The organism is Gluconobacter albidus, assembly GCF_002005485.1.
Taxonomy (GTDB): domain Bacteria; phylum Pseudomonadota; class Alphaproteobacteria; order Acetobacterales; family Acetobacteraceae; genus Gluconobacter; species Gluconobacter albidus.
Genome location: NZ_CP014689.1, coordinates 2,048,747 through 2,106,057 on the forward strand (window position 1 = coordinate 2,048,747; position 57,311 = coordinate 2,106,057).

At 58.9% G+C, this 57,311-nt stretch carries 51 protein-coding genes and 1 tRNA gene (2 of these 52 running past the window's edge); 27 read left to right on the forward strand and 25 right to left on the reverse strand.

All coding sequences use genetic code 11. From position 1 onward, the window contains the following. The 3 genes in view from A0U94_RS09425 to dusB are tightly spaced (at most 15 nt apart) and all read right to left on the reverse strand, a layout consistent with a single transcriptional unit that may run on beyond the window. Positions 1-1,801 carry the 5' portion of a sensor histidine kinase NtrY-like gene (locus A0U94_RS09425; protein ID WP_077803183.1) on the reverse strand. Its footprint begins 599 nt before the window's first position, so only the first 1,801 of its 2,400 coding nucleotides appear in the window; it begins with the start codon at positions 1,799-1,801; the stop codon falls past the left edge of the window. Then, positions 1,798-2,523: a sigma 54-interacting transcriptional regulator gene (locus A0U94_RS09430; protein WP_077803184.1), complete on the reverse strand. Its 726-nt coding sequence runs from the start codon at positions 2,521-2,523 to the stop codon at positions 1,798-1,800. The genes A0U94_RS09425 and A0U94_RS09430 overlap by 4 nt, the downstream gene beginning before the upstream one ends. Positions 2,524-2,538: 15 nt before the next feature. Beyond that, on the reverse strand, positions 2,539-3,654 hold the full coding sequence (gene dusB / locus A0U94_RS09435; RefSeq protein WP_062028953.1) for a tRNA dihydrouridine synthase DusB: 1,116 nt from the start codon (positions 3,652-3,654) through the stop codon (positions 2,539-2,541). A gap of 132 nt (positions 3,655-3,786) precedes the next feature. On the opposite strand from dusB, the gene A0U94_RS09440 reads away from it, so the two are divergent. Together A0U94_RS09440 and A0U94_RS09445 are read left to right on the forward strand one after the other, a co-directional pair. Beyond that, positions 3,787-4,596: an alpha/beta fold hydrolase gene (locus A0U94_RS09440; protein WP_077803185.1), complete on the forward strand. Its 810-nt coding sequence runs from the start codon at positions 3,787-3,789 to the stop codon at positions 4,594-4,596. A 4-nt stretch (positions 4,597-4,600) separates the two neighbouring features. Next, positions 4,601-5,452, forward strand: coding sequence for a sugar phosphate isomerase/epimerase family protein (locus A0U94_RS09445; protein ID WP_077803186.1), 852 nt, complete (start codon positions 4,601-4,603; stop codon positions 5,450-5,452). Positions 5,453-5,455: 3 nt separating this feature from the next. On the opposite strand, the gene A0U94_RS09450 is transcribed toward A0U94_RS09445, so the two are convergent. Beyond that, positions 5,456-5,695, reverse strand: a complete 240-nt coding sequence (locus tag A0U94_RS09450) for a hypothetical protein (RefSeq protein WP_062028947.1) — start codon at positions 5,693-5,695, stop codon at positions 5,456-5,458. A gap of 113 nt (positions 5,696-5,808) precedes the next feature. On the opposite strand from A0U94_RS09450, the gene A0U94_RS09455 reads away from it, so the two are divergent. The 3 genes from A0U94_RS09455 (at position 5,809) to A0U94_RS09465 (ending at position 10,032) form a co-directional block, all read left to right on the forward strand. Beyond that, complete coding sequence (locus tag A0U94_RS09455; RefSeq protein ID WP_077803187.1) at positions 5,809-6,882, forward strand: quinone-dependent dihydroorotate dehydrogenase; 1,074 nt, start codon at positions 5,809-5,811, stop codon at positions 6,880-6,882. Between the two features lie 144 nt (positions 6,883-7,026). Further along, positions 7,027-9,453 carry a DUF3772 domain-containing protein gene (locus A0U94_RS09460; RefSeq protein WP_208611626.1) on the forward strand — a complete coding sequence of 809 codons (2,427 nt, stop codon included), beginning with the start codon at positions 7,027-7,029 and terminating at the stop codon, positions 9,451-9,453. A 93-nt stretch (positions 9,454-9,546) separates the two neighbouring features. Beyond that, complete coding sequence (locus A0U94_RS09465) at positions 9,547-10,032, forward strand: hypothetical protein (protein WP_077803188.1); 486 nt, start codon at positions 9,547-9,549, stop codon at positions 10,030-10,032. Positions 10,033-10,080: 48 nt separating this feature from the next. Here A0U94_RS09465 and ubiM read toward each other — a convergent pair whose 3' ends face one another. Further along, positions 10,081-11,265, reverse strand: a complete 1,185-nt coding sequence (gene ubiM / locus A0U94_RS09470) for a 5-demethoxyubiquinol-8 5-hydroxylase UbiM (RefSeq protein ID WP_077803927.1) — start codon at positions 11,263-11,265, stop codon at positions 10,081-10,083. A 4-nt stretch (positions 11,266-11,269) separates the two neighbouring features. After that, positions 11,270-11,872 (reverse strand): nitroreductase family protein, encoded by a 603-nt coding sequence (locus A0U94_RS09475; protein WP_143412363.1) that lies wholly within the window; start codon positions 11,870-11,872, stop codon positions 11,270-11,272. 211 nt (positions 11,873-12,083) lie between these two features. On the opposite strand from A0U94_RS09475, the gene hisB reads away from it, so the two are divergent. The 8 genes from hisB to A0U94_RS09515 all read left to right on the forward strand — a co-directional run bounded on the left by hisB (position 12,084) and on the right by A0U94_RS09515 (position 16,724). Next, positions 12,084-12,680, forward strand: a complete 597-nt coding sequence (gene hisB / locus A0U94_RS09480) for an imidazoleglycerol-phosphate dehydratase HisB (protein WP_062109909.1) — start codon at positions 12,084-12,086, stop codon at positions 12,678-12,680. Beyond that, positions 12,677-13,078 carry a hypothetical protein gene (locus A0U94_RS09485; protein ID WP_077803189.1) on the forward strand — a complete coding sequence of 134 codons (402 nt, stop codon included), beginning with the start codon at positions 12,677-12,679 and terminating at the stop codon, positions 13,076-13,078. Before hisB ends, A0U94_RS09485 begins: the two co-directional genes overlap by 4 nt. Then, a complete protein-coding gene (gene hisH, locus A0U94_RS09490; RefSeq protein ID WP_062028936.1) occupies positions 13,063-13,701 on the forward strand; it encodes an imidazole glycerol phosphate synthase subunit HisH in 639 nt (212 codons plus the stop codon). The genes A0U94_RS09485 and hisH overlap by 16 nt, the downstream gene beginning before the upstream one ends. Further along, positions 13,698-15,056, forward strand: coding sequence for a 1-(5-phosphoribosyl)-5-[(5-phosphoribosylamino)methylideneamino]imidazole-4-carboxamide isomerase (gene hisA, locus A0U94_RS09495; protein ID WP_208611627.1), 1,359 nt, complete (start codon positions 13,698-13,700; stop codon positions 15,054-15,056). Before hisH ends, hisA begins: the two co-directional genes overlap by 4 nt. After that, a complete protein-coding gene (gene hisF, locus A0U94_RS09500) occupies positions 15,050-15,811 on the forward strand; it encodes an imidazole glycerol phosphate synthase subunit HisF (RefSeq protein ID WP_077803191.1) in 762 nt (253 codons plus the stop codon). The genes hisA and hisF overlap by 7 nt, the downstream gene beginning before the upstream one ends. A gap of 4 nt (positions 15,812-15,815) precedes the next feature. After that, positions 15,816-16,217, forward strand: a complete 402-nt coding sequence (locus tag A0U94_RS09505; protein ID WP_062109905.1) for a phosphoribosyl-ATP diphosphatase — start codon at positions 15,816-15,818, stop codon at positions 16,215-16,217. A 14-nt stretch (positions 16,218-16,231) separates the two neighbouring features. Continuing rightward, positions 16,232-16,600: a histidine triad nucleotide-binding protein gene (locus A0U94_RS09510; RefSeq protein WP_077803192.1), complete on the forward strand. Its 369-nt coding sequence runs from the start codon at positions 16,232-16,234 to the stop codon at positions 16,598-16,600. A gap of 48 nt (positions 16,601-16,648) precedes the next feature. Continuing rightward, positions 16,649-16,724: transfer RNA gene (locus tag A0U94_RS09515), tRNA-Glu, on the forward strand. A 170-nt stretch (positions 16,725-16,894) separates the two neighbouring features. Here A0U94_RS09515 and A0U94_RS09520 read toward each other — a convergent pair. Then, positions 16,895-17,863 carry a carbon-nitrogen hydrolase family protein gene (locus A0U94_RS09520; RefSeq protein ID WP_077803193.1) on the reverse strand — a complete coding sequence of 323 codons (969 nt, stop codon included), beginning with the start codon at positions 17,861-17,863 and terminating at the stop codon, positions 16,895-16,897. A gap of 98 nt (positions 17,864-17,961) precedes the next feature. Here A0U94_RS09520 and A0U94_RS09525 point away from each other — a divergent pair, with 98 nt between their 5' ends. Further along, complete coding sequence (locus A0U94_RS09525) at positions 17,962-18,870, forward strand: LysR substrate-binding domain-containing protein (RefSeq protein ID WP_077803194.1); 909 nt, start codon at positions 17,962-17,964, stop codon at positions 18,868-18,870. A gap of 17 nt (positions 18,871-18,887) precedes the next feature. Here A0U94_RS09525 and A0U94_RS09530 read toward each other — a convergent pair whose 3' ends face one another. After that, positions 18,888-20,303 (reverse strand): FAD-binding oxidoreductase, encoded by a 1,416-nt coding sequence (locus A0U94_RS09530; RefSeq protein WP_208611628.1) that lies wholly within the window; start codon positions 20,301-20,303, stop codon positions 18,888-18,890. Between the two features lie 343 nt (positions 20,304-20,646). On the opposite strand from A0U94_RS09530, the gene A0U94_RS09535 reads away from it, so the two are divergent. Then, complete coding sequence (locus A0U94_RS09535; RefSeq protein ID WP_077803196.1) at positions 20,647-23,040, forward strand: TonB-dependent receptor; 2,394 nt, start codon at positions 20,647-20,649, stop codon at positions 23,038-23,040. A gap of 5 nt (positions 23,041-23,045) precedes the next feature. Further along, the gene (locus A0U94_RS09540; RefSeq protein ID WP_077803197.1) at positions 23,046-24,299 is read left to right on the forward strand and encodes an MFS transporter; all 1,254 of its coding nucleotides are present in this window, start codon (positions 23,046-23,048) and stop codon (positions 24,297-24,299) included. On the opposite strand, the gene A0U94_RS09545 is transcribed toward A0U94_RS09540, so the two are convergent. From A0U94_RS09545 to A0U94_RS09580, 8 genes are read right to left on the reverse strand one after another with little or no spacing between them, the layout of a single operon-like run. Beyond that, positions 24,289-24,942 carry an aspartate/glutamate racemase family protein gene (locus A0U94_RS09545; protein WP_077803198.1) on the reverse strand — a complete coding sequence of 218 codons (654 nt, stop codon included), beginning with the start codon at positions 24,940-24,942 and terminating at the stop codon, positions 24,289-24,291. The genes A0U94_RS09540 and A0U94_RS09545 overlap by 11 nt on opposite strands. Continuing rightward, positions 24,932-25,768: an ABC transporter substrate-binding protein gene (locus A0U94_RS09550; protein ID WP_167369373.1), complete on the reverse strand. Its 837-nt coding sequence runs from the start codon at positions 25,766-25,768 to the stop codon at positions 24,932-24,934. The genes A0U94_RS09545 and A0U94_RS09550 overlap by 11 nt, the downstream gene beginning before the upstream one ends. A gap of 11 nt (positions 25,769-25,779) precedes the next feature. After that, on the reverse strand, positions 25,780-27,237 hold the full coding sequence (locus A0U94_RS09555) for an amidohydrolase family protein (protein WP_077803200.1): 1,458 nt from the start codon (positions 27,235-27,237) through the stop codon (positions 25,780-25,782). Further along, positions 27,234-28,118 (reverse strand): polysaccharide deacetylase family protein, encoded by an 885-nt coding sequence (locus A0U94_RS09560; protein WP_077803201.1) that lies wholly within the window; start codon positions 28,116-28,118, stop codon positions 27,234-27,236. The genes A0U94_RS09555 and A0U94_RS09560 overlap by 4 nt, the downstream gene beginning before the upstream one ends. Positions 28,119-28,141: 23 nt before the next feature. Next, complete coding sequence (locus A0U94_RS09565; protein ID WP_077803202.1) at positions 28,142-28,924, reverse strand: amino acid ABC transporter ATP-binding protein; 783 nt, start codon at positions 28,922-28,924, stop codon at positions 28,142-28,144. Next, positions 28,921-29,757 carry an amino acid ABC transporter permease gene (locus tag A0U94_RS09570; RefSeq protein ID WP_077803203.1) on the reverse strand — a complete coding sequence of 279 codons (837 nt, stop codon included), beginning with the start codon at positions 29,755-29,757 and terminating at the stop codon, positions 28,921-28,923. Before A0U94_RS09570 ends, A0U94_RS09565 begins: the two co-directional genes overlap by 4 nt. Beyond that, positions 29,754-30,566, reverse strand: a complete 813-nt coding sequence (locus tag A0U94_RS09575) for an ABC transporter substrate-binding protein (RefSeq protein WP_167369374.1) — start codon at positions 30,564-30,566, stop codon at positions 29,754-29,756. Before A0U94_RS09575 ends, A0U94_RS09570 begins: the two co-directional genes overlap by 4 nt. Further along, a complete protein-coding gene (locus A0U94_RS09580) occupies positions 30,566-31,519 on the reverse strand; it encodes an N-carbamoyl-D-amino-acid hydrolase (RefSeq protein ID WP_077803205.1) in 954 nt (317 codons plus the stop codon). The genes A0U94_RS09575 and A0U94_RS09580 overlap by 1 nt, the downstream gene beginning before the upstream one ends. Positions 31,520-31,669: 150 nt before the next feature. On the opposite strand from A0U94_RS09580, the gene A0U94_RS09585 reads away from it, so the two are divergent. Continuing rightward, on the forward strand, positions 31,670-32,563 hold the full coding sequence (locus A0U94_RS09585) for a LysR family transcriptional regulator (RefSeq protein ID WP_062029366.1): 894 nt from the start codon (positions 31,670-31,672) through the stop codon (positions 32,561-32,563). Positions 32,564-32,566: 3 nt separating this feature from the next. Here the strand turns inward: A0U94_RS09585 and A0U94_RS09590 are convergent, their stop codons facing one another. Continuing rightward, complete coding sequence (locus A0U94_RS09590) at positions 32,567-33,883, reverse strand: dihydroorotase (RefSeq protein ID WP_077803206.1); 1,317 nt, start codon at positions 33,881-33,883, stop codon at positions 32,567-32,569. A 202-nt stretch (positions 33,884-34,085) separates the two neighbouring features. On the opposite strand from A0U94_RS09590, the gene A0U94_RS09595 reads away from it, so the two are divergent. The 3 genes from A0U94_RS09595 to A0U94_RS09605 are packed head-to-tail and all read left to right on the forward strand — an operon-like array spanning position 34,086 to position 36,291. After that, positions 34,086-34,961: a D-amino-acid transaminase gene (locus tag A0U94_RS09595; protein ID WP_208611629.1), complete on the forward strand. Its 876-nt coding sequence runs from the start codon at positions 34,086-34,088 to the stop codon at positions 34,959-34,961. A gap of 33 nt (positions 34,962-34,994) precedes the next feature. Beyond that, a complete protein-coding gene (locus A0U94_RS09600; RefSeq protein ID WP_062029370.1) occupies positions 34,995-35,348 on the forward strand; it encodes a RidA family protein in 354 nt (117 codons plus the stop codon). Positions 35,349-35,388: 40 nt separating this feature from the next. After that, the gene (locus A0U94_RS09605) at positions 35,389-36,291 is read left to right on the forward strand and encodes a delta(1)-pyrroline-2-carboxylate reductase family protein (protein ID WP_077803208.1); all 903 of its coding nucleotides are present in this window, start codon (positions 35,389-35,391) and stop codon (positions 36,289-36,291) included. Positions 36,292-36,385: 94 nt separating this feature from the next. On the opposite strand, the gene A0U94_RS09610 is transcribed toward A0U94_RS09605, so the two are convergent. From A0U94_RS09610 to A0U94_RS09620, 3 genes are all read right to left on the reverse strand, one after another. Then, positions 36,386-37,642, reverse strand: a complete 1,257-nt coding sequence (locus tag A0U94_RS09610; protein ID WP_077803209.1) for an ArsB/NhaD family transporter — start codon at positions 37,640-37,642, stop codon at positions 36,386-36,388. 68 nt (positions 37,643-37,710) lie between these two features. After that, complete coding sequence (locus tag A0U94_RS09615; protein ID WP_077803210.1) at positions 37,711-38,547, reverse strand: polyphosphate kinase 2 family protein; 837 nt, start codon at positions 38,545-38,547, stop codon at positions 37,711-37,713. A gap of 23 nt (positions 38,548-38,570) precedes the next feature. After that, a complete protein-coding gene (locus A0U94_RS09620) occupies positions 38,571-41,201 on the reverse strand; it encodes a plasma-membrane proton-efflux P-type ATPase (RefSeq protein ID WP_077803211.1) in 2,631 nt (876 codons plus the stop codon). A gap of 431 nt (positions 41,202-41,632) precedes the next feature. On the opposite strand from A0U94_RS09620, the gene pgm reads away from it, so the two are divergent. Then, a complete protein-coding gene (gene pgm / locus A0U94_RS09625; protein WP_077803212.1) occupies positions 41,633-43,279 on the forward strand; it encodes a phosphoglucomutase (alpha-D-glucose-1,6-bisphosphate-dependent) in 1,647 nt (548 codons plus the stop codon). A 94-nt stretch (positions 43,280-43,373) separates the two neighbouring features. On the opposite strand, the gene A0U94_RS09630 is transcribed toward pgm, so the two are convergent. Further along, a complete protein-coding gene (locus A0U94_RS09630) occupies positions 43,374-46,253 on the reverse strand; it encodes an outer membrane beta-barrel protein (protein ID WP_062109843.1) in 2,880 nt (959 codons plus the stop codon). 446 nt (positions 46,254-46,699) lie between these two features. On the opposite strand from A0U94_RS09630, the gene A0U94_RS09635 reads away from it, so the two are divergent. Beyond that, positions 46,700-47,992, forward strand: a complete 1,293-nt coding sequence (locus tag A0U94_RS09635; RefSeq protein ID WP_062029383.1) for an NAD(P)/FAD-dependent oxidoreductase — start codon at positions 46,700-46,702, stop codon at positions 47,990-47,992. 61 nt (positions 47,993-48,053) lie between these two features. On the opposite strand, the gene A0U94_RS09640 is transcribed toward A0U94_RS09635, so the two are convergent. Both A0U94_RS09640 and A0U94_RS09645 read right to left on the reverse strand, forming a co-directional pair. Next, on the reverse strand, positions 48,054-49,130 hold the full coding sequence (locus tag A0U94_RS09640) for a zinc-binding metallopeptidase family protein (protein ID WP_077803214.1): 1,077 nt from the start codon (positions 49,128-49,130) through the stop codon (positions 48,054-48,056). Then, on the reverse strand, positions 49,117-49,995 hold the full coding sequence (locus A0U94_RS09645; protein ID WP_077803215.1) for a transglutaminase family protein: 879 nt from the start codon (positions 49,993-49,995) through the stop codon (positions 49,117-49,119). Before A0U94_RS09645 ends, A0U94_RS09640 begins: the two co-directional genes overlap by 14 nt. Before the next feature lie 300 nt (positions 49,996-50,295). Here A0U94_RS09645 and A0U94_RS09650 point away from each other — a divergent pair, with 300 nt between their 5' ends. Then, positions 50,296-51,822: a circularly permuted type 2 ATP-grasp protein gene (locus A0U94_RS09650; RefSeq protein WP_077803216.1), complete on the forward strand. Its 1,527-nt coding sequence runs from the start codon at positions 50,296-50,298 to the stop codon at positions 51,820-51,822. Continuing rightward, on the forward strand, positions 51,819-52,853 hold the full coding sequence (locus A0U94_RS09655; protein WP_231865291.1) for an alpha-E domain-containing protein: 1,035 nt from the start codon (positions 51,819-51,821) through the stop codon (positions 52,851-52,853). The genes A0U94_RS09650 and A0U94_RS09655 overlap by 4 nt, the downstream gene beginning before the upstream one ends. Here A0U94_RS09655 and A0U94_RS09660 read toward each other — a convergent pair. Both A0U94_RS09660 and A0U94_RS09665 read right to left on the reverse strand, forming a co-directional pair. Then, positions 52,840-53,661: a DeoR/GlpR family DNA-binding transcription regulator gene (locus A0U94_RS09660; RefSeq protein ID WP_077803217.1), complete on the reverse strand. Its 822-nt coding sequence runs from the start codon at positions 53,659-53,661 to the stop codon at positions 52,840-52,842. The two genes, A0U94_RS09655 and A0U94_RS09660, sit on opposite strands and share 14 nt — an antisense overlap. Then, entirely contained in the window at positions 53,658-54,449 is a 792-nt protein-coding gene (locus A0U94_RS09665; protein ID WP_077803218.1) for a triose-phosphate isomerase, read from the reverse strand. Before A0U94_RS09665 ends, A0U94_RS09660 begins: the two co-directional genes overlap by 4 nt. A 321-nt stretch (positions 54,450-54,770) precedes the next feature. Between A0U94_RS09665 and A0U94_RS09670 the strand changes: the two genes are divergently transcribed. The 3 genes from A0U94_RS09670 to A0U94_RS09680 form a co-directional block, all read left to right on the forward strand. After that, positions 54,771-55,250, forward strand: coding sequence for a YbaK/EbsC family protein (locus A0U94_RS09670; protein ID WP_077803219.1), 480 nt, complete (start codon positions 54,771-54,773; stop codon positions 55,248-55,250). 5 nt (positions 55,251-55,255) lie between these two features. Further along, the gene (locus tag A0U94_RS09675) at positions 55,256-56,455 is read left to right on the forward strand and encodes a DUF2075 domain-containing protein (protein ID WP_077803220.1); all 1,200 of its coding nucleotides are present in this window, start codon (positions 55,256-55,258) and stop codon (positions 56,453-56,455) included. 75 nt (positions 56,456-56,530) lie between these two features. Then, a protein-coding gene (locus A0U94_RS09680) for an SMP-30/gluconolactonase/LRE family protein (RefSeq protein ID WP_077803221.1) crosses the window boundary here: on the forward strand, positions 56,531-57,311 show its 5' portion. Its footprint extends 344 nt past the window's final position; the window shows 781 of its 1,125 coding nt (coding positions 1-781); its start codon is at positions 56,531-56,533; its stop codon lies beyond the right edge, outside the window.

The window sequence follows — 57,311 nt, forward strand, 5'->3', positions numbered from 1 at the left end:
GCTGTGGCATCCGTGCAAAGGCGGAGAACTCGTCAACCATTCGCCCGATATCGCCGACCTGACGCACGATCGTATCGACAAGCTGCGTATAAGTCTCGGGATCGGAATGGATTTCCTTGAGGAAGCGCCGCTTCAGGCGCTCTGCCGCTAACTGGATCGGGGTCAGAGGATTCTTGATCTCGTGCGCCACCCGCCGGGCCACATCCGCCCAGGCGGCCTTGCGCTGGGCAGACTGAAGATCCGTGATGTCATCGAAGGTCACGACATAGCCCGCGACATCCTGCCCGCGCAGCTCTGCCACGACCCGGACAAGCAGCGTGCGGCCCGCACCCGCACCCCCACCCTCGCCCGGTCCACCTGGACGCTGCGCGCCTTCGGTATCCACCTGGATTTCAGCCGTATGAACGCGCTCCGGCGCCATGCGGGCCGCCTCCAGCAGAGCGGAGAACTCCGGCACGCGTTCCGTCAGTTTCCGGCCGATGGCGGGCTGAAGATCACGCTGGAGCACACTGGAGGCGGCGCGGTTCGGCAGTTCGATCACCTGAGCCCGATCCAGCCCGATCACGCCCGCCGAAACACCCGCAAGCACGGTTTCGGTAAAGCGGCGGCGCTCGTTGATCTGGTCATAGGCCTGCATCAGCTCGGAACGCTGGCTTTCGAGCTGGTCTGTCATGCTGTTGAACGCACGGGACAGCCCCGTCACCTCGTCATCCTTGTCTTCCCCCGCATCGTCGGGAACAGGAACGCGCACCCCGAGATCCCCTTTGGAAATCCGCTGGGCCGCCAGGATGAGAAGGCCCAGCGGATTGGCGATCCGGTTGGCCAGCGCCAGACCCGTCAGCATTCCCACCGCCAGAACCAGCAGGCCCATAAGCGCGAAAATGACCGCAAACAGGACCTGCGTCTTGCCACGATTGGCAATCAGCCGCTGGTAATCCGTAACCAGCGTGTCCGTCCGGCGCATGTGTTCGACGACATCCGGATCGACCGGACGGGTGATGACCAGCATGAGTCCCGAATTGCCGCCCAGCGCCACCACGGCGCGCACCTTGCGCTGATCCGGACGGTCAAGAATCACGGCCTCTCCATGCCGGGCCAGTTCCACGACCGATTTCGGCGGAAGGGGGGGCGCGGTGGACATATCGGCATCGCTGCCCAGAAGGCCACCGACAGCCAGCACCTTGGATGTCAGGGGATCGAAGACCTCCGCATCCGTCAGGCCCCGTTCCGTCACTTCGTCGTCCAGAAATTCCTGAAGACGCGCTGGGTCATGGAAAAGATCGGTGCCGCGCGAGAAAAGCTCGTCGTTCTGGACCGTGATCAGCGTGTTCGCGAGCGCGAAGGCCTCGGTCCGGGCATTGTCGTTATGCTCCTGCAGGTAGCCGACCGCGACCGATCGTGCCTCCGTCAGCGCATCGTTCACACGGTTGGAAAACCAGATTTCCACGCCATAATGGAAAAACAGCGTCGCCACCGCCCCCACGACGATGGTCGGGGCGACCGCCACGATGCCAAACAGCGTAATGAGCCGTACATGCAGACGCGCACCCGCCAGGCCGAGTCTGCGCTCGGCCACCATCCGCCCGATCTGCACCACGGCGGCAGCCGCAATCAGCATGAGCATGATGAAATCGAGCAGGAACACGATCGCCTGAACCTGCGGGCGATGCGCCAGAGACATGCCGCCTGACAGCACGACGAACGTGGCAAAAGCCAGCACAAGCGCCATAACCGTCAGAAGAACCGCCCCGTTGGCACTCGTCAGCCTTGCAAACAGGCGCCTCAGGGAACGAAATTTCACTCGTCGATGCCTTTCGGGATCGTGATGTCCAGTTCTCGGATACGCTTGCGCAGGGTGTTGCGGTTTACACCCAGAATGGCGGCGGCGCGCAACTGGTTGCCGCAGGTGCGACGCAGGACCATCGTAATCAGCGGCCGTTCGACTTCCCCCACCACGCAGGCATGCAGATCGCCCGCGCCGTTTTCCAGGTCACCCTCAAGATATTCGGACAAAGGCCGTTCCAGCGCCCGCTCCAGACCGCGGGGACGCGCCGTGCCCGTACCTGCCGCCAGACGACAGACCGCACTGATGCGTTCAGGCCCCATCCGCTGCGCCGACGGGAGTGCCGACAGCCACTGATGCAGTCCTGCCGCCAGACCACCCTGCCTTAGAAGCAGGAGCGGATCGTGACGGCTTCCGGCGATGACGCGCAGATCCGTCTGAGCAAGACAGTCCACGAACCGGTCCTGCATCGTAGGGCACAGACAGTCGATCTCGTCCAGCAGAAGGGTTCCACCCTGTGCCTGCTGGATCCAGCCCGCCTCGGCGCTCCCGAACAATGCCGCCTCGCGCAGTGCGCGCGGGGTAGCGGTTAGAGCCGCAACCACGAAAGGGCGCTGCGCGCGCGGGCTGTGGCTGTGCAGCCTGCGGGCCACGTCCTGCCGGTCCAGCCGGGAGGCCCCGTAAAGGAAAACCGGATGACAGCCCTGCTCGACCAGACCGGATACGGACGCTTCCGTCATGAACGGCGCATGATCTCAGGCCGCCTCACGCGTGCCATCGCGGCTCAGACTGCCGGCCGGCCCGGCTTCGCGGTTGCGGACAACACCGGCTTCAATATGACGGTCATAGAAGCCTTCAAGCAGCGCGATGGCTTCAGCGGCATTATCCACATTATTGATTGTAGAGCGGAACGTCGCAGACCCCGGCAGCCCGGCGGAATACCAGGACACATGCTTACGTGCGAGACGCAGACCCGGACGCTCGCCAAAATGGTCAAGCATCATGCGATAATGACGCAGGGCGATTTCTTTTTCCGTGGCCAGATCGGGATCCGGCACGTCTTCACCTGTCCGCAGGGACTGCGCCACCTGTGCCGTGAACCACGGGCGGCCATAGCAACCCCGCCCGATCATGACGCCATCGGCCTGAGACTGGTGTAGCGCCTCACGCGCATCGCGGATGGTGTTGATATCGCCATTGACGATAACCGGCAGCGACACCGCGTCCTTCACCGTTTTGACGAAACGCCAGTCCGCCGTGCCGTTATAGAACATCTGCCGGGTGCGACCGTGAACCGTCACAAGCCGGATCCCGCTCTCTTCCGCGATTTTTGCCAGACGCGGCGCATTGAGGGAGTTGTGGTCCCAGCCCATGCGCATCTTAAGCGTCACCGGCACATTCACGGCCCGCGCCGTGGCTTCCAGCAGCTTCCCGGCCAGAACCTCGTCGCGCATCAGTGCGGAGCCAGCCATCTGCCCGATCGCCACTTTCTTCACCGGACAGCCAAAATTGATGTCGATGAGGTTTGCCCCTCCATCGACCGAAATCTTCGCCGCCTGCGCCATGGCTTCGGGATCACAGCCGGCAAGCTGGACCGCATTGGGACCGCGCTCGGCCATCCGAGCCATACGCATGGTGTTTTCGTTCTCACGGATCATCGCCCAGGAGGCGATCATTTCCGATACGACAAGCCCTGCTCCCAGATCGCGCGCGAGCTGACGGAACGGCAGATCCGTCACCCCCGAGAGCGGGGCGAGAATCACCGGGTCCTCGATCACCACGCCCTGCCCCAGATCAATGGGTTTCAGAACACGGTTCGGAGGGGCGGTTTCAGGCGCGTCGGGCGTGACGGAAGGTGAGGAAACAGTCATGGCACTTCCAATTTACCGCCCTGCCCCCGCAAGCGCAAACGCTCCTTTGAACGCAACCCGCCTTACGGTCCGCGCGCTATGGCCTGTGACAGTTTCCACGCCCATCCGGCCAGTGCTTTTACGGAGAAGACCATGCCGCATATCACGACCAGTGACGGAATCCGCATCCATTACGAGGAACAGGGGCACGGACGGCCCATCGTCATGATTCATGGCTGGACGTTTTCAGGACGCTTCTTTCACCGCAATGTCGGCCCGATCTCCGAACAGGCCCGCGTCATCACTGTGGACCTGCGCGGCCACGGACGTTCGGAAAAACCATCCCATGGGTACAGGATCGCCCGTCTGGCCGCCGATCTGCGGGATCTGCTGGTAGCGCTGAACCTGCGGGACGTCACGGTTCTGGGCTGGTCGATTGGCTGTCCAGTCATCTGGTCGTATCTGGAACTGTTCGGATCAGAGCGCATCCGCAACGCCATATTCGTCCAGCAGACCCCGAAACAGTATTATTCTGCTGACTGGAAGCTCGGCCATGCCGACTGTTACGATCAGGCGGGCCTGACGGCCGTACAGCAGCAGCTGACCCTCACCCCGGAAGACTTCGACCTGGCCAATCTGGAAAACTGCATCTGTCATCCGATTGCGGACGAGGAAAAGGCCTTCTTGCTTCGGGAGATGGCGCAAAGTCCCGCACATGCCCGCAGCGCCATGATGGCCGATCACACCACGCAGGACTGGCGCGATGTCCTGCCGCGTTTCACGCTTCCGGCTCTGATGATGGTGGCCCGCAAGGACAAGGTCCTTAACCCGCAGGGTCCCGCCTGGGTCGCACAGCACATGCCCAACTGCCAGGGCGTAGACTTTACGGACAGTGCCCACATGGTCTTTCTCGATGAGACCGAAAAATTCAACCGCACCGTTCTCGACTTCATGAAGGGCTGATCCCATGACGACAATGCCCTTCAGCTTCGGCATGAACGAATTCACGACCCAGCCCTGGTCATTCGAGGAAGACGTAACCCGTTACTGCGCGCTTGACGTGGATGCGATCGAGATCTGCGAAGCCAAGCTCGATCCAAACCGCATCGAAGAACAGATGCGCCTTGTGAGAGAGAGCGGCCTGACCGTCAGTGCTGTGCAGCCTGCTGTGCGTACGTTTTTCGGCAGCGCCATGGTGCCCGAGCCCGGCGCACCCGAAGCCCGCGTTGAACGTCTGACCCGGAGCCTGAAAACCCTGGCCCCGCATGTGCCCGGCAGCGTTTTCGTCACCAATACCGGCGCCCCACCCAAGGGCAATATGCGCCGCACCATGGACGAGACAGTGCGCTATCTGCGTGACCTCTGCCCCCTTGCGGACGATCTGGGCGTCTCCCTGTCACTGGAACCGCTCAACCCGACCTCTGTAAACACCGAAAGTGCGATCTGGACCATCGAACAGGCGATGGACATCATCGACGGCGTCGGACACTCCGCCATGGGTCTGTGCCTGGATTACTGGAACATCTGGCAGCAGAAAGACGTCTGCGCGGCCATCCGGGCCGCAGGCCGGAAGATCAACGTCCTTCAGGTCAGCGACTGGCGCATACCCTGGTCCGCAGCGGACCGTCTGATCCCCGGCGATGGCTGCATTCCGCTTTATGAAATGCTGCATGCCACATGGGATGCAGGTTTTCGGGGCGCCTGCACTGTGGAGATCTTCTCATCCGGCGTGCCGGACAGCCTCTATGACCGTGACCTGAACGAAGTCATCCGCTTCTGCCGTGAAGGACTGAATCAGGCCTGGACCGGTACAGCCTGATTTTCATTCGGTCGGCCCGATTTCCTCGCGATGCCGCTTCAGACCATCCTGCGTGATGACGAAGCGTCCATCGTCTCGCAGTTCAGACAGCCCCAGCCGCTCCAGCCGCTCCAGACAGGGCTGGTCCTTCAAACCTGTCGGACGGCCCGTCGCGCCACAGAGCAGGAGCCGGTGCAGCGTCGAGCGGCAGCACGTCTCAAGGTAAGGCTCGTCATAGGATTCAGCGGTGAAGGCATTGGACATGCATTCGCGTCTATCGTGTCCCCACGCCACGGCCAAGACAAAACGACGTCACCCATCGTCCAGGGCTGTGAGGCAGGTGCTTCACAGTGCGGATTGGAGTATGGAAACAACTCATGATCGATCTCGGAACGCTCGTCACCCCTCTCCTGCACCGCTTCGACACCGAAACGGCGCATGAACTCGCCATTCACTCTCTCGCTCTTGGCCTCGGTGGCCAGGCTCCGAAAGACGTCCCGGCCCTCTCGACCCGCACGCTCGGCCTGCGCTTTCCCAACCCGATCGGCCTGGCCGCCGGGTTCGACAAGGACGCCCGCGCCATTCGCCCGCTTGCAAAGCTGGGCTTCGGGCATATCGAGGCCGGAACCGTGACGCCCCGCCCCCAGCCCGGCAATCCGGGCCCACGCCTGTTCCGGCTGGTCGAGGACGGCGCGATCATCAACCGCATGGGGTTCAATGGCTGCGGCGTGGACCGCTTCTGCCGACGTCTCGCCCGTCTGCACCGTCCGATGCCCAATGGCCGGATGCGCGGCCCGATTGTGCCGCTGGGTGTGAATATCGGCATCAACAAGACCGGCTCCGACCCGCTTCGGGATTATCCGGAACTTGTGGCCCGTGTGCGCCCGTATGCCGATTACATCACGATGAATCTGTCGTCGCCCAACACGCCGGGACTGCGGGATCTTCAGTCGGCGGCGATGCTGAAAGAACTTCTCGCGGCCATCAACACGCGCAATCCCGAACGGCCGCCGCTTCTGGTCAAGCTCGCGCCGGATCTGGATGACAGTTCCTACGAGCCGATCCTCGAGGCCGCCATCGAAGGCGGCGCGCAGGGTCTGATCCTGACCAACACAACCATCACCCGCCCCGGTACACTGCGCGATCCGGCAGCCCGCGAGACCGGTGGCCTGTCCGGACGGCCTCTGGCAGCCCGCTCTCGGGATGTGCTGCGGATTGTCTCGGGGCTGAACAAGGGCCGGCTGGCGCTGATTTCCTGCGGTGGCATTGAAACCGGAGAGGACATTCTGGCCCGCATCCGCATGGGCGCGGACATGGTGCAGATCTATTCGTCCTTCGTGCTTCAGGGCCCCGGCATCCTGAGCCGCATGAAACAGGAACTTCTGGACGCCATGCGCCGCGATGGCTTCGAGTCGATCGCAGATGCCCATGGGGTCGACTGGCAGGACTAAGCATTCAGGTCCTTCCCGGTTCGGGGCATCTTTCCTGATCCGGGAAAGGTGCCCTTTTCATATCCGTACTGTCCGCAGCAATCGAACCTCTGTCTCTGCAAACCGTTGAAAACCCATCAAGACACTGAACGGAACACCCGACGCATGACCACACGGCCTGCCGCGCGCGCCTTTTCATCTTTCAGCAGACAGCGGTCCGGAGCCGTTTGTGGACGTACTCTGGGTGTTCTGTTCGTCACTGTCGCGCTGGCATTTGCCGGACTGGCTCCCCCTATCGCACTCGCTGCGCCTCAGGCTGCTTCCGCCCCGGCAGTCGCCGCGCCTTCCAAAAAAGATGTTGGAAAAGATTCACAATCCGACCCCACCACGTCCGGTCTGGGATGGGCTGCGGTTTCCACCACCATTGCTCACCAGCTCGACGACAGCGCCACCACTCTACGGCAGGTCTTCGCCGTTCTGAACCGCAAGGACGAAAATACGGGCAACAGCGAGCTCGACAGCCTGTCGTCCCGGATCCAGAAGGTCCAGCAGAACACGCAGGACGCCGTCACGCAGATCCAGTCCTATGACAACATCACCGAATCTTTTCTGAAAATCCTCGGCACCAGCGCGGCGGAAAACGAAGATCCCTCCGTCACGGCACAGCGCCAGCGGATGCAGCAGAATGCGCAGTCCGTGAAATCGGCCCTGATCCGCGCCAGGCTCTATAACCTTCAGGCCCAGCAGCTCAACACGGCCATCAATGCGCGCCGCACACAGCTTCAGCATGCGGCACTGTCCGAACACACGGTTTCACCGCTGGCTCCGCGCTTCTGGAATACACTCCTGACCGAGCGCGCCGAAAACCACTCTTCGTTTCATCCGGGCGGTGTTCTGGCGGACTGGCTCCATCTCCTGATCGGCTGCGCGATCACCTTCGCGGTCATTGGCCTCAGCTCCCCCCTGATCCTGCGTCTGCTCAAGCGCTGTGGTGCCCATTTCCGCCCCGCTACCGAAGACAGCGTGAAAGAGGCTCTCTCCGCCAGCATCATTGCCATCACGCTCAATGGTGCGCTGGAAGCCCTGATCGCTACCCTGACATGGTTCATCTGGGCTGCGGCCACCCTGCCCGATGGTGGCGGCCCGATCGGTGCGATCATTGGCGAGACCGTTCCCGTCTGCGGCTTCATCATTGGCGCCGGTCTGCCAGTATTCGGACGGAGCGGCGTTCTGGCACAGGGCAATCCCGGTGAGCGCAAGGCGCTTCGGGGAGTGGACTGGATTCTGGCGATCAGCATTCTTCTTCTGGACCTGCTGCGTGCGTTTCAGGCTCAGGATGCTTTCGGCCCGACGCTTCAGATCCTGCTGGAAATTGTGTTCTCCATCGCCATCGGCCTGTGTGCCGTGGATACGTTCCGCCGACTGGGCAACCAGAACGATACGCGCGGCTTCGCGCCGTCCGCGCTAGGTGTGTCCAGCCTGCTTCTGACCGTCACGGTCATTTCCATCCTGCTGGGCTATGTGGCCTTCGCCTTCACGCTCAATGGCTGGCTGCTCTCGCTGGGCACGGGCGTGGCCATCGTGGCACTTCTGGGTCTGTGCTGGCGCGATGTTCTGGAGCGGCTGTTCTCGGAAGGTAGTTTCTTCAGCCTCCGCCTGATGCAGCTTGGCCTTCCCCAACCCCGCCTGTCGCAGATCGGAGTGATCCTTTCCGGGCTTGGAAATATCCTGCTGCTTCTGCTGCTGTTTTCCATTGCACAGACAGATGGCAGCTTCAGTGTCACGGACATCACCAACCGCCTCTGGCTGCTGTTCGTCGGCAACACCATCCACGGCGTAAAGATCTCTCTCGATACGGTCGTGCTGGTCATCGTGCTGGCCGTGGCCGCCTATTACATCATCCGTCAGACCCGAAGCTGGATCAGGGACCGTTTCTTCCCCACAACCCGCCTCGACATCGGCAGCCGGACGTCGATCCTCAGCATTTTCACCTATTGCTCGTGGATCCTCGTCGGCCTCGGCATTCTCTCCATCGCCGGGGTGTCCGTGCAGAACCTGACCTGGGTGGTCAGTGCCCTCTCGGTCGGTATCGGTTTTGGTCTGCAATCCATCGTGCAGAACTTCGTCTCCGGCGTTATTCTCATGGCCGAGCGGCCGGTGCGCGTTGGAGACATGGTTGAGATTGCCGGCACACGGGGCGATATCAAACGCATCAGCATCCGCGCGACCGATATCGGGCTGAGCGATGGCTCGACCATGATCGTTCCGAACTCCCAGTTCATCACGACAAGCGTCAAGAACGCCACGCTGAGCGGAGCAACGGGCAGCCTTACCCTGACATTTCAGGTGCCGGTGGCGACCCATCCGGAAAGGGCAAAATCCATGCTGCTGGAAGTTGCGGCACATCGCGACGAAGTCCTCGCGACACCTGCCCCAAAAGTTCGGGTCAGTGCCATTACCGCAGACAGTCTGACCCTGACCCTGAGTATCGCCCTCGCCTCCGCCCGGGACGCCAGCAGCGTGCAGGATGCCATTCTTTTTGACGTCTTCCGCCGGTTTCGTTCCGAAGGTATCGCCATCACGACAGCCTGATCAAAAATACAGGGCGGGACTCCGGGAAATACTCGATTTCTGGACGGACTGACCATAATGTCAGTCCGTCCAGAGAAATCAGGATTCAGACCGATGCCGTCTCCGACACAGATTCCCGGTGAAAAGTCAGGCGGACAGGTCTTTCATCTGCCTGTGCGCTCCAAAACGCTTTCCAGAGCGGAAGCAGCAGCCCATCTCGCGCTACCAGAACGCAGGATGAAGCTGCTGTCCCTTCTCGGCACGGGGCCTGCGCACACGCAGGGTCCTGATGGCAGAATTGCCTATCGCCGGGAGGATCTGGAACTCTATCTTACGGCCCTGCACGAAAAAGCCGATATTTCCGGGACTGAAATGACGCGCCGCCGGGCACAGGCGGCGCCCAGCCGTCAACGCGCGCTGGAGCTCGTGCAGATCAACAGCAAAACCGGATTTCCCGATCCTGACCCGTTCATGATGCTGGCCACCGGCGCAGATGCCCGTCACCACGCCTGTTTTTTCGTCATCAAGGTCATGGCGCTGTTCGGGCTGATCATGCTCTGCATTTCGTCCACCCCGCTGCTGCGGGCGCATTTCAACTGACGAATCCTTCAGACTCTCCCCTGCCGCCTTCAGAAGGCGACAGGAGTTTCAGCCATGACGGTCCATCAGCATGTTCGTCACGGCTGCCTTGAAGGGCAGAAGACGGTTGGCCACCGCAAGCCCGGCCCGGCGCGCCATGAGGAACGGAGCTTCGTCGCGGGTGTAAACGGTTGCAATCGCATTGGTGGCCGCAAAAAGCGGCGCCGTGGCCAGACGATGCGTGCGTTCGAAACGAGACAGAACGGATGGGTCCCCCGCATCGCCCGGGCCATCCGCAATCGCCTTGGCCAGAACCTCCTGCCCCTTGAGGCCAAGATTGAACCCGTGCGCCGTAATCGGGTGCATCCCCACCGCGGCATCCCCGATCAGGGCCAGACGCGGCGCCTGAAAGCGATGGGCGTAAACGGCTTTGAGCGGATAGACGCAGCGCGCGCTCTCCAGCGTCATTGGCCCCATACGGCCCTGCGTACGGGCGGTGATATCTTCGCTGAAGGCCTTCCCATCGAGCGCCTTGAGACGCGCGATCTCGTCCGGCTCCAGCGTCAGAACCAGCGACGAACAGGAGCCCGGACGTTCATCTGCTGCGACCGGCAGAAGAGCAATCGTCTGCCCTTCATCAAACCACTGAAGCGCCGTATTGGCATGCGGCTCGGGATGCCGCATCCGGCAGACCATGATGTTGCGCTGGAAATCGTGAACGATCGCCCCGATCCCGGCTTCGGTCCGCAGGCGTGAAAAACGCCCGTCTGCCGCGATCAGCAGATCAGCCTCAAGACGCTCGCCATTGGCCAGAACAACGCCTGCCGAGCGCGTATCGTGCCAGGAACTGGCAATGCCTTCTCCGGCCTTGATCTTCACGCCGGGCATCCGCGACACCACGCGATACAGCGCCCGCCGGATCAGATGGTTCGCCACCATATGTCCGAGCGCATCGGGGCCATCGGCTGGCGCATCGAACAGAAGCGGCGGATTTCCCGTGTTTCCGGTCTCAATCCGGGCCGTATACATCGGACAGATGCTGCCAGCGGGGATTTCATCCCATGCCCCGACGGCCTTCAGCCATTCCGAGGCATGATGTGTCAGCGCGATTTCCCGCCCGTCAAAAGGCGGATCGGCCAACACATCCACAGATGACCGCTCGACAAGGCAGACCCTGCGTCCGTCCCGCGCCAGTGAGAGAGCCGCAGCCAGCCCGACCGGACCACCACCGGCAATAAGAACGTCGTAACGCATCAGCTCAGCCGGCATCCGCGGCGAACTTGATGGCGTCTCCCTTCCAGACCGCCATGTAATCGTCGACTTCAGGACGTTTGCGCTCATCCGAATGCTTTGCGGGCGTTCCGACGAACAGGAAACCGGCCAGACGATGCGGCTCGGGCAGCCCGAGCGACTCAAGAAGTACGCGGTCCTCGCAGAATGGACCCGTCACCCACATGCCGCCGAATCCGGACGCATGGAGCGCGTTCAGGACGTTCATCGCCCCTGCCGCCACAGCCATTTCCTGTTCGATGACCGGGATTTTTCCTTCCGGCTTAAGATGCATCCCGAGTGCGATGATCATTGGCATATTGGAAAAGCGGTGATGGCGCTTGGTCTTCTTGGCCTCGGGCGCATCAGGCTCCTGCCGCCCCATCGCTTCCACCACGAGATCGGCAAAGGCCTCGCGATGCTTGCCCTTGATCACCGTATATCGCCAGGGCCGCATCTTCCCGTGATCCGGGGCCCGCAGACCTGCGGAAAGAATGGTGCGGAGGTCATCCCCCTTCGGTGGAGGCTCGACGAGATGGTCCGTCGAGGCGCGGGAGAGAAGGACGTCGAGGGGAGAATGATGATGTGCCATAATCAGGAAATATGGGCCTATCTCTCCTCCCCGCCAAGGGCAATTTCCTGACACGGCCCACTTCAAGGAAACGTGACGCCCTCTCGCACCGTTTCCTCCGGGAACACCCTTTCCCCAATCCCGCTTTTTCTTTCTGCGTCCGTACGGATTCTGCACTCATGTTGGCTGGACAACGTGGAAATCCGCGCCATGCTGGTGTAGCAGGGATGTCATGAACGACATCCGCCACGCCAGCCTCCATCGCGCCACCAGCGAAACCGACATCACCCTTGCCCTCACGCTCGACGGCGAAGGCCGCTCCGACGTGGACAGTGGCATCGGCTTTTTCGATCACATGCTGACGGCGCTGGCCAAACATGGCGGCTTCAACCTTGACCTGAAGGCCAGGGGAGACCTGCATATCGACGGGCATCATACTGTCGAGGATGTCGGCATCGTTTTCGGGCAGGCCTTCCGTCAGGCCATCGGCGACAAGCGCGGTATTGAGCGTTTCGGCCATGCCCTCGTCCCGCTGGACGAAGCCCTGTGCGAAGCCGTGGTGGATATTTCCGGCCGTCCCTATCTCGCATGGAATGTCGTCTTCCCCCGCGAGAAGATCGGCACGATGGACACGGAACTGTTTGAAGAATTTTTCCGCGCCTTCGCCATGTCTGCCCATATCGCCCTGCATCTGACCTGCAAGGCCGGCACAAACGCCCATCACATCGCCGAAAGCGGCTTCAAGGCCGTTGCCCGTGCCCTGAAGGTGGCGGTCTCGCATGATCCGCGTTCGGCGGGAGCCATTCCCTCCACCAAGGGCGTGCTGTGAAGCTCTACATTCCCTGCACAAAGCCCGGTGCTTCCGGCCCGCAGATGCCCGTTATGGTGCAGGACGGCTTTTCATGGCGCGTCCTGTTTTTCGGCTGGTTTGGTCTGCTGACCTATGGCGCATGGATTTCCGCCCTTCTGGCCGCCGCCGTGACGATGATCCTGCTGCATGTCCTGAAAGGATTCTGGTCCCGGCTGGACCTGATCGTGGCCATCCACGCCGTGCTCGCCAGCTTCACGGCTGAGATCCGTCTGTGGGAACAGCGCCTGAACGGCCGCGTCCCCGGCACGCCCATCGCCGCCCCCAGCCGAGACATCGCGCTCCTGCGCTGGATGGACCAGCAGCAATACGCCCCTTCCTACGGCACATCCCCGGAGTTTCCATGCGCGTCGTCGTAATTGACTACAATGGCGGAAATCTCGCCTCGGCCGCACAGGCTGCCCGCAAGGCCGCGACGCGCAAGGGAATCGAGGCCGATGTCGTCATCTCCCGCGACGCAGACGACATCCTCACCGCAGACCGCCTGATCCTCCCCGGTCAGGGCGCATTCGCGGACTGCGCGCAGGGTCTCGGCCCGGAACTACGCACCATGCTGGAAACCGCAACCGCCAATGGTACGCCGTTTCTCGGCATCTGCGTCGGCATGCAGCTTATGTGCGAATATGGCCTCGAACATGGCCGCACCGAAGGACTGGGCTGGATTTCCGGCAATATCCGTCGCATGGATGAAGCCGCCAGTGCGGGCCTGCGCCTGCCGCATATGGGCTGGAACACGCTGGACTTCACGCCCGGCGCGCATCTGCTGACGGACGGTCTCACGCCTGGCAATCACGGTTATTTCGTTCACTCCTATGCCCTGCATGACGGGACGGACAGCGATCTGGTCGCCACCGCGCAGTACGGCACGCAGGTTCCGGCCATCGTCGCTCGCGGGAACCGCTGCGGCACGCAGTTCCACGTTGAAAAAAGCCAGGATGTCGGCCTGACCATCCTCGGCAACTTCCTGCGGTGGACTTCATGACGATCACCTGCGAACGGGTCGTCTCGTCGCTATCACCCGAAGATCTGGATGCCCTGATCGAAGCGACATCGGCCGGCATTCTGGACGGCGGCGGCTTCGGCTGGCTCCAGCCTCCCGGCCCGCAGGCTCTGGCGCGCTATTTCGAAGGGCTGCTGCTCGTGCCGGAGCGCAGCTTCTACATCGTGCGCGAAAATGGTGTGATCTGCGGCGCGGGGCAGCTTGTGCGTCCCCCTGCAAGTTATGAAGCCCATGCGGCAACCGCCAACCTGACCGGCTTTTTCGTGGCGCCCTATGCCCGAGGCCGCGGTCTCGGGCGCGCGCTTCTGGAAGCCATGCTCAAGGGCGCAAAGGCCATTGGCTGCAAGGTTGTAAACTGCGACATCCGCGAAACGCATGTCGCCGCTATCGGGCTGTTCCGGTCATTCGAATTCGAACACTGGGGCACGCATCCTTATTATGCACGGATCGGAGGGCAGACGGTGCGCGGACTTTTTCTCTCAAAACTTCTGGCAAACGAGAACGAGGCCGCCCGCTGGCAGTCCAGCATCGCCATGCCTGACGCCAGTGGTTCCGCACCCGATGCGCTCGCCGAACCGGAAGCGCACGCTCCGGCACACGGCCTGACGCTCTATCCTGCCATCGACCTCAAGGACGGCGCCTGCGTCCGCCTGCGCCGCGGGGAAATGGAAGATGCCACCCATTATTCCGACGATCCCGGGGCACAGGCCCGTCTGTTCGCCGAGGCCGGGTGCCGTCACATCCATGTCGTGGATCTGAACGGTGCCTTTGCTGGCCGCTCCACCAATATTCCGGCCATTGAATCCATCGTGAAGGCTACAAGCCTTCCCGTACAGCTCGGCGGTGGCATCCGGGATATGGCTGCGATTGAACGCTGGCTCGAAGCGGGCGTCTCCCGCGTCATTCTCGGCTCCGTGGCCGTCAAGGACCCCGAACTGGTTCGTCAGGCCGCCCGTGCTTTCCCGGGGCGCATCGTCGCTGGCATCGACGCCCGACAGGGCCGCGTCGCCACCGAAGGCTGGGCAGAAGTCTCCGAACTCGAAGCCAACGACCTTGCTTTGCGCATGGAAGATGCCGGTGTCGCCGCTGTGATCTTCACCGAGATCACCCGCGACGGCATGCTGGCCGGGCTGGATCTGGAACAGACCGCCGACATGGCCCGCCGCCTGTCCATTCCCGTCATCGCCAGCGGCGGGGTCGGCAATCTGGAGCATCTCAAGGCCCTGCGCGACATCGCACGGGACGTTCCAGGCATTTCCGGTGCCATTGTCGGTCGCGCCCTCTATGATGGTCGCATCGCGCTCAAAGACGCCCTGGACGTCCTCGGATCATGCTGAAACTGCGCGTCATCCCCTGTCTGGACGTCAAGGACGGACGTGTCGTTAAAGGCGTGAACTTCGTCTCCCTGCGCGATGCGGGCGATCCGGTCGAACAGGCCAAGCTCTATGACGCTGCCGGCGCTGACGAACTGACCTTTCTCGACATCACGGCCAGCGTCGAAAACCGGGACACCATCCTTGATGTCGTCCGCCGCACGGCCAAGGCTATCTGCCTCCCCCTGACCGTGGGTGGAGGGGTGCGCACCTGTGAAGACATGCGCCGCCTCCTGCTGGCCGGTGCCGATAAATGCGCCGTCAACTCGGCCGCCATCAAAAATCCGGCCCTGATCCGCGAAGCTTCTGAACGCTTCGGCAGCCAGTGCATTGTCGTCGCCATCGACGCACGATCCAATGGACAGGGCGGATGGGAAGTCTATGCCAAGGGCGGCCGCGAACCCACGGGGCTGGATGTCGTGGAATGGGCGCGGAAAATGCAGGATCTGGGCGCAGGCGAAATCCTGCTCACCAGCATGGACCGCGACGGCACCCGCGCAGGCTTTGACCTCGACCTTCTGCGCGCGGTCTGCAACGCCGTGACAGTTCCGGTCGTCGCTTCTGGTGGTGTGGGCGAATTACAGCATTTCGTGGAAGGTGCAGAAGTTGGCGCAAGTGGCCTTCTGGCGGCAAGTGTGTTCCACTTCGGCCAGTTCCGGATTGATGAAGTCAAGAACGCGCTGAACAAGGCCGGCCTGCCGGTCAGGCTTGGAGAATAAGATCATGGGTAAACCCGCCACCAAACCGGCTCCAAAGCCTTCGAAACAGCAGGACGATAAAAAGTCTGATGCCCTGCAGGAACAGGTCCTCCAGCGCCTCTATGACACGGTTCAGTCCCGTCGTGGCACTGATCCGTCGCTTAGCCATTCCGCGCGCCTGATGTCCCGCGGCCGCAACAAGATCGCCCAGAAATTCGGCGAAGAAGCCGTGGAATGCCTGATCGAAGCCGTCAACGGCAACCGCAAGGAACTGATCGGGGAAAGCGCGGACGTGCTGTACCACCTGATCGTCATGTGGGTGGACGCAGGCGTCTCACCCGAAGACGTCTGGACAGAGCTCAAGCGCCGCGAAGGCACGAGCGGCATTGCAGAAAAAGCAGCTCGTCCCAAGGAAAAGCTCGGCTGAGCAGGAGCCCGACCATGACATACGATCCCGGCAATATCTTCGCCCGCATCCTACGCAGAGAAATTCCAGCGCGTACCGTTTATGAAGACGACTTCGCCCTCGCCTTCCACGACATCGCCCCGCAGGCTCCGATCCACGTTCTGGTCATCCCCAAGGGCCCTTACGTTTCCATTGCCGATTTCAGTGCGACAGCCTCTGCGGAAGAAATCACGGGCTTCTGGCGCGCGGTCTCAAAAATCGCTGAAGAACAGGGCCTGACCCACGAAGGTTTTCGACTCATCAGCAATTCCGGCCCCAATTCCGGACAGGAAGTTCCCCATTTCCATGTCCATCTCTTCGGCGGAAAAAGCCTGGGCCCCCTCCTGACACAAAAAACTTCCTAAATAATGCTTGCCAAGATCCGAAGGGCCTCCTATTAAGCCCTTCGCCTCGTCCCATTCGTCTAGAGGCCTAGGACACTGCCCTCTCACGGCGGCAACAGGGGTTCGAATCCCCTATGGGACACCATCTGATTTATTGCAGTCTTGTGCAAATTTCACAGATGATTAAGCGGCAGGTCAACTTTTAAAATATTGGGTTATTCCTGAAATAATCGGGAAAATACGGGCTCTGATTCAGGCCTTTACGACATATAACCATCCGCTGAACTGCGTCGGCATCACGGACGGCAGGTGAATTTATTCGGGAGTTTCTTTAAAAACGGACGAAGTATTCACTGACTCAGAGAATACTACAGGACGATGCGGGCTATCGTTAACCCGCAGGCTGAAGACGTCAGGGCGTGCATAATGGCCGGCAACGTCGAGATCGTATTTGCCGCGGATCACGTCGTCCAGATCAATATCGGCCGTAAGGATGGCTTCGCGATCATAGATTGGTCCGGCAATGATTTCCCCGAGCGGACTGACGATCACGCTGCCGCCACGAATGAGCACGGTCTCCGGGTCATTGCCCTGATGGCAGGTATAATTTTCTGGCGCGTCGGCGCGCGTCATGTACTGACAGGCGCTGAGAACAAACGTCCGCCCCTCATAGGCAATATGCCGCATTGAAGCCTGCCAGATGTCGCGCTCGTCCACCGTGGGCGCGCACCAGAGATTGATGCCCCGTGCATACATGCTCTGACGCAGGTCTGGCATATAATTTTCCCAGCAGATTGCAGCTCCTATCCGCCCGATATCCGTATCGAAGACTGGAATGGTCGAACCGTCCCCCTGCCCCCAGACCAGCCTTTCGGTTCCGGTCGGCATCAGCTTGCGATGTTTGCCCAGAAGATTTCCGTCAGGCCCGAAAAAAAGCGCCGTACAGTAAAGTGTGGCGCCGTCACGCTCGATGACACCAACGACAAGATGTGCCTTCATTTTCGCTGCGAAAGAGCCGATCCGCGCTGTTTCTACCCCTGGCACATCAATTGCCGCTTTCCAGTAGCGCAGATAGTCCTCACGCCCTTCCGGGAAACGACTGCCCAGAACAGCGCCAAAATTTAGCCCCTTTGGATAGCCGCCGACATACGCCTCCGGAAAGACTGCAAGCTCAACGCCCTGTGCCCCAGCAGCTTCGCAATGGGCTTCCATCCGATCCAGTGTGCGCGGGGTGTCGAATAGACTGGTTCCTGCCTGAATGACGGCGACGCGACGCTGACTCATGTCCGGATCTCTTATGGAGGTGGTGGATTGCAATGGCGGAGAGAGTGGACTTCCCTGCATTATCGGGCAAATTGATTGTTTTGATAGTCAAAATCACCATGGTCGATATTTCACGCCTTGATTTCAATCTGGCCACCACCTTTCTCGCACTCTGGGAAGAACGCAGCGTTTCCAGAGCGGCACACCGATTGTCCCTGAGCCAGTCGGCTGTCAGTGCTTCTCTGGCGCGCCTGCGGGAAGCGGCAGATGATCCCTTGTTCGTCCGTACGCGTGAGGGCATGCAGCCCACCCTCCGGGCGATTGCCATGGCAGAGCCACTTCAGGACGGAGTGGCCCGGATCCATACAGCGTTCTCGACCGTCACGGCATTTGATCCGGCAACCAGCCGACAGCATTTTTCCTTGGGAATGTCAGACGATTTCCAGATCGCAATCGGCCCACTGATCGCAAGGCGGCTGGCAGCGGAAGCGCCCCGTATTTCAGTAACATTCAGGCAGGCCAACAGACACCGGGTCGAGGCGCTTTTCGCAGCGGGCGAAATCGACTTTGCCCTGGTTGCACAGCCAAACGTGCGTTCCGGATTACAGCAGCAGGAGATCGGACAGTCCGGTTATGCCTGTCTGCTTGATCCGATCGCCTGTGGCCTTACACTTCCACTGCGTCTCGAAGATTATCTGGCTCTGCCACATCTTCTGGTGTCGTTTTCAGGCCGCGAGGGCATTGTAGATCATGTCCTGAAGAAGCTTGGCCTGTCGCGACGGGTACAAACGGCTTTAACGCATTTCTCTGCACTACCACCATTCCTGACCGGGACGCGCGCTGTTGCCACACTACCAGTGCACGCCGCCCGGAGTCTTGCTGCTGTTTCGGGCCTTACGGTCTGCGCGGCGCCCATTGATCTGGGGGAATATTCCGTGTCGTTACTCTGGCAGCGTACGGCAGATAATCCCTGGATACGTCAGATCATCCGCGACGCTTTCGCACAGTTTCGGAAAACAGAAAATTAACCCGTCCGGGGAGCGGACTATCCCACGTTCACACCCGGCAGGGTCTTGCCGGGATTCAGGATATTTCCAGGATCAAAAGCCGCCTTGATCGCCCGCATCATATCAAGAGCCACAGTGTTTTTGTGCCGCGCCATGGATGGCAGCTTGCAAAGACCGATCCCATGTTCTGCCGAGAATGTCCCGTCCATTTCCACTGCAAGAGCATCAATGGCTGCACGCAAGGCCGCTTCGACTGCGGGGTCACTTCCTGAGGGCCACACCGTATAATGGATGTTTCCGTCACCAAAATGCGCGACGGCAATGTCCGTAAATCCGGGATCTATTGCAGCCATGATTTCCGGAATACGGTCGAGGTAGTCTGCAATCCGATCCAGCGAAACGGCAACATCAGTATCAATGACGGGATGGCGTTGAAAGGCGAGTTCTGCGGCGGCCTCCCGGAGCGCCCACATTTCCTGACGCTGTGTGTCACTCTGGGCGACAACGGCATCCACCAGTATCCCCCTCTCCAGAGCATCAGCCAGAACTGTCTCCAGAATCTCCCCTAGCTCCTCGTTCCGCACAGTCGCCAGTTCCACAAGAAGAACCGCAGGATAGGAGACATCGAAAAACCGGCGGCCCGCCGGCACGAGGGCCTCATATCCGGCAACGTAACTGCGGGACATGAACTCATAGGCCGTCACGGCATTGCCAGAAGCATCCTGGAAAGCATTCAGCAATGCAGGTGCTACGCTCAGATCCTCAAGCGCAACCAGCGCCGTTGCATGAAACAGCGGTCGACGATGCAGTTTCAGGATGGCCGCAGTAATGATCCCGAGTTGCCCTTCTGCTCCGATGATGAGATCACGTAGATCGAAACCGGAATTGTCTTTCTTCAGGGCCGTCATCAGATCAAGGACAGAGCCGTCCGGAAGCACAACTTCAAGCCCCAGACAAAGATCGCGCACGTTGCCGTAACGCAGGACATTCGCACCCCCCGCATTGGTGGAGAGCACGCCCCCAATCATCGCAGAACCCGCCGCTCCAAACGCAAGCGGAAACGTCAAACCGTGCTGAGCGGCAGCGGAATCAAGCGCCGCTACAATGACGCCGGCTTCGACAATGGCCACACGGGCATCATTCCTGATCTCGCGGATCCTGTTCATCCGTTCGATGGAAACCAGGATGGCCTCCGGTCCATAAGCTCCGCCATTGAGGCCGGTATTGCCGGCGATCGGAACGACCGGAACATGATACTGGCCTGCAAGACGCAGGATCGCGGCGACCTCCTCACGATTTGCGGGACGGACAACGGCCAGAGGCTGTCCCTCGAACTGGCCTGTCCAATCCCGTGACCAGCGCTCCGTTGCAGACCCCGCGAAGACCTGATCCACCCCGACAATCGCCTGCAATCCGGCATGGATCGCCTCTATCCGGTTATCCATTTCCATCATCACTCCTGTCCTGACCTGACATTCAGCCGCATGCGATCCCCGGTTTCTGGGAGAGTCCTCAGATATTGGCCTGACACATCAAAGACAGCACGGAAACGGCCGCCTCCCACTGCTGTCACTTCCGTGTCCGCATCATCTTCCTGGAACGCAATCATCCCGGATCGTTACAACCGGGAACTTTCTTATAGTCAGCCTTCCCCTAGTCTCAAGGGGTATAATAAAAATAAATACCAACCGGTCCAATTCTGATTATCATGATAGATTTAGAGCAAGATTCTGCTGTTTGCATCGCTTATCGTTTCTGTATCACACCAAATTTTATGGCTGGAACGGAACTGCCGATATGCTGACGAAAAACGGTTATAAAATCCTTCTTCTGTCGGGCTGTGCGCTATACTTCCAGCCAGCGCTGGCAGCATCCAGTGTGAAAACCGGAAAACCCGCTCCTACACATCATGCTCCTCGCAGCCGGGAAATTTCCCACCCCGCTCCCAAAGCCATTCCCGCACACAAGGACGAATATATCTCGGTCCGCAAACAGGCCGTCGATGCCAACGGCGCTACGAACACGACGCCGGGCGGAGGTCTGATGCCCGTGCAGAGCGCTGCAAAATCCGTCAGCGGCGTCTCCCGGGACTACATTGCCAAACAGTCACCGACAGCCAATGCGGTGACCCTTCTTGCAATGAGTCCGGGCGTCGTTGTTGCAGCCAATGATCCCCTGGGTCTCAGCGACCGTATGAACGTCTCCATCCGCGGCCTGAACCAGACCGAACTGGGCACGACATACGAAGGCATGCCTGCAGGCGATCGCCTCTACTACACACCATTCGCAACCGAGTGGTCCGATACGGAGAACATCAGCCATCTCGAGGTTTCACAGGGTTCGCCTGATATTGATGCTCCTGTCTACAACTCGGTGGGCGGTCAGATCCGGGCCTCTGCGCGGCAGCCTTCCCACAAGGCGGGCGGGTACATCGACCTCAGCGGTGGCAACAAATCCCTCAACCGACAGTTTATCCGCCTCGACAGCGGCGAAATCGGCCATACCGGCATCCGGAACTACACGTCCTTTTCCCACACGGAAGTGAACAACTGGCGTGGATCGGGCAATACCAAACGTTATCATGTCGACAGCCATTTTCTGAAGGAATGGGGTCATAACAGCATCGCCCCGTTCTTCGCCTGGAACTGGATGCGCACGGACGTCTACACCAACCCCACCCTGAGCCAGTGGAAGCAGGACGGAATTTCCTATAACTACGCCGGAAAATACTCCTATGGCACATCCAATTACTACAAGCTGCGCTTCAACCAGCGGCAGAACGTCATCGCCGCCATGCCGACGGAGTTCGAACTCCTGCCGGAACTGACGTTCAAGATCACGCCTTACATCATGTATACGCGCGGCTTCATCAACAGCGGTGCAAACGTCAATGGGAATTCGATGTTCGTCGGAGACCAGTCGGTCGGAACGGTGCAGCTACCGTACAGCGTCAACAATGTCGCTACCGTGGAAAACGTCGATGCCTATACTCAGGCCGCGGGTGGCCAGAACGCAACCCTGACATGGAAGCACAAATTCAATACCCTTCAGGTCGGCTACTGGTACGATTACTTCGACCACAACGAAAATACCTCGTACACACCGGTCGAACCCAACGGCAACGTGATGAACGAGTATGGCGGCAATCCGATCAAATCGTCTTCGGGAACGGTCATCGGAACCTATAGTGGTCATCTCATCCAGCAGACAAACGCCCTCTTCATCAACGATACGATGAAATTTTTCGACGATCGCCTCGTGCTGAATGCCGGGTTCAAGGAAGTCATGGTCTCCCGCCATGCCACCAGCGCGATGCCTGGCCCGACTTATGCCGTTAACAAGAACGATGCAGAGCCGCTGCCACAGCTTTCAGTCAGCTATCGGATCACCCCCCATGACCAGGTCTATTTCAGTGCGTCGACGGCCTTCAAGGAACCGGCCGCTCTGAGCGCCTATGTCGACATCTACAGCGCCACAACGGGAAGAAAGACCAGCAGCCATTCGAGCAACCTCAAGCCGGAATATTCGATCTCCGAAGAAATCGGCTATCGCCATTACGGCGCAGTCAACTTCTCGGCGGCAGCGTTTAACTACAATCTGACCAACCGCCAGATTTCCAGCATCACCTACGTCAACAACAGCCCGCAGTCCTTCTCGGTCAATGGCGGCGGTCAGACGATCCGCGGCGTACAGGCGGAACTGAGTCTCCCTGCATGGCATCATTTCTCCCCCTATATTTCGGGCCAGTATCTCCATTCCGAAATGGGCAACAACATCCAGGTCGGAAACGATTACCTGCCGACCAAGGGAAAAGCTGCTGTTCTCGCTCCCAAATTCACCGGATCAATCGGCCTGAGCTACGACGACACCCGTTTCTTCGGAAACTTCACTTTCAACTACGTGGATTCACAATACAGCACTTTCATGAATGACCAGAGCATTCCGGCATTCAAGACGGCCAACCTGTCCGCCGGTTACCGCTTCAGGAAAATCGGCCCGGCCCAGCATCCGCAGATCCAGCTCAACCTGATAAATATCGGCGACGAGCACTATCTGTCCGGCGTGAACGGCATCGCCACGAACGCCCGCGCAACAAAGGGGATTTTCGGAACAGCCGTCGCCGCCGGGACACCGACCTATTATGTCGGCGGCGATTTTGCAGTCGCCTTCTCCCTGAGCTCCGATTTCTAACAACGATGCAGAGTCCAGATGCCATCCCGCCTGCCCGCCACGATCTGGACCACGACCTGAGGACAAGAGGATACTGGAACAGTCCCTGGTGCATTCTCGGACTGGTTCTTCTCCCCGCGACATTCCTGATGGCCATCGACAAACAGGCGATGGTCGTCATGGCGCCCCAGATCCAGAACAGCCTCGGCTGCAGTCTGGGGCAGATCAGCAATGTCATTTCCGCATACTCTTTTACCTATGCCCTCTGCCAGATCCCCGCTGGCTGGGTCTGCCGCCAACTGGGCGCGGCCCGGACCTATGCGCTGGCCTGCCTGTTCTGGTCCGTTGCCCTGCTTTCCACGGCCTTTGCCACCACGATCGCAGAACTGATCCTGTGCCGCGCGCTCCTCGGCATCGGGCAGGCGCCGGACTGGACGGCCGCACTCATCACCGTGCAGCAACGCTTCAGTTCCATTCACCGCTCTTCCGTCATCGCAATCCTGCTGGCCGCACTCTCCCTTGGAGCCGTCGTGGGCGCGCCTCTTTCCGTTTTTCTTATGACATCACTGTCATGGCGTCTGTGTTTTGCGATCTACGGAACAGCAGGGATCCTGCTCTTCGGCATTCTTCTGGCCTACAGCCGCAAAGCGGCAGAACCTTCGGTGCCGCAGAACAGGGCCAGCATGACAGAACCCTTTGCCCTGTCCCGCCTGTTCAGTATCGGAGGGGCCTATTTCTGTCTCATGGGCGTCGAAGGATTTTTTCTGGCCCTGTTTCCCCTGTACCTGAGGAACACATTCCACCTGAACATGAGCCATGTCGCCTGGTACGTTTCTGCATCCTATCTTGTCATTCTGCTGTCAAAGCTGCTGGGCGGCGTCGCGTCGGACATGCTGCTGCGCGCGGGTTTTTCGCAATGGCGCGCACGGGTTCCGCTTGGAATCGCAGGGCTCGGCGGCGGGACAGCCTTTCTGGCCGTGGCCCTGATGATGTCGAGCGGCACAGCCATGCTCCCTCTCGCCCTCATCGCAGCGGCGTTTCTGGGATTAGGCCAGATCTCGATCTGGTCCTGCGTACAGGAGTTCGGCGGGGCATCCACGGCGCAAGTGTCATCGTGGACGCAGTTTCTGGGGAACCTGTCCGTTGCGGTGGTGCCGCTGGCCATGTCGTGGAGTGTTACGCTTCTCGGGGATTGGTGGCTGGCGGATGGGATGCTGGTGTTTCTGGGGCTGGCGGGGGTTGGAGCGCTGGCCTGTGTCCGAGCACCTATCAGGGCCTGAGGGTAAGGTCTCCGATCAGGAGGGCGACGGCCGCGCGGGTGGGTTCGATGACGGGGCGTTGGCAGATGTCTTCAAGATGCGGCTGGAAATGCGCCATGCCTGCACAGCCCATGAGGATCGTATCGGCGCCCTGATCGACGAGGCGTTTTGCCGCATCAACCATCCTGTCGAGCAGCGCATGATCCGTGGCACCGGCAGCCGTGGTGCCGATGCCGAGACTGCCGGCATAGCGCTCGCCCACACCCATTCCGCGCACCAGACGGCGCTGACGGAAGACCGATTTTTCGGACAGGGCGATGATGCCGAAGCGGTCTGCCTTCGTCAGGGCGTGCAGGATCGCGCTTTCCCCGATCCCGCGGACTGCGGCGCCCGGTGTGTTTTCGCGCGCGCCCGCAACGCCCGGATCACTGAAACAGGCTATGGCGTAGGCTTCTGCCGCGTTGTCGCGGATGGCGCGCTGCACCAGCGGCGCGACCTCGTCGGCATCGCTCTGCAACGCAACACCTGGTGGGGCTTCGGGAAGATCCATCACATCAATCCGGAAGGACGTGCGCTCGCGCATCGGAGCAAGCGCGGCATCAATCGCACGCGTCACCTGAGACGAAGAATTGGGGTTGATAACGAGAATACGGTCAGGGAGCATGATCGATGCACTCCTTGGGAACGGGCTGCGCCGGAAGGGCAGCATTTTCGGGCAGGTGCCATTTATGGATCAGGGACAGATAGGTTCCGTCCTGCTGAAGCGCCAAAAGCGCGTTTGAGACGCGGCAGGTGAAGGCGGCGTTCCCTTTGGGTAGGCCGATGCCCAAAGGGCTCAGATGAAACGGCTCACCCAGAGCCTGAAGCGTGTGGCCGCTGATTTCAACCGTCCAGGGAAGCGTCAGGCTGTCTTGCAGGGCAGCAACCACGCGACCTTCGCGAAGCTGGAGCCGCGCATCTGCCGAGTTTTCGGTCGCGAAGAGAAGGACGGGCGGACGATTTTTGGCCACGCAGTTGCGCTCGCTCCAAGCCAGAAGCTCGGCGGGAACGGAGGTCACGCGGCTGGCCGCCACCCTGCGGCCGCAGAGTTCAGGCAGGCTGGACGGGGCCTGATCGTCCCCCGAAAGGGTCACGAACTGGAAGCCCGATTGCAGGTAATCGACAAAGGAGACGCTCTGGCGTCGCAGGGGCGTATCCACCATGCCGTTGAAAAACATCCTGATCCGCCCCGTCAGAAGGGAGGGGATGAGTTGCGCAAAACCCGTCTCGACCATCCGGGGCGCCATGCCCATCCGCTGGCTCAGGGCCGTTGCGAGATCGACATCGAAGCCTTCGAGTTCGCCCGTAGTGGTGTCGCGCATGTCGAGCGGCGGATAGCTGGGATACAGCCCCAGCGGGAGATCAGGGGCCTCGGCTTTTGCGGCACCGAGACCCAGAAGCGCGATGACCGCGAAGAAGTGCGGCATGAACCGCGCTACAAACGGGGGCATGGCGCGGCACATCAGCGGCGGGTCGGAAAGGTGGGCGGCACGAGTGTTTCCACGGACCGGCCCAGCCGGTCACGCTGGGCAACGGAGCCGACAATCCGCGCCTGCTCCTCGACCAGACGGGAAGTCGCACCTTCATAATCCATGGTGAGCACCCTCCCCTTCTCCACGACCTTGCGGCCCGCCACGTAGACGGAGTGGATGGCGCGGTCATCGGCGGAGAAAATGAGCGAGCGCACCGGATCGATCGAAGGACGCATCATCGGATGCGACAGATCGACCAGCACCAGATCGGCCGGGCCGCCGGTTTTCAGGCGGCCGATATCATCCCGTCCGAGCAGGGAAGCGCCCACACAGGTGGCAGCATCGAACACGTCACGCGTGGAGACGGCTTCGGGGCTCTGTTCCTGCACGCGGCCCAGATAGGCTGTCAGACGCAGATCATCGAGCATGGTGTGCGGGTAGGTGTCTGTCCCCAGGCCGATGCGGATTCCGGCGCGTTTGTAGCGTCCGAAGTCACGCAGGACGTAGCCGCGCCGGGCGAAAACCGTAGCGCAATGCGCGACACCCGCGTCCCGGCTGGCGAGGATGTCGAGATCGCGTTTCGTGTGCCAGGGCGTGGACGGATGGTCGTCCAGAAAGATCGCATGGCCGACGATGCTGCGGCTTGAGAGCACGCCCAGACTGTCGAGCCACTGAACGGGCGTCATGCCGTGGCGGCGGGTGATTTCCTGAAACTCGACGATCGACTGCGCCGCATGTGTCTGCCACGGCACATCGCGTTTTCCGGCGGCGGCAAACGAGGCTTTCAGGATTTCGGGGGAGCAGGTGTCGATCTGGGCCGGGACGATCATGCCGGACAGACGGCCCGACGCATTGGCCTGTGCTGCGTCCACGGTTTCCAGCGCTTCGTCCATCGAGCGCTGCCCGCCGTCCTCGCTCCAACTGTAATCGACGGTATAGCCGTTTGTGGTTTTCCATGCGGCGGAGCGGAACATCGGCCCCAGACAGACCCTCAGCCCGCTTTCCGTCGCCGCATCGAGCCAGCCCGCCCACGGCGTGGACAGGTCCACGATCGTGGTGACGCCCGAGAGCAGCATTTCGCTATAGGCCACGCGGGCGCAGTCCGGTTTGCTGGCGGCATCGGCGCGGAAGACCGGCATGTATTCGTACAGGGACGAATAGAACAGGCCGGGGGAGCCGAGCTCATCGAACATGCCCCGGCTCATGGGTTCCGTCGCCGGGTGGGAATGGACATCTACCAGCCCCGGCATGGCCATGAGATCGCGCCCGTCCACATCGACCGGCAATGCGGAATACACGTCCGGCAGTTCCGATGCAGGGCCGGCGAAAACGATCCGGCCGTTCTCGATCACGAGGTCGGTGTCGGGCGCATAGACATGCCCCGCACTACGCTCGTCCCACAGGACGGCCTGTCGCAGTCCGGAAATGCGGATCGGACGGGCGGTCATGGTGCGGTCGATCCGGCCGCTTCACACGCCTCGAAATGGCGGGCGATCTGCTCGCCCGTGGCGATCCAGACGTCACGGCATTCGATCGTGTAGAGCAGGAAATTGCGCAGCAGACGCAGACGCATCGGACGGCCACTGACCAGCGGGTGCAGGACGGTGCCGACCATGCCGCCCCAGGCGCGTGTTTCGTCCAGTTCGTCCTTCCACATGGACAGCACGTGTTCCTTCGGGAAGATCGAGCGCGCACCAAAGCGGGTGCTGAGGCCGTGCATCCAGTCATCGAAACAGGAGGATGGCGGAAGCTCGACGACGCCCGGCGTCAGGTCCGGCAGGATCTGACGGTAGGGGCGCACATCATCACGCCATGAGCTGGAATAGAGCATGCCTTCGCGCTTAAGCGCCGTGCGCAGTTCGTCACAGCTTTCTCCATAGGGCGCTCTGTAGCCCACGGGGCGCACGCCATGCTTGGCCAGCGCCTCGAAACCGCGTGCCAGTTCGTCCTCGATATGCGCCGATCCGGGATCGGGCAGCAGGTGATGATAGCCGTGATGGCCGACTTCGTGGCCGTCGCGCAGAACGCTTTCCACCATCGCAGGGTAGGCATCCGCTGCCCAGCCGGTCGTGAAGAACGTGGCCTTGAGGTCCAGTTCACGCAGCAGTTCGAGGACCTTGGGTAATCCGACACGGGCTTCATAGCCGCCATAGGACATCGAGACGAGCTTGTCCGCGTGGGACGGGTCCTTGCTGGTGATGGCACTTTCGGCGTCGATATCGAAGGACAGCATCATCGCGGCCCGCATGCCGTGGGGCCAAGGGAATTCAGGCGCTGCCCCTGCGAGGTTCGAGGGGCGGATCGGAACGTCGTCGTAACTGCGAGTCATGGGGTATCTCCGCGTGTGAAGAGTCAGGCAGTGGTTTTCTGGCCGAGGACGGCGGCGAGGAACGCGCGTGTGCGGTCTTCGCGTGGGGTTCCGAAGAAGTCGGCGGTCGGGGCATCTTCCAGAATGACGCCGCCATCCATGAACAGGATGCGATCGGCGACTTCCCGGGCGAAAGAGAGTTCATGGGTGACGACCAGCATCGTCACGCCGCTGGCCGCGACGCTTTTCATGACGGCCAGCACATCACCTACGGATTCCGGATCGAGCGCGCTGGTCGGCTCGTCGAACAGCATGACGGTGGGTTTCAGCGCCAGCGCGCGGGCGATGGCGACGCGCTGCTGCTGGCCGCCGGAAAGCTGCGCGGGATAATGATCCGCGCGATGCTCCAGCCCGACGCTGCGCAGAAGCTCCAGCGCTTCGGACCGGGCTTCCGCAGCCGCGCGCTTCTGCACGCGGACCGGCCCTTCCATGACGTTTTCAAGCGCCGTCATGTGCGGGAAGAGATTGAAACGCTGGAAAACCATACCGGCCAGACGTCTCTGACGGGCAATGTCATGCGCGCTTCGGGGGACCAGTCGTCCGTTCCGCTCCCGGAGGCCGAGCAGTTCGCCGCTCATCACGATCAGTCCGTCTTCCGCTGTCTCAAGCTGGGCGATGCAGCGCAGCATCGTCGTCTTGCCTGACCCGGAACCGCCGAGGACGCACACGACCTGTCCCGGTGGGATATCGAGCGACACACCTTTCAGAACAGGGTTCGTGCCAAACGATTTGTGCAGGTTCCTGATCCAGATCGCAGGTTCGGTCATGAGGATTTTCCTCGTGAAAAGCGGCGTTCAAGCAGATGCTGCAACGGCGAGAGGGCAGTCACGGCGGCCAGATACCAGAACCCGGCGACGATCAGCAGTTCGATCACCCGCGTGTTGGCGTAATAGATCGTCTCCGCATTGTGCAGGACTTCGGGATACTGGATGAGGCTGGCGAGCGAGGTCAGCTTGATCATATTGATGAATTCGTTGCCCAGCGGCGGGATGACCGTCCGGAACGCCTGCGGGAAAATGATGCGGCGCATGGCCATCAAGCGCGTCATACCGATGGCGGACGCGGCTTCATACTGTCCGCGATCCACGCTCTGGAAACCGGCGCGAAAGATTTCGGCAATATAGGCGGCCTGATTGAGGCCCAATCCGAACAGCGACGAGAGAAACGGCGTCATGAGATCGACCGTCCGGTACGAGCCGATGCCAGGCAGGATGACGTGCGGAAAGATCAGCGCAAGGTTGAACCAGATCAGCAGTTGCAGGATGACCGGCACGCCACGGAACAGCCAGACGTATAACCCCGAGACGATCCGGGGCAGCCAGGCCGTGGATAACCGGCCCAGCGCCAGAACGATGCCCGCGACCATGCCCAGCGCCATGGCGCATACCGCCATCAGCAGCGTGGCGCCAACGCCGCGCAGGATGGACGGTACAAAAAGGAACTGGCCGACATAGCGCCATTCGATCTGCCCCACGACGAAGGCATGGATGATCCAGGCGCAGAGGGCGAGCAGCACGACGCCCGAGGCGATCTGCGTCCATGCGATACCCCTTCCACGCGGCAGGGCAAGAAGCCGGGAAGACTCTGTCATTCTGGTCATGGTGTTGATCCGTCTGAGTCCGGGTCGGAAAGTGCGGCGTCCTGAAGGGACCAGCGCTGAAGAAGGCGTGCGTAGGTTCCGTCTGCCCTGAGACTGGCGAAGGCGTGCGCGACCTGTGCCTCAAGGGCAGTCTGTCCTTTGGGAAAAGCCATCGACAGCAGCATGTTCGACAGCGGATTTCCCAGTCGGCGGAAGGCGTGATGGGTGATATCGATAAAATATCCGACCGTCTCGCCCCCCTGCACCATGGCCGCAACGCGCCCCTGAAGGAGCTGTATCCGGGCGTCTGCCCCGCTTTCGGATGGGTAGAACACCATCGCGGGACGTCCCTGCGCCTCGCAGTGGTCGTGACTCCACTGCCGGATCATGGTGGGGAAGGATGTGGCGCGGCTGGCAGCGACCCTTCGGCCGCACAGCATCTCGGGGCTCCGGACATCGCCCTGTGACAGGACGAGGACCTGTGCGCCGGATTTGAGATAGTCCAGAAAATCCAGAAAGGCGCGGCGTTCGGGACGGTCGGAAAATCCACTGAGGATCATGTCGGTGCGGCCGCTCTGGACCGAGGGAATCATTTGCGGGAAGGCCGTCTCAACCCATTCGGCCTTCACACCCATGCGGGCCGCCAGGGCATTTCCGAAATCAATGTCGAAGCCGGTCAGGCGGTCCGTGACCGGATCGCGGAATTCAAGCGGTGGATAAATCGGATTAACCGCAATCCGGAGCACTCCCGAAGACGCCTGTGCGCCCTCCACATGCCCCCAGAGGAGACAGGCCGTCAGAGACAGGAGTGTCCGGAATGTCGACGTCATCAGCCGATTTCGTCCTCCGGGTAGATGACGCCCGTCTGGCTTGTGATGCGGGTATACCATTGCGGCCGCCGATGTGCCTCGAAGTTGAACATCTTGGTCTTGCCCTGCTGGCAGAGATCAAGATCACAGTCCGCGACAATCACTTCGTCGGCAAGGGTCGTGGTCTGGGCCACAATCTGGCCGTTCGGGTCAACGATGCAGCTTCCGCCGATCAGGCAGGACCCGTCCTCGTCGCCCGCTTTTGCCACGGCTACGGCCCAGCAGGCATTCATATACGCATTGGCCTGCGCGACGAGCTGCGCATGGAAGGTGCGCAGATCCGCACTTTCGGTATCGCCACCGTTTGGATCGTAGGCGGCGGAATTATAGCCCACGCAGAGCAGTTCCATGCCTTGCAGGGCCAGCGTGCGCCAGGCTTCCGGCCAGCGGCGGTCGTTGCAGATCAGCATGCCGATAAGGGCACCGGACCATTCCGCTCCCGCACGATAAACCGGGAAACCGAGATCGCCATATTCGAAATAGCGCTTCTCGAGCTGCTGGAATTGCGCGCCGGGCCTTGGCTCGACCGAACCCGGCAGATGGACCTTGCGGTACTTGCCAAGGATCGTGCCATCGCACGCAACAATAATGCTGGTATTGAAACGTTCGCCTTCGGGCGTGATTTCCGCGTAGCCGACATAGAAGCCTATGCCGAGCTCCCTGGCCCGATCGAACAGAGGCTGGACCTCCGGATTGGGCATGGAACGCTCGTATTCCTTCAGGAGCTCTGCTCCCTCAAGCAGCCAGCGCGGGAAGAATGTCGTGAACGCGAGTTCGGGATAGACAACGAGCGTGGCACCTTTCGAGGCTGCCTCTTCCAGAAGGGCGATCATGCGCCCGACCGTATGGCTCCGCGCATCGGCTTTCTGTGTCGGGCCCATCTGGGCTGCGGCAATCCGAATGATCCGTCCCATAGTCATTTTCTCTCGTCCGGGTCTCATATGCGGCACGACGGCGAACCCCTTCGCACACCGGCCGGTTACAAATTCATTGCCATTTTGTTTCGGTTAGCTCAATAATCCCGCTAATCAGATATCCCACCTTCATATTCAAAAAACTTATAGATGAACCTCCGCCAGATCGAGATCCTCCGGGCGATCATTCGCCACAACACAACCGTCGCAGCCGCGCGCGTTCTGGGGCTGTCGCAGCCTGCGATCAGCAACGCCATCCGCACGATGGAGGATCAGGTGGGCTTCGCCCTGTTCCAGAGGGTCAACAACCGGATTTACCCGACGCCTGAAGCCACGATCATCGTGGATGACGCGGAGGCAATCTTCGATCTGCATGAACGGCTCGAAGGCCGGATTCAGGATCTTCGGGACAGCCGGGCCGGGCAGCTCCGGCTCGTGGCCACACCGCCGATCGGATACGGGATGCTGGCAACGGCGATCCAGCGCACGCAGTCCCTTCGGCCGAAAATCCGGACGTATTTCGACGTCCGGCGCTATGAAGGCGTCGTCAACAGTGTGGAAAGCCACAAGGCGGAACTGGGATTTGCGCTCGGCTTCAGCGGCAAGCCGGGGCTGGCGTCGGAAGTTCTGTATCGCGGCGAGATGGTCTGCGTCATGCCGCCGGGTCATCCGCTCAGCGAACGCCGGCAGATCCGCCCCTGGGACCTGCGGGACTATCATTTCATCGCCCTGGAATCCGGCACCAAGCTCGGGGAAGCCACACGCGCGGCCTTCGATCAGGAAGACGAGGGTTTCACCTTCTCTGCCGAAGTCCGCTACGCCAACACAGCCTGTACGCTTGCGGAAGCCAATGCGGGGGTCGCAATTGTGGACCCGCTGACGGCCTCGTCGGGGCGCTTCAAACTCGTCAGCCGCCCCTTTGCACCGGCCATTCCCGTCGCCGCGTATGCGATATGGTCCGAGAACCGCTCGCTTTCGCGGCTTGGACGCTTTTTTCTGGAGCGCGTCCGCGAGGTTGTAACCGATCTTCCCAAAGAGCCTTGAGCATCAGGAAAAGGACACGACCGCACCGCGGGGCGATCCGATGATTTCGTCCTCGCGCATGACGGCCTGACCGCGAATGACCGTCATGACGGGCCAGCCCGTGCAGGACACGCCTGCAAACGGTGTCCAGCCGCAGGGAGACGTAATCCAGCTTTCCTCGATCGTCCGGCGGTGGGCAAGATCAACGATCGTGAAGTCCGCGTCATAGCCCGGAGCGATATGCCCCTTCCCGACTGCGCCATAGACGCGCGCGGGACCAGCGGACATCAGCGATACCATCCGCTCAAGCGGCAGACGACCGGCGTTCACATGATCAAGCATGATGGGGACAAGCGTCTGCACGCCCGTGAGACCCGCAGAAGTCAGCGGCCAAGGGCGTTCCTTGGCCTCACGGGAATGGGGTGCATGATCGGAGCCGATGCAATCCACATCTCCCGCATTGACCGCCGCCCAGGACGCATCGTAGTGGCGCTGGTCACGGATGGGCGGGTTCATGATCGCGTAACCCCCAAGGCGATCGTAAACATCCGGTCCGACCTGCGTAAGGTGATTGACCAGAACCTCGACCGTTCCGATATCCTTGAAATCGCGCATATAGGCGAGTTCTTCCGCGGTGGAGACATGCAGGATATGCGTCTTGCGCCCTGTTTTTCGCGCCAGCGACATCAGGCGGCGGGTGCCAAGAAACGCACATTCTACGTCCCGCCATTCCATATGCGTGCGATAGGGCTGGCCGACGGAAAAGAGCTTCTTACGTTCCTGAAGGCGCGTTTCGTCCTCTGAATGGTAGCAGACGCGGCGGGTGCCATTCCGCATCAGGGCTTCGAGACTGGCATCGTCTTCCACAAGAAGATCACCCGTCGATGATCCAGCAAAGACCTTGATCGCGCAGACATTGTCCTGAACTTCGAGTATATCCAGCGTGTCGATGTTCTTCTTCGTCGCCCCGACATAGAGCCCGATATCACACCAGCTCTTACCCGGAATCATGGCGCGCTTGCGGTCCAGAACCTCTTGGGAAACCACTGATTCCGCCGTATTCGGCATGTCGAAAACCGCCGTCACGCCGCCAAGAATGGCGCCCCTCGTTCCGTCATGGATGGTCTCGACGCTGGCATTGCCCGGTTCGCGCAGATGGACATGCGGGTCGATGATGCCGGGCAGGACGTGCAGACCAGTACAGTCGATGACTTCGGTTGCCTCTGCGCGACCGAGATCTCCGATGGCGACGATCTTTCCGTCACGGCAGCCAATATCGGCGCGTTCCTGCGACGAGGTGACGACAGTCCCGTTTTTCAGAATGAGATCGAAATGGTCCATGAGGGTCGTCCTTGCCTGCTCTGGGAATGATATCGGGTCGAAAAATACTCCATGTCAGGCATGAGTGCGTCCAGTGTCCGCTCTATCGGCAGTTGTGGGTCACTATCACGCCCATGAATAGCCAGTCCGGATATCCGATACGCCAGCGCGGGAAACTTCTTTTATACAAGGCCTCAACAGACCGGCTTGCAGTGGAGGGATCGTGTCGACTATCGACAACCGTATCGGGTTCGTTATGGGTAAATTCGTTCCTCTTCGGGAGGCCGTCATTCCTGTCATGGATCGCGGGTTTCTTTTCGGGGATGGCGTCTATGAGGTGACGGCCGTCATTGAGGGGCGTCTGGTGGATAACGACCACCATCTCCGGCGTCTGGACCGCTCACTGGCAGAGATCGGCATTGCCAACCCGTTCAGCATCGAGAAATGGACTGGCATTGAGACCGAACTCATGCGCCGCAATGAACTGCGCAACGGGCTGATCTATATTCAGGTCAGCCGCGGTGTGGCCGAACGGGCTTTCCAGTACAAGGACGGTCTTGAGCCCACCGTGGTGATGTTCCCGCAGTTCAACCGGGTCCAGTCCAATCCGGTCATCGAAACCGGTGGGCGGATCATTACCGTGCCCGATCTGCGCTGGGCGCGACGGGACATCAAGTCCACATCGCTTCTGGCGCAGGTCATGGCCAAGCACGCCGTGAAACAGGCCGGGGTGAACGAGGCCTGGATGCTGGATGGCGACGAGATCACCGAAGGCGCTTCCTCGACCGCATTCATCGTCAGTGCGAGCAACGAACTGATTACGCGCAATCTTTCTCAGGATATTCTTCCGGGCATTACGCGACGCACGATCATCGAAATTGCCAAACGTCACGGTCTGACGATCGTGGAGCGGCCATTTTCAAAGGTGGACGTTCTGTGCGCGGCGGAAGTCTTTTATACGAGTGCCTCGACGATCGCCGTCCCCGTTATCGAAATGGATGGTGTGGGTGTCGGCGGCGGTGCTCCCGGTCCGGTTTTCCGCAGTCTTTATGATGCTTATCTGCAGGACGTCATGCAGCTGCCCGCAATCATTTCCTGAAATTTCCTTCCCCAAGAACAAGGACCATCAGCAATGTCGATCACACGTCTGGATCCTCACGAGCGCCTCAGCGGCGCTGTCATCTGCAATGGCATGATCCACTTTGCGGGTCAGGTGACCACCGACGAAACCCTGGACACCGAAGGCCAGACCGCCAACGTCCTCCATCAGATTGACAGCCTTCTGGCACAGGCCGGAAGCCGGAAAAGCGACATCGTCTCCGTCCAGATCTTCCTGACGGATATTTCCGAGATCGGCGCGATGAACAGAGCGTGGGACGCCTGGCTCGATCAGGACGCCAAGCCTGCACGGGCCACGGTGGAAGCCCGTCTGGTGGACCCCGCCTGGAAAGTCGAAATGACGCTGGTTGCACGCCTCGGCTCCTGAGGCAAAACTCCCCTTCCCCTGACACTGTCCCGGAGCCTCCATGCGCCTTCTCTCTGCCGATGAAACACGACAGGCCCTGCCCTTTCAGCCCCTGATCGCAGCGCTGAGAACAGCCATTACGGAATATCGGGACGGGACCATCGTCTGTCCGGAACGCCTTGTCGTGCCGACCGCCGACCGCACCGGAACGGTGCTGTCGATGGTGGCCTGTGGGCCGGACCTGATCGCACACAAGCTGTTGACCATTTTTCCCGGAAATAGCGCTCTACCGACCCTTCAGGGACAGGTGACGTGTCTGGATGGGCAAAACGGACGTTTTTTGTTCGCCATGAACGGCATTACCGCGACCGAGCGGCGCACCGCCGCGATCTCGATGCTTGGACTGTCCTGCTTTCGACCAAAACGCCTCAAACACGTTCTGCTCATCGGGACCGGCGCACAGGCACGGGTTCATCTTGAAGCACTGAATGAGCTCTATCCGGGCCTTTCCGTGACGATCCGTGGGCGGAACACGCAGCGTATCCAGTCCCTGATCGAGGGCCCTTACCCCGCTCTTCGCATTCAGGCCGAGAGAGAGACAGCAGACCATTACGATGCGGTCATTTCCGTCACCAGCAGCCGGGAAATCCTTTTCGATCAGGAGGCTGCGCCGGAAACACTGGTGATCGGTGTCGGTGCATACAAACCGGACATGATCGAGATCGGACCGGGGATCGTCCTGAAAAGTCTTTGCGTTGTCGATGATCCCATTGGCGCACCCCACGAAGCGGGGGACATTCTTCAGGCCGGGAAAAATTGGTCAGAGGTGTGGGCTCTGGCGGATTTCCTTGAGGAGAAGCCTGAGCAGGACCAGCCGGTCTTTTTCAAAAGCGTCGGCTGTGCCGCGTGGGATCTCGCAGCCTGCCGACTTACCATGGAATCCCTGCCGAAGTCAGCCGCATAGCAAGCCAGAGCGTAACGCCTTCGCCCTATTACAGAGACGGTCAAACCGGACGGGTATCAAAAATGGTATCCGCCCAGCCTCATTCCTCCTGGCATCAGTATGACTGGTGGCTCGTCAGGAAAATGATCCAACCTGCAGCCATCAACATACAGGCGGCAGAGATTGGGGCCCCCACGCGCGTAAAAGTCGCGAATGAAATCTTCACGCCGCAGCGCGCTGACTGCTCGACAACAATAATCCCTGCAAGGCTGCCAAAGATGATCAGGTTGCTAAAGAAACCTGTTCCCAGTGCCAAAGCAGCCCCCACGGCATTCACGTTTGCACCTGAATTCAGGAATGGGACCAGCAACATGACAGTAGGGTTGTTTCCAATAATATTACTCAAAGTTGCGCTCGTCAGAAACAGGGACAAGGGATCATTCAAATCAATTCCATAGCCATGAAGATGGTGTAGAATATTTTGTGGCAAACCTGTTTTTGATAATGCCGCGTTGACGATAAACAGACCCGATATCAACAATAAAAGATTTGCGTCAACTCTACGAAGAACATCACTCGATGAAATTTTTCTATTCAAAAGAAGAATTGCAGCAGCGGTCAACGCAACCAGCTCTTTTGGCCAAACATCCAAAACAAATGCGATAATCACGGAAATGGTTATAAATATTGCTTTGCAGGTCTCCTGAATATTTAAGGGAGTTTGCTCCGTTTTTGTTCCGGTGCTTTCCTCGGAAACTCCTGCATGTTCTAAAGTCCATTTTCCACGATACATCCAGGCAACAATCCCCCATACAATAGACAAGGACAGCAAGGCCGGTATTCCAGCGACAGATAAAAAGCCTGTAAATGAAATCCCGAGTTCCTGGGCTGCAATCATATTTTGCGGGCTTCCAATTAAAGTCCCGGCTGATCCTGTATTGGCGGCAAAGCAAAAAGCCAGCAGAAACGGAACCGGATTAAGGCCACGCGCCAAAGTTACGGAGACCAGAAGAGGCGTCATGGCGACCACAACGACATCATTCGTCAGCAGCGCAGACAGGCAACCAGACACCGCTACAAAGACGGCCAGAAGTGCTATTGGCCCTACAGAAAGCGTTGCAACCTTGCGTGCTGTCCATTCATAAAACCCGGATTCAGCGAAGGCACCCGACACGACCATCAAGCCGAAAAGCATGCCAATGGTTCGATAATCGACTGCCACCCATGCAGCTTTGGCACCGATACTGCCCACAGCCATCATCGCCATGGCACCAATCATGGCCGCGCCTGTACGATCGACTTTGAAGCCGGGCAATTTGCCCAGCCCCATTGCCAGATAAACCATCAGGAAAATAAAAAGCGTTATATTCATCAATCATACCAGCCCAGAAACCGGAAATCTCAAATCCCAAACAAAAAGGCCGCCCCTGAGCCCCGGAATTAGATATTTTCCTTTTTCGCGTGATGATATTCTTTTCTGATTTTCTCAATATCAACAGTAGGTTCCGGAAATTTCAGGTCCATGTCCTGAAGGGTTTTCCAGATAATATTAGACACTGCAAGATTTCTGAACCATTTGTTATTGGATGAAATAATATACCAAGGAGCATGCTTTGTTGAACATTTTTCCATCATATCCTGATATGCGGCAGTATATTTATCCCAGTACTCTCGCTCCTTGTAATCAGCATCACTGATTTTCCACTGTCTGGCCGGATCATCCAGACGCTGACGAAAGCGTTCCAACTGTTCCTCCGGCGTAATATACAAGAAGAACTTCAGAATGGTCACATTGTTCGCAACCAGCATTTTTTCAAAATCGTTGATCAGGTCATAACGATTTGACCAGATTTTTTTGGGAACCAGATCATGCACTCTGGTTACCAACACATCTTCGTAATGCGATCGGTTAAACACACTGACCTGTCCTCGGGCAGGCGTATAAGGGTGAACGCGCCATAAGAAATCATGGAGCTTTTCTTCTTCCGTTGGCTGTTTGAAGCCATGCACGGATGTTCCCTGAGGGTTCATCGCTTTCATGACGTGCCAACAGGTACCATCTTTACCAGCCGCATCAATTCCCTGAAGAACAATCAAAAGGGCATGCTTCTTTTCAGCATATAGTTTTTGCTGATAGGCGCTGACACGTGCCTGATGTTCTTCAATATCCTTGTCGGCGTCATGTTCTGTTTTGTAGTGAGCGTGATAAGATGCGTTGACATCTTTAAGGCGAACCGTGGTTCCCGGCTTGACGATCAATTTACGACGCAAATCCATAACAGATATCCTTTTTTTAAATTTTATATTGAGTTGTGAATAACAGGCTGACCGAGTTTCAGGCTGTTCTCTTCGCGACGCTTTATTTGAGAACTGGAAACGATTTTGATGAGATCAATGATGACCATCCAGATCAGGGCATAGATCCAGCCAACGCCAATCATGATCCATGGCAATGCGGGAACAAGAATACCAAAGACACAGAGCAACACAGCAACGATCTGCGTTCCAACCACTGCCAGAAATAGCGGACGACTGGGATAAGGCGGCCGAAAGATCGTATGCCGCGTCCGCACGACGAACAGAAGCAGGTGGCCACCAGCAGCCAGCTGCAGAAAAATCATCGTTTGAAGATGAGCGGCCGTAAGAGGAACGATATCCATCAGCCAGGGCGTATGCATCCAGGCAATTCCGAGCAGCAAAAGACCAAAGCTTTCAGCCAGGGATGCAATGCCCATGACGGAAGAAAACGTAATGATGCGATGCATGTCCCAACGCACCGGCTCGGCGGAGGTTACAACGTTATCATAAGCAATCGTCATGATCGGAATATCGTCAAGCAGAGCCAGGACGACAATCATGATAGCCGTCAAAGGCTGAAAACCGAAGACGAGATACGAGGCGACAACAAGAAACATAATGTCGATCGTCATTGCGATACGATAATAGATATATGACGTAATACGCTCGAAAATCGCCCGGGCTTCCACTATCGCATTCACGATTGTCGAGAGCCCTGGCGCTGTCAGGACAAGCGCAGCTGCCGAACGGGCGGCGTCCGTTGCGCCGCTCACGGCGACACCACAGTCGGCCTGTTTGAGAGCAGGCGCGTCATTCACCCCGTCACCTGTCATGGCAACAATGTGCCCACGCTCCTGGAGGGCTTTGACAATTTCAAATTTATGCTCGGGGAAAACCCGCCCAAACCCATCTGCGGCTTCCACCGCACGTGCTGCATCAACCGGAATTTTATTCGGGTTCATATCAGATGAAAATATATCCGTCGCCTTCAGCAGATGCTCGCCCAGCCCCAGCTGGTGCGCAATTTCAGAGCCAATTGCGACATCGTCACCTGTGACCATTTTTACGGACAGGCCCAGCTTTTTCGCCTGAGCGATAGTCGCCGCCGCATCCGGACGAGGCGGATCCAGCATGGGCAAAAGCCCCAGCAAGGTCCAGCTCGACCCGTCGTCATGCGAGACCGCCACACCCAGCGATCGCGTACCGTGCCTGGCCAGCTCCGAGACCTTGCCGAAATATTCCGTCGCTGGAGAGCTGTCGTTCGAGCCAACCGGCTCTTCTTTCATCCCGCACAGCGTCGCGATAACCTGTGGTGCACCTTTGGCGTAACGGATCTTATGTCCGGCAGCATCCTGCACAATGCCGACTGTCTTCTTGTTGACGGGGTCGAACGGAATGAAATCCACCCGCTTGTATGCGGCCAGAGGATTGTTGTCAGGGAGTGCCTTGAGAACGGCAAGATCAATGGCATCCGTGCTTTCCGTCCGCGTCGCCAAGGCGGCGGCAATGACAAGATCGTCGGCCTTTGCGGCCCCAAAGGGAATCGGGGCTTGCAGTGTCAGCTTGTTCTGCGTGAGTGTTCCGGTCTTGTCCGAGCACAGCACATCAACACCCGCCAGTTCTTCAATCGCGGACAGGCGTGAAACAATGGCCTTCTGTCGCGAAAGCGCAAGGGCTCCGAGCGCCATTGTCACAGACATGACCGCAGGCATGGCAACCGGCACGGAAGCCACGAGGAGCACCAGTACAAACTGCGCAATCGCCCCGGCCTCGCTCCAATGCCAGGCGCCGTTATGGGCCAGATCCCGCCAGATCTGCGCCCCGACCAGCACAACGGCAAGCGCCGCCGCAAGGATAATCAGGAAGTCACCGATACGCAGGACGGCCTGTTCTGCATGCGATTTACTACCCGCCGATGCGACCAGCTTTGCTGTACGACCAAAAAAGGTATTGTTTCCTGTCGCGACGACCAGACCGATCATGGACCCCTGACGCGCAATCGACCCGGAATAAGCGCCATCGCCGATTTTTTTCGAAACCGGCAAAGATTCGCCAGTCAGAGCCGCCTGATCGACAGACAGATATTTTCCGTCAATCAACAGAAGATCTGCGGGAACGATTTCTCCCGATGCAACCGTTACAACATCCCCTGGCACAAGATCAGTCGCATCAATGGCGGCCCATACCCCGTCGCGACATGCAGACGCCTTGAGAGCCAGCCCCTTTTTGAGAGCAGCAAGTGCATTGGCTGCCTTGTTGTCCTGCCAGAATCCGATGGCCGCGTTGTAGAGGAGCAAGCCGGAAATAACGAAAAAATCCGGCCAGTCTGCGCGCAGAAAAGAGATAACCGCTGCAATTTCGATCATCCAGGGAATTGGTCCCCAGAAATAGCCGAGAAGCTTTTTCCAGCGGCTTTCTTCATGGGCCTGAATGGCATTCGGACCGTCTTTGGCAAGACGATCCTGAGCTTCCATCGACGTCAGCCCCTTGGAAGATGTTTTTAATTCTGAAATTTTTGCTGAAATTTCCGCTGCATCCAAAGTCGTCGAACGACCCGCCTGACCTGTCGCTTGTGCTTTCACAGACCCTTTAGGCGCAGTGGGTGCCTCAGGACTCAATGGAGGAGATGACATAACAAGCTCCAAAAAATATAAATGAATTTACTCTACAATACCCGGAGAATATTTTATCGAAGTAGAATCATTCGTTAAAATGCGGAAAAATTTATTGCAATGACAAAAATAAATTTTTATCGGTTTGGAACTTTTATTATTAAAGTATTCCCATATATTATTGCATAGATATTTATGACTTTCATTGATTTGACTTTATTTAAGAATTCGTAAATTTTAAAAATATCTCAAAATTCCAAAAGGATATTTTCAAGTCTGGCTTCCCGTGAACCGCTTGATGTTCAATCTTCATGAAATGGGCGCATCTCTCTGGACATCGCTTCGGATACACGTTCTCCTGCCTTGAACGACACGCCCATACAGGGCGTTCATGCGTTATGACTGCCAACGAACGGCAACGCTGCAACGTGGATGCAAGGAACTCTGAAGCAATGGCCCATCTCAGTCCTCTGGCCGGAAAAACACTTTCCTCTTCCCAGCTCACCGACATTCCCGCCCTGATCGCGGCCTATTATGATCGCAACCCCGATCCGGCCGTCTCCACGCAGCGCGTGTCGTTCGGAACCTCGGGCCATCGCGGCTCCTCGCTCCACACCAGTTTCAACGAAAACCATATCCTCGCCATCTGCGAGGCCATCTGTCGCCATCGCAAGGCCGAAGGAATTGATGGCCCCCTCTTTATCGGTATGGACAGCCACGCGCTTTCGGGTCCGGCACAGAAATCCGCAATCGAAGTGTTCGCGGCCCATGGCATTGACGTACGGATTGACGAACATGACGGCTATACGCCGACGCCGGTCATTTCCCATGCCATCCTGACCTACAACAAGGGCCGCACCACGGGCCTCGCCGATGGCGTGGTCATCACGCCATCCCATAACCCTCCGGCAGATGGCGGGTTCAAGTATAACCCGACCAATGGCGGCCCCGCAGATACATCCATTACCAAAGCCATTCAGGACATGGCCAACGACTTCCTCGCCAACGGCCTGAAAGACGTCAAACGCCTGCCCTATGAACAGGCGCGGCAGGAAGCCTGCATCCAGGGCTACGATTTCATCACACCTTATGTGAACGATCTGGATTCCGTCATCGACATGCAGGCCATTCGGGACGCCGGCGTTAAGATTGGCATCGACCCTCTGGGCGGCGCAGCCGTCGCGTACTGGAAGCCCATTATCGACCGCTATGGTCTCAATGCCACCATTGTCAGCGATGTGGTGGACCCCACCTTCTCTTTCATGACAGCCGACTGGGACGGACAGATCCGCATGGACTGCTCTTCCCCCTATGCCATGGCGCGCCTGATCGAGATGGGAGACCGCTTCGACGTGGCCTTTGCCAATGATACGGATGCGGACCGCCACGGCATCGTCGCCATGCCCGACGGCCTGATGAACCCGAACCACTACCTTGCTGTGGCCATTTCCTACCTGTTCCAGAACCGTCCGGACTGGAGCCCGGAACTCGGCGTGGGCAAGACACTCGTCAGCAGCGGCCTGATCGACCGTGTTGCTGCCGAGATGGGGCGCAAACTGGTCGAAGTCCCGGTTGGCCTGAAGTGGTTTGTCCCCGGCCTGATGGACGGATCTCTGGGTTTTGGCGGCGAGGAAAGCGCAGGCGCCACGTTCCTGCGACGCGACGGTTCAGTCTGGACCACCGATAAGGATGGCCTCATTCTGGGCCTGCTGGCGGCTGAAATTACGGCCAAGACCGGCAAGAACCCGAGCGTCCATTATCACGAGATCATCGCCCGCCTCGGCACCCCATATTATGAGCGCATCGATGCGGCCGCCAATCCTGAACAGAAGGCCAAGCTCAGCAAGCTCGCGCCCGAACAGTTCCCGCTGGAGACGCTGGCCGGTGACAGGATCATCAGCAAGCTGACGCGCGCACCGGGTAATGATGCTCCGATCGGCGGGCTGAAAGTCGTCACCGAAAACGGCTGGTTCGCCGCCCGTCCGTCTGGCACGGAAGATGTCTACAAGATCTATGCAGAGAGTTTCGTCAGTGCGGATCACCTGCGCGCCATTCAGCAAGAAGCACAGGACGCCATTTCAAAAGTGTTCGCCGCCTGAAGCACGTTGCCCCCGGAGCAAACTCCGGGGCAATGGCAGCGGGGCATAAGATCACGCGTCAGGACAGACTTTGTCCTGACGACGTGAATTCTCCTCAGTTGTAAACCAGTTCAAAATAGATGCTGCGGCCGTAATCTTCTTTTGCTTCCAGCCGATTGAGATGCTCGCCGTAATACATCCGCGTATGCGATCCGGCCAGATTATAGACTTCGTATTTCAGGCGAAGACTGTCCGTAATATCGTTCCAGGCGCCGATATCCAGACTTGGCTGCGAGCCGTAACCATACATCTGCGTCGGGTCGTCATTGAGGCCTTCAAGATACTTCGCGGAATACGAAAAGGACGCTTTGACGGCACCACGGATCTGCGGGATGTGCCATGTCACGCTACCATTAAAGACATATGAAGGCTGCTCGGTCAGCTGCTTCAGCTTGTATGAAACATTCACACCTTGATACGTCATCCGGCCGCGCATCCAGGTTCCGCTGGCATTGATGTCAAACGACTGCCTCCACGGTCCCTTGATGCTCTTATCCACCACCGAAACCTCGACCCCCATCAGAGACGAGTTGTTGGCGTTTCGTGGCTGCGTGACGTAGGTCAGCTCATCATTGATGATTTCCGTCGATCTGGTTGTATAGATGTCGTGTTTGATCATTTTGTCGAAGTAAGCGACACTGAAGACGCCTCTTCCACGATTGAAGAATTTATCGAGGGAAATATCGAAATTCTGCGCTTTACGCGGCATCAGATTAGGATTTCCCCGTGACAGCGAGCAGTTGATATCTCCAGGCTGCGTATTCTGGGAGTCACCACAGCTATATTGTGCAGCCTGTGCAAGATCCGTTGGCTGCGGACGACCAACCGACTGACTATAAACCGCATGCAGAATCAGGTTCTTTGGAAATTCATGCACAAACGTCACGGAAGGGAGCGGATTGATGTAGCCACCCCGGTTTTTGTCAATTTTCCCTGTCGGGTTCGACGAACTGTCAGTGCCTGGAATAAAGGCGTTGAAATTTACCGAGTCAGCACGAACACCGGCTATGATCTGTGAGTTCCGCCACTTGTAGTGCAGCGAGACATACCCATCAAAAAGTTGCTCCTGATACCGGAAATACGCCAGCTGCGTGTAATTTTTGGATTTGGCCGGATCAAGGGTCTGCTTGTCCCAAGGGAAATTCGTCAGGTCAAAAAATGGTCCGTTCGGGTTCTGCATATCCGGAATGAACATGCTGGATGTCGCACTGCCACCGGGTTTGTACCAGAGCTGATCTGAAGAATTGGTGGCATTCAGACTTCTCCATTCAAAACCGCTCGCAAATCCAAATCCGTGAAAATCCGGACTGAGATTGCGGGTGTAATCCAGACGAACGTTCGTAACCCCTTCATGATCACGATCGTATTCCTGCTGAACTGTCTGGAACGCGTAACCGCTGTTGAGGAGTTTGTTCATGTCGATAATGTCGACGAGATTGGCCACGTTTTCCCGGTTGATCGTATAATCGGCGTAAACAGCGCCTTTCGCAGTCTCTTTCGGATACACCCGGGCAGTCACATAGGGTTCGTGATTATAATAATCTTCCCACGTGTATCCCGCACGCAATTTCAGCGTCGAGATATTGTCGTGCCAGCTCAGATTTCCCAGAACACCATTGGTATTCATCTGCCAGTTGTCTTTCCGGCCGATCGTCCGGGCACGGTAGATGTATTCACGGCCGGAAGTCGGGGTCTGGTTCCAGATCCCTGTATCATCAAGCAGGTATTCGTTGTGCTCCATAAAGGAATTTTCCCACCTCTCGTAAGCATATCCCATAACGGAGGCACTGAATCCGCTGTTTTCGGGATGCCATTCAAGACGCGCGGCGCCGCCCAGAGAATTCAGATTATTTGAATAACTTCCGCCATCGACATAGCGAGGGGCGGTCATGCCATTCCAGCCCGGCGTGCTTGGATCATTGGGGCTGAGGATTTTCCCCTTGGTATTATAATAATTGTAGCTGTCTTCCTGCCACTTCTTGGTCGTGTTCCGGGTCCGGCTCTGATACCGGAATGAGGTCATGATGCCGAATTCCTTGTGTTTCCCGAACCGGTCAGAGAAAACAGCCTTGGCGCCCTGTCCAAAATGCGGCGACATCCCGGGAATTCGGTTGGCGCCCGCCGATCCTTTTTCGGTTCCGTAAATCCCGTATGCATTGATGTATTTATAGAGCCCGTCATGGTCGAAGGCGCTGCGCGGATTCATGTTGATGACCGCACCGATAGCACCCCCATCCTGTTCAGCCGTAAAAGTTTTGTAAATATCGTCTTCCCCGGTCATTTCGGCCGGAATGTTCTGCATATTCACGCGCCTGCGGATGCTGCCGCCGTCACTGATACTTGCAAGCGTCATGCCATCCAGTGTCGTCTGGTTAAGATCCGAGGAGACGCCGCGCACGCTGATATAACGCGGTTCATCGCCATTACGGATCCCCGTGACACCCGGAAGCTGCGTCAGCAACTGGGCCATGGACGTCGCCCCGCCCAGATTGGACGCATCATCATAAGTGATCGAATCAACGACACCTGCAAAATTACGCTTGGTCCGCAATTCATGGCGACTTCCCCTTACAGTCAGGTTGTCCACCATATCAGCTTCAGAACTGGTCGATTTTCTGGAAGCCCCTGCACGCAAGGTGATGTTTTTCGGATTGGATACCTCAACCTTGAAGGCATGTTTGCCAAGAAGCCTGCGCAGGGCCTTCAGATTGTCCATTTTCCCGTAAAGGGGGGCAGAACGCAGACCGTTTGCCGCATTGGCATCGAAGGCGACATGCACACCGGTCTGCCGGCTAAAAGCCGTCAGGGCGGATGTCAGGGACTGGGCAGGGAGAGAAAAAACGTTCTGTGAATCCTGGGCGAAAGCAACAACAGGCACAAGACACGGAACGGAAACTGAAAGCGCAAACGCGAAAGACCGACTTGAGAAAGACATTCTGGAGCCTTGAACTGGAATAAACGGAGATCTGCTCTCGCTGCGCGGGACATTTACTGGTTTCTGATTATTTCTCTTGTTAATCTTTTGTTTCATTTAACGTTCTGTAATGACATTTTCTGTCAATTTTGCACTAGCCCACGATATTTTCTGGTTCTAGATCTTCCGAATAAAGCGTGACTTTCCCGCTACGGGGAATGCGACAGGGCGAAAAACCCTTTCAGTATATTTTGTAAAAATTTATCACGCTTATTTGAAATTACGCGAAACAGGAAAGAACTCATCGGACTTTATTACAGTCACCTGAATATGATTTTCGTCATATCCGGAATGCCCATAATAGTCTCTTCCGAACCTCACTGTTTACTGCCGTGGCGAGGCGTGAACAGCTTTTCCCCGTGTATCTTTTTCTGATGCCCGTCCCCTCAACGGAGGCCTGAAAACCGATGCTGTCTCGACCTGAAATCCTGATTGTCGGAGGTGGTGTTGCCGGCCTTTCTCTCGCAACACGCCTTGGAAAGTCGATGGGGAAACCCGGAAAAGCGCGTATCACGCTGATCGACAAAAGCTTCTCCCATGTCTGGAAACCAATGCTGCACTGCTTTGCCTCCGGCACGCTCAGCAATGAAAACGACAAGGTGAATTTCATCTCACAGGCCAGCGGTCATCATTTTGAGTTCTGGCCCGGCGAAGTTGCTTCCATTGACCGCGAAAACCGCGAAGTGATCCTCAGCCCGCTTCTGGAAGCCGACGGTTCGGTCATTCTGGAAAGCCGCCGCATGAAGTATGACACCATCGTCATTGCGATCGGCAGTTGCGCCAATGATTTCGGCACGCCGGGCGTTAAAGATCACTGCATGTCCATCGACAATCTCGTGGAGGCCAACGCTTTCAACGAGAAATTCCGTATGGAACTGCTTCGCGCGTTCGCCAACACCTCGGAACTGGACATCGCGATTGTCGGGGGCGGTGCGACCGGTGTTCAGCTTGCCGCGGAACTGCACAAGGCTCTGGAGATCGTTGGACCCTATAATCTGCACGCTTTCGGCAAGGCGCCCCCCAAGCTGCATGTCACGCTGCTTCAGTCAGGCGCGCGTATCCTTCCCGCTTTTCCGGAATCCGTTTCTGCGGCTGCCCAGAAGGAACTTGAGCATATCGGCGTGACCGTTCAGACCAATGCCCGCGTTGCGGGGGCGGATGCCCACGGCTTTATTCTGAAAGACGGATCCTACGTCCCCGCCAAGCTGCGTGTCTGGGCGGCAGGCGTCAAAGCCCCCGAAGTCACCACCGCCTATGGCGGACTGACGATCAACCGCACTGGTCAGATCCTCGTCAATCCGAACCTCTCATCCATTGATGACGAACGTATTTTCGCGCTTGGAGACTGCTCTTTCATTCAGGATGACCCCCTGCCCGCCACGGCTCAGGTCGCGGGACAGCAGGCCAAACATCTTGCCCGGTATCTCCCCGCATGGATCGAACATGGGCGGAAAGTCCCGGGCTGCGTCTTCCATAACAAGGGTGCGATCGTGGCTCTTGGAAAATATAACGGCTGGGCGGCCCTCCCCGGCGGCACCGTCTGGGGCGGAGGCATTTCACACGGCTTCTCGGCACGCATGGCGCATCTGATGCTCTACCGCCAGCACCAGATGGAACTTTTCGGCTATTACCGGGGGCTGATGTCCTGTTATTCGGACTGGGTCGAAACCTTTGTCCGCCCCTCAGTCCGGCTGGACTGAGGAGAAGCAGGCCCCCTTACATTATGACGTGCAAAACCGTTCCGGAGAGTTTTTCCTGAACTCAGGCGCTCTGGCTTCCGCGGATCAGACGATGGATGAAGGCGAGCTTGTGCATGACTCCTGCCGTCAGCACGAACGGATAGAAATCCGCTAGCCCCATCGAGCGGTTCAGGCTGTTTACCGCATAGGTCAGGGGCAGCCAGGCCTGCATGATGTCTTCGAAAGACGCTTCCGTATAAGGATCTCCCAGCGTCCGACCAGAAGCATGACCGATCCCCTCAAGCCGCGGATTCACGCTGACTCCGAAGGCACACGCAGTCTCGAGCGTAGAGACGATATGCAGGTAATGCGCCCAGGTTTCCGCAAAATCCTCCCAAGGGTGAGAGGTCGCATAGACGCTGACGTGACTCTCCTGCCATTTGGGCGGCGGAGGGCTGTCATAATAGACCTGAAGCGCCTGCTGGTAATCCGCCCTGTCATCTCCGAAGACGGCTCGGCACTCATCCAGTTTTCCGGCATCACGCACCAGAAGATTCCAGTAATAATGTCCGATCTCATGCCGGAAATGCCCCAGGAGCGTACGGTAATACTCTCCCATCTCGATCCGCATCCGCTCACGGGACGCATCATCGGCTTCACGGATCGCAAGAGTGATGACGCCGTTGGAGTGCCCCGTCATGACGGATGAAGAGCCATCGGGCGCATCATCAAGGAAGTCGAACACCAGCCCGTTTTCAGGGTCCTGCCGCCGATTCCGGATGGGCAGCTTCAGGCGCAGCAGCGTGTAGAACAGGCGGTGCTTGGCGACTTCTATTTTCCGCCACCGCTCAAGGTTTTCAGCCGTATCAAGGCTTGGGATCGTACGGTTGAAACTGCACGCAAAACAGAACGGCCTGCCATTATTGGGATCAGGCTCTGTCAACCAGTTGCAGACGCCATAGTCGTGATTGGAGCAGTAGAGCACGCTTTCCTGACGGGCCGAAGGCTCCAGCGGACGCCACAAGCGTTCTCCAGCCGGGTCCAGCGCAGTCAGCAGCGACTGTTCTGGCAGATACCCGATCGGATGGCGGCAATGCTCGCAAACCGTGTTTTCAAAAAAGAGAATCTGTCCGCAGGACTGGCACTCAAAGAGCTTCATAGGATCGCATTACACCGGGTTGCCCGATCATGACCAGTTCCGGGGTATCGCTCCCGGACAGAAAAGGCTCCGCCCGCATCGTCACATCAAACGTCGCGCGGCACCGGTCGAGCATTCCCGAAATGGGCGCGGCCTCCTCAGGGCGGCCGGCAACCGCCAGCGGAATGTGATGCTGCGCCACCGTGAGCCCGGACGTGGTGTCAAAACCGACCCAGCCGCTCTCCGGAATCCAGGCCTCGGCCCAGGCATGCAGGTCACAGCTCAGGCCTTCGGCGTCATCCGGCTGGATCAGATAGCCGGACACGAACCGCGCCGAAAACCCCAGATGCCGCAGGACCGTCACCAGAAGCCATGCGCTGTCACGGCATGAGCCGCTTTCGCGCTGCAATGTCTCTTCCGGTGCCCACACGCCCGGCTCAAGCCTGCGCTGATAGGTCAGACGCTCCGCTACGGCCCGGTTGAGGTCCGCCACCACAGATGGGGCCCTCTGCTCACCCGCCACCCGCCAGGCCTCGACAAACCGGGACACCTGCGTCCCAGCCGCATCCACATCCCGGTAGGCCGCACAGAGCGGCGTTTCCACCCCTCCGGCCGCATCCTGCCGGCTGCCCAGATCTACGTCCATGCTGACCGATACATCAAACGCCGTCACGCGCTCCGGAACCCGAATTTCCGCCACGCGATTGCCATACGCATCCTGCCGCCACAGCACATCCGCATTGTCCGGCGACACGTCGAGCGCATAATTCCGGATAATTGGCTCCACCCGCGACACCGGGCACAGCCGCACGGTCTGGCGTCCCAGAAAGACAGGACGGTCATACTGATATCGGGTATGGTGGCGCAGTATGACGCGGGAATTCATGCTCGGCAGGCCCTGTGGACAATCAGTTTCAGAAACGCGTTCCAGGCACAGGATTTTCGGGCCATCCCGCTCCGGCAACCACCGGGTCTGATGGCAGTTCAGAACATTACCCTATCAGCCCTGTCGGGAACCGCAACAATTTCCACCAGACTTTTCCTGATCTGTCCAAACGCCAAATTTCACGCTTGGCAAAGCGCCGGAATCTTGCTCCGTTAATAAACTATCGTAATGAACCGGCACGGCTGATCGGATTTTCCCTCAGCACACAGGGTCGGGGAAAAACAGGGTGTGAGGCAGAGAATGAACAAGCCGGTTTTGCAGTCTCCCAATCCCTCCGCGACCACTCCCTCCACGAACAGTCTCTCCGCACTGCCCCCCGCGAAGGCTGCGGCAGGCATTTTCGCCGCCTATGACACGCCGGATTTCTTTTGCGAACTCATGCGCCGGACGGACGAAATGCCGTCGTCGCTCAGGACCGTGCGCGACCGTCTGGCCGCTTTTGATCTGTCGGAACTGCGTCATCGCACCAGCACGGCCGAGACCCAGCTCTATCGACTGGGCATCACCTTCACCGTCTATTCCGACCGCGAAGCGATCGACCGCATTCTCCCCTTCGACATGATCCCGCGCGTTCTGACGGCCTCGGAATGGGAGCATATCGACCGCGGCGTGCAGCAGCGCGTCAGGGCCCTCAACCTGTTCCTGCGCGACATCTACCACGAGCGTCATGTCCTGCGGGACGGCATCATTCCGGCCAGTCTGGTGCTCGGCAACCCCAATTACTGCGAAGCCATGGTCGGCGTCCGCGTTCCGGGGGACGTCTACGTCCATATCAACGGAACCGACCTGATCCGCGACAGCAGCGGCCGTTTCATGGTCCTGGAAGACAATGCGCGCACGCCGTCGGGCGTCTCCTATGTCATCGAGAACCGGCACATGATGCTGCGCCTGATGCCCGACCTTGCCTCGGGCATGCCGCTGCGTTCGGTTGAGGAATACGGCCTCAAGCTGCATCAGACCCTGTGCGAGGTCGCGCCCGAGGGCGTGACCGATCCGCAGGTCGTCCTGTTCTCGCCGGGCATCTACAATTCCGCCTATTTCGAACATGTCTTTCTGGCCCGCGAGATGGGCGTGCCCCTCGTCGAAGGCCGGGACCTGATCGTCGAGAACCATCGCGTCTACATGCGCACGGTCGCAGGCCTCCGCCCCGTCCATTCGATCTATCGTCGCCTCAATGACGAGTATCTGGACCCGCTGGCGTTCAATCCGGACAGCATGCTCGGCGTGCCCGGTCTCGTAGAGGCCTATCGCCGTGGAAATGTCACCTTGGCCAATGCGCTGGGAACGGGAGTTGCGGACGACAAGGCCGTCTATGCCTACATGCCCCGTCTCATCCGCTATTATCTTGGCGAAGACCCGATCCTCGACAGCGTCCAGACCCATATCTGCGCCGAGCCGGAGGGGCTGGCCTACACGCTCGCCAACATGGACAAACTCGTTATCAAGCCCGTCGGCGAGTCGGGCGGGTATGGTCTGCTGATCGGCTCGCAGGCCACACAGACCGAACTGGACGAATTCCGCGCCAAGCTGCTCGAAGATCCCTCCAATTATATCAGCCAGCCCGTCATCGACCTCTCGGTCTCCCCCACGCTCTGTCCCAGCGGCGTGGAGGCGCGGCACGTGGATCTGAGACCCTTTGCCCTGACGGGGAAAAACACATGGGTCCTCCCCGGCGGTCTGTCCCGCGTAGCCCTTCGCAAAGGCTCGCTGGTCGTTAATTCTTCACAGGGCGGCGGCTCGAAAGACACCTGGGTGATGGCCCGATGACACAGACTGGCACACGCTTTCCGGCAATGCTCGCCAATCTTAACACGCTGCTGTCGCGCTATGGCGAAAGCATGATGTGGCTCGCCCGCTATATGGAGCGGATCGAGAATCTGGCCCGTATTCTGGAAGTAACGGAAGCCTTCGTCCGCAATCCCGACGGCAGTCCGGGATGGGATTCCATCCTTCAGATCAACTCGGATGAGGAGCGCTACGCCGCCCTCTATGCGCTGCCCGCGACGGAAGACAATATCCTCGCCTTCTACATCACGGAAAATACCAACCCCACCTCCATCCGCGCCATGGCGCACATGGTTCGGGAAAACGCCCGTTCGGCGCGCCCGCTGATCTCAACTGAAATGTGGATGCAGCTCAACATCTTCACCCAGAGCATGATGGAGCTTTCAACGCCCGACATCCGCCGTAATGGCCTGTCCGGGCTGTGCAACCGCATCAAGCAGGACTGCCAGACGCATTTCGGCGTCACCGAGGGCACGCTGTACCGCGATCAGGCATGGCTGTTCTATCTGCTGGGGAAATATCTGGAGCGTTCCGACCAGATCACCCGTCTGATCGACATCCGCTATCACACGCTGCTGCCCGGCGGCGAAACCTTCGGCTCGCAGCTGGATCTGACGCAGTGGGGGTCCGTCCTGCGCTCGGCCGCCGCCTATCACGCCTTCCGCCGCCTCCAGCCCGTGACAACCACACCCGCCAATGTCGTGGGATTTCTGCTCAAGAACGAGGGCTTTCCGCGGTCGCTGATGCTCAATCTGCGGCAGGTGGAAAGCACGCTCAACGCCCTGTCCACACACTACAATCTCCGCCACCAGTGCGGGCCGCTTCAGGAACGCATCATCAATCTGAGAGCCACGCTCGAAGACCAGACGGCCGAGGACATCATTTCCCGCGGACTGCATGAATATATGACCTACATCCAGGACGAACTCTCAGCCCTGCAGGCGGAAGTCTCCGTCACATTCTGGCCGGCCGCCCCGGTCATAACGCGGCAGAAGGCGCTCAGTCCGGAGTAACTCCGGAACCGGGACGGGGCACGTCCGCAATCTTCAGGGCTATGCCTGCATCCCGCAAAAGCCCGGCGCGGACGGGATCAATCCCGTCATCGGTAATCACGACATCAAATTCGGACAGGAGCGCCAGCCGGTTCATGGCCGAAGTGTCGAACTTCCGGCTGTCCGCCAGAAGAACGCGGCAATCCGCAACGTCCATAAGGGCACGCTTGGCCTGGATGATGTCCTCGACCTGATGATAGACCGCCATTCCAGAGACTGCCGCTGCCGACACGAATGCCGTGTTGATCCGCATGGACCTCACGGCCTGTTCGCAGATCCTGCCCACAAAGGCGTCGAACGTCGGACTGTACCGCCCCCCGAGACCAATCAACCCGACCGTCTCGCAAGGCCCCAGACGGCTGACGAGCCCACGGCTGTTCGTCACGACCGTCAATCCGGCAATGTCGGACAGTCTGTCTGCCATTGCTCCGGCAGTCGTGGAATCATCGAGCGCTATGGTGTCGCCCTGGCTGACCATGGAGGCGGCCAGCGTCGCAATCGCCTGTTTTTCGGCAACAGCCTGCCCTCTTCGATACATCACGCTGCCCGCTGCGCTGATGTTCGGAAGAGCCGTAATATCTGCTCCGACCCGCCGCACCAGCCCCTGCGCGCAGAGTGCCAGCAAATCCCGGTTGATCGACGCCCGACTGAGCGAAAAGCGCTTCAGCAGGTCCGCGACCGGCACCACGCCATGTTCGGTGACATAATCAAGGATCCCGCGCCGGCGGCCGGACAGTGCCTGCCCTTCCGTAAGCAGGGCATTCATCATGCAGGAACCTTCGGAGACACCACGTCACGCACGCTCTCGACCAGATCCATAAAATCCGCAGGATCCCAGCCTGCCCGGCCAATCAGCACGCCGTCCACATCCGGCAGGGCCACATAATCGCGGATATTGCCCCGCGAAACGCTCCCGCCATAAAGCAGCGGAATCCGCACGGAGCTGCCCTGACCCACGATCCCCTGCACGACGCCGCGCAGCGTCGTATGGATCTGCGAGACGAAAGCCGGTTCGGCAGGACGGCCTGCCGCTCCAATGGCCCAGACGGGCTCATAGACCACCAGAACCCGTTCAAGGTCTTCCTGTGAAACCCCGTGCAGCGCGATTTTCGTCTGCCGCGCCAGAGTCTCCTGCGAAACGCCGAATTCATATTCGTCCAGCGTATCGCCAATGCAGATCAGGGGACGCAGACCATGCCGGAGCGCTGCGCGGACCTTCAGATTGACCGTCCAGTCCGTCTCCCCGAAGTGCAGCCGACGCTCCGAATGCCCCAACACAACAATGGACGCACCGCATTCAGCGATCATCGGCGCGGAAATTTCGCCCGTCCACGCCCCGTTCTCTTCCCAGTACATGTTCTGCGCGCCAACCATCAGGGGACTGTCATGAAGGACCGCTCCCACATCCCGCAGAGACGTGGCGGGCGGGGCCAGAAAACACCGGACGCCTTCGGGGGGCCGAAAAAACGCGAGGGCCCGGGCGTCCGCAATGGCTGCGGCCGGCCCCTTGTTCATTTTCCAGTTCGTCCCGATCCAGATGCTTTTCTGACTCACGATGCCTCTCCCGACAGCTTTCCGACCTGCTGGATCGTCACGACGACTCTCCCGCCCCCAGAGCGGCCAGCAATCTCTTTAGCGTTAAACAATAACGAAAAAAACGTCATGTGTCTCATGAATAACGATACATCTCGCAACTCCGGGTCAGCCTAGCGCAGAACGGGCCGCCTCTTTCCAGCATCCGTCATGTTGCCAACCCGCCTCCGCGCGCCCATACAGGCAACACGATACTGCAGGTCCCACCCGGAATGGCCTCGCTGATTTTTGCTGGAATTCAGCCGCCCGGCGTATATGGCCTGCTTCTGGAAACGGAGCACGCACATGACCCGAGAAACAGCCGCAACCGCTTTTCTGACGGCCCGGAACATTCCCTTCAGCATTCATGATTATGACTATGCCCCTAATGGCGGTCTGATCGGAATGCAGGCTGCGGCTGCGATCGGCGTGCCACCTGAAGACGTGCTCAAGACGCTGGTTGTCGAAGTGGACAAGAAACAGGCGGTCTGCGTCGTGGCCCCTGCGCATCAGCGCATGAATCTCAAGAAGGTCGCCGCCCTGTTCGACGGGCGCAATGCCCGCATGATGAGCCCTGAAAAGGCGCATGATCTAACCGGCTTCGAGTCCGGCGGAACCAGCCCGTTCGGATCGAAAACGCCGATCCCGGTCGTCCTGTCACAGGACGCAATGCCGCGTGCGCATGTCTATATCAATGCGGGCGGTCAGGGGCTGGTCGTGCGGATCACGCCCGCGGATGCGCAGCGCGCCACGGATGCCACGGTTGCCGATATCGCCGCAGACTGAGCCCCATGAGCGTTTCCGACAATGCTGCAACGCGCAAGCTCTCCCCCGAGCTTGCACTGTCCGGACCACAGATAGATCTGCTGCATCGCGTGGTTTCATTCTGCGAACGCCACCGAAAGGACGACAGCGCCCTTTTCATTATTGAAGGCGCGGCAGGCACAGGAAAAAGCGTCGTCCTGAATGCGATCTTCAATACACTCCAGACCCGGGCGCGGAGCGACTCACCTGCCGATCCACTGAAGGATCTGCGGAACATGCTGATCGTCAACCATCCGGAAATGCTCAAGCTCTATCGCAACATCGCGGCCACGATGCCAAACCTGCGCAAAAGCGATTACGAGCGCCCGACAACGTTCATCAATAAATCCGCAAAGACCGGAAAACGCGCAGATATCGTTCTGGTGGACGAAGCGCACCTGCTCCTGACGCGACCAGACCGGTACAATCATTTTTCCCAGCAGAACCATCTGGAGGAACTCCTGCGCTGGGCACGGATCGTGGTGGTCGTGTTTGATCCGTTACAGGTACTGAAGTTCAAGAGCCACTGGTCCAACGATCTTCTAGAGAGCTTCCGCAAAGACCGTCCCTCAGAAACCTTCCATCTCGAAACCCAGTTCCGTGTCGCGGCCAGTGCAGCCACATGTTCGTGGATTGACGCTCTGGGACAGGGCAGGATCCTGCCACTCCCGCAAGATCCGGGCTTCGATCTGCGGATCTATGACGACTGTGCGAAGCTTTACGCGGATCTGCGTGACTGCAACGCAAAACACGGCCTCTGTCGTCTGCTCTCGACATATGACTATCCCTACACGCTCAATGGTGAAGACCATTTCATCACCGAAGGTGCTTTCCATCTGCGCTGGGACCGCTCCCTGCCAAGCGAAAAACTGCCCTGGGCCGAGCGCCCCGATACGATTGACGAGGTGGGGTCTGTCTATACCATTCAGGGGTTCGACCTGAATTATGCCGGCGTCATCCTTGGGCCCTCACTGTTTTACGACGCAGAACACGACCAGATCGGCGTACGGCCGGAGCGGTATGAAGACACCGCGGCCTTTCAGGGGCGCAACGGGATCACTGCACCCGAAGAAGCAAAAAAGCGCGTTATTCTCAACGCCCTGAACGTCATCCTCACGCGCGGCATTCATGGGCTGTTCCTGTATGCCCATGATCCTGCCCTGCGAACCCGGCTCCTGCAACGCTGATCTTCCGCATTCACGTGGGCGTGGGTTGTCATGGCGCAGCCATTCTGTTCCTTTACCGGTAAAGGAGACTTAACCATGGCTCGTCAGACATTTCTGGCTTTCGCTTTCAGCGTCGGTATTTCAGCTCTCACCACCGCGTCCCCTCTTCTCGCCGCAGAAACCGTGGACAAAGGCACGCTTTCATCCGGCAATGTGCAGGTCATCGGACGGTTTTCCAACGCCCAGCCCTCCGGCATTGCCGTTCTGCCTGATGGGCGCATGGTGCTCGGCTTCCCCCGCAGCGCCCATGAACATTCGGGGCCCAGACTTGCGCTGTATGCGAAAGGCAAGCTGACTCCCTTCCCCGATGCCGCGTCACAGGAGCAGTTCGTCTCTCCGCTTGGCATGACGGTGGATGCCAACGGACAGCTCTGGGTGCTGGATGAAGGCATGGTGGCTGGCACGGGAACCGTGGCGGGTGCACAGAAGCTGTTCCGGATAGACCCCGCCAGCAGGAAAATCGCGCAGGTTATCCCGCTTGGCGCTCCGGCACTTCTGCCAGACAGCCACCTCAATGACGTCCGCATTGACCTGACCCATGGCAAAGCGGGCAGCGCGTTCATTTCGGACACTTCCGTCGATGTGCATCCCGCACTGATTGTCGTCGATCTGGCCACAGGACATCAGCGTCGCATTCTCGCGGACACGGTCTCCGTCATGCCCGTCCAGGGCTTTGTGGCCATGATGGATGGCGTGACAGGGCGTTATGATCCATCACATGCCATCGTCCCTCAGGGCGGGGTGAACGGCATTGCCATCAGTCCCGATCAGCAGACGCTTTACTGGCAGCCGCTGAGCAGCCGCCGCCTCTATTCCG

What these genes read in the sequence shown, in the direction of transcription:
- A0U94_RS09430 (WP_077803184.1), bottom strand. Translation starts at nt 2,523, where the DNA reads ATGACGGAAGCGTCCGTATCCGGTCTGGTCGAGCAGGGCTGTCATCCG.
- dusB (WP_062028953.1), bottom strand. Translation starts at nt 3,654, where the DNA reads ATGACTGTTTCCTCACCTTCCGTCACGCCCGACGCGCCTGAAACCGCC.
- A0U94_RS09440 (WP_077803185.1), top strand. Translation starts at nt 3,787, where the DNA reads ATGCCGCATATCACGACCAGTGACGGAATCCGCATCCATTACGAGGAA.
- A0U94_RS09445 (WP_077803186.1), top strand. Translation starts at nt 4,601, where the DNA reads ATGACGACAATGCCCTTCAGCTTCGGCATGAACGAATTCACGACCCAG.
- A0U94_RS09450 (WP_062028947.1), bottom strand. Translation starts at nt 5,695, where the DNA reads ATGTCCAATGCCTTCACCGCTGAATCCTATGACGAGCCTTACCTTGAG.
- A0U94_RS09455 (WP_077803187.1), top strand. Translation starts at nt 5,809, where the DNA reads ATGATCGATCTCGGAACGCTCGTCACCCCTCTCCTGCACCGCTTCGAC.
- A0U94_RS09460 (WP_208611626.1), top strand. Translation starts at nt 7,027, where the DNA reads ATGACCACACGGCCTGCCGCGCGCGCCTTTTCATCTTTCAGCAGACAG.
- A0U94_RS09465 (WP_077803188.1), top strand. Translation starts at nt 9,547, where the DNA reads ATGCCGTCTCCGACACAGATTCCCGGTGAAAAGTCAGGCGGACAGGTC.
- ubiM (WP_077803927.1), bottom strand. Translation starts at nt 11,265, where the DNA reads ATGCGTTACGACGTTCTTATTGCCGGTGGTGGTCCGGTCGGGCTGGCT.
- A0U94_RS09475 (WP_143412363.1), bottom strand. Translation starts at nt 11,872, where the DNA reads ATGGCACATCATCATTCTCCCCTCGACGTCCTTCTCTCCCGCGCCTCG.
- hisB (WP_062109909.1), top strand. Translation starts at nt 12,084, where the DNA reads ATGAACGACATCCGCCACGCCAGCCTCCATCGCGCCACCAGCGAAACC.
- hisH (WP_062028936.1), top strand. Translation starts at nt 13,063, where the DNA reads ATGCGCGTCGTCGTAATTGACTACAATGGCGGAAATCTCGCCTCGGCC.
- hisA (WP_208611627.1), top strand. Translation starts at nt 13,698, where the DNA reads ATGACGATCACCTGCGAACGGGTCGTCTCGTCGCTATCACCCGAAGAT.
- hisF (WP_077803191.1), top strand. Translation starts at nt 15,050, where the DNA reads ATGCTGAAACTGCGCGTCATCCCCTGTCTGGACGTCAAGGACGGACGT.
- A0U94_RS09505 (WP_062109905.1), top strand. Translation starts at nt 15,816, where the DNA reads ATGGGTAAACCCGCCACCAAACCGGCTCCAAAGCCTTCGAAACAGCAG.
- A0U94_RS09510 (WP_077803192.1), top strand. Translation starts at nt 16,232, where the DNA reads ATGACATACGATCCCGGCAATATCTTCGCCCGCATCCTACGCAGAGAA.
- A0U94_RS09520 (WP_077803193.1), bottom strand. Translation starts at nt 17,863, where the DNA reads ATGAGTCAGCGTCGCGTCGCCGTCATTCAGGCAGGAACCAGTCTATTC.
- A0U94_RS09525 (WP_077803194.1), top strand. Translation starts at nt 17,962, where the DNA reads ATGGTCGATATTTCACGCCTTGATTTCAATCTGGCCACCACCTTTCTC.
- A0U94_RS09530 (WP_208611628.1), bottom strand. Translation starts at nt 20,303, where the DNA reads ATGATGGAAATGGATAACCGGATAGAGGCGATCCATGCCGGATTGCAG.
- A0U94_RS09535 (WP_077803196.1), top strand. Translation starts at nt 20,647, where the DNA reads ATGCTGACGAAAAACGGTTATAAAATCCTTCTTCTGTCGGGCTGTGCG.
- A0U94_RS09540 (WP_077803197.1), top strand. Translation starts at nt 23,046, where the DNA reads ATGCAGAGTCCAGATGCCATCCCGCCTGCCCGCCACGATCTGGACCAC.
- A0U94_RS09545 (WP_077803198.1), bottom strand. Translation starts at nt 24,942, where the DNA reads ATGCTCCCTGACCGTATTCTCGTTATCAACCCCAATTCTTCGTCTCAG.
- A0U94_RS09550 (WP_167369373.1), bottom strand. Translation starts at nt 25,768, where the DNA reads ATGCCCCCGTTTGTAGCGCGGTTCATGCCGCACTTCTTCGCGGTCATC.
- A0U94_RS09555 (WP_077803200.1), bottom strand. Translation starts at nt 27,237, where the DNA reads ATGACCGCCCGTCCGATCCGCATTTCCGGACTGCGACAGGCCGTCCTG.
- A0U94_RS09560 (WP_077803201.1), bottom strand. Translation starts at nt 28,118, where the DNA reads ATGACTCGCAGTTACGACGACGTTCCGATCCGCCCCTCGAACCTCGCA.
- A0U94_RS09565 (WP_077803202.1), bottom strand. Translation starts at nt 28,924, where the DNA reads ATGACCGAACCTGCGATCTGGATCAGGAACCTGCACAAATCGTTTGGC.
- A0U94_RS09570 (WP_077803203.1), bottom strand. Translation starts at nt 29,757, where the DNA reads ATGACCAGAATGACAGAGTCTTCCCGGCTTCTTGCCCTGCCGCGTGGA.
- A0U94_RS09575 (WP_167369374.1), bottom strand. Translation starts at nt 30,566, where the DNA reads ATGACGTCGACATTCCGGACACTCCTGTCTCTGACGGCCTGTCTCCTC.
- A0U94_RS09580 (WP_077803205.1), bottom strand. Translation starts at nt 31,519, where the DNA reads ATGGGACGGATCATTCGGATTGCCGCAGCCCAGATGGGCCCGACACAG.
- A0U94_RS09585 (WP_062029366.1), top strand. Translation starts at nt 31,670, where the DNA reads ATGAACCTCCGCCAGATCGAGATCCTCCGGGCGATCATTCGCCACAAC.
- A0U94_RS09590 (WP_077803206.1), bottom strand. Translation starts at nt 33,883, where the DNA reads ATGGACCATTTCGATCTCATTCTGAAAAACGGGACTGTCGTCACCTCG.
- A0U94_RS09600 (WP_062029370.1), top strand. Translation starts at nt 34,995, where the DNA reads ATGTCGATCACACGTCTGGATCCTCACGAGCGCCTCAGCGGCGCTGTC.
- A0U94_RS09605 (WP_077803208.1), top strand. Translation starts at nt 35,389, where the DNA reads ATGCGCCTTCTCTCTGCCGATGAAACACGACAGGCCCTGCCCTTTCAG.
- A0U94_RS09610 (WP_077803209.1), bottom strand. Translation starts at nt 37,642, where the DNA reads ATGAATATAACGCTTTTTATTTTCCTGATGGTTTATCTGGCAATGGGG.
- A0U94_RS09615 (WP_077803210.1), bottom strand. Translation starts at nt 38,547, where the DNA reads ATGGATTTGCGTCGTAAATTGATCGTCAAGCCGGGAACCACGGTTCGC.
- A0U94_RS09620 (WP_077803211.1), bottom strand. Translation starts at nt 41,201, where the DNA reads ATGTCATCTCCTCCATTGAGTCCTGAGGCACCCACTGCGCCTAAAGGG.
- pgm (WP_077803212.1), top strand. Translation starts at nt 41,633, where the DNA reads ATGGCCCATCTCAGTCCTCTGGCCGGAAAAACACTTTCCTCTTCCCAG.
- A0U94_RS09630 (WP_062109843.1), bottom strand. Translation starts at nt 46,253, where the DNA reads ATGTCTTTCTCAAGTCGGTCTTTCGCGTTTGCGCTTTCAGTTTCCGTT.
- A0U94_RS09635 (WP_062029383.1), top strand. Translation starts at nt 46,700, where the DNA reads ATGCTGTCTCGACCTGAAATCCTGATTGTCGGAGGTGGTGTTGCCGGC.
- A0U94_RS09640 (WP_077803214.1), bottom strand. Translation starts at nt 49,130, where the DNA reads ATGAAGCTCTTTGAGTGCCAGTCCTGCGGACAGATTCTCTTTTTTGAA.
- A0U94_RS09645 (WP_077803215.1), bottom strand. Translation starts at nt 49,995, where the DNA reads ATGAATTCCCGCGTCATACTGCGCCACCATACCCGATATCAGTATGAC.
- A0U94_RS09650 (WP_077803216.1), top strand. Translation starts at nt 50,296, where the DNA reads ATGAACAAGCCGGTTTTGCAGTCTCCCAATCCCTCCGCGACCACTCCC.
- A0U94_RS09655 (WP_231865291.1), top strand. Translation starts at nt 51,819, where the DNA reads ATGACACAGACTGGCACACGCTTTCCGGCAATGCTCGCCAATCTTAAC.
- A0U94_RS09660 (WP_077803217.1), bottom strand. Translation starts at nt 53,661, where the DNA reads ATGATGAATGCCCTGCTTACGGAAGGGCAGGCACTGTCCGGCCGCCGG.
- A0U94_RS09670 (WP_077803219.1), top strand. Translation starts at nt 54,771, where the DNA reads ATGACCCGAGAAACAGCCGCAACCGCTTTTCTGACGGCCCGGAACATT.
- A0U94_RS09675 (WP_077803220.1), top strand. Translation starts at nt 55,256, where the DNA reads ATGAGCGTTTCCGACAATGCTGCAACGCGCAAGCTCTCCCCCGAGCTT.